General features: G+C 35.6%; 52 protein-coding genes, 2 pseudogenes and 1 other annotated feature. Of the genes and pseudogenes, 21 read left to right on the top strand and 33 right to left on the bottom strand.

Annotated elements, in window-relative coordinates; all coding sequences use genetic code 11:
- Positions 1–255 (top strand): annotated as a pseudogene (locus tag V1L66_RS12735) (hypothetical protein); the annotation flags it as partial.
- 296 nt (positions 256–551) lie between these two features.
- Here V1L66_RS12735 and V1L66_RS12740 read toward each other — a convergent pair.
- From V1L66_RS12740 to V1L66_RS12785, 10 genes are all read right to left on the bottom strand, one after another.
- Positions 552–713: a hypothetical protein gene (locus V1L66_RS12740; protein WP_283734504.1), complete on the bottom strand. Its 162-nt coding sequence runs from the start codon at positions 711–713 to the stop codon at positions 552–554.
- A gap of 150 nt (positions 714–863) precedes the next feature.
- Positions 864–1,244, bottom strand: a complete 381-nt coding sequence (locus V1L66_RS12745) for a DUF4830 domain-containing protein (RefSeq protein ID WP_333006941.1) — start codon at positions 1,242–1,244, stop codon at positions 864–866.
- A gap of 438 nt (positions 1,245–1,682) precedes the next feature.
- On the bottom strand, positions 1,683–2,153 hold the full coding sequence (locus V1L66_RS12750; RefSeq protein ID WP_333006942.1) for a peptide-methionine (S)-S-oxide reductase: 471 nt from the start codon (positions 2,151–2,153) through the stop codon (positions 1,683–1,685).
- Between the two features lie 150 nt (positions 2,154–2,303).
- Positions 2,304–3,665, bottom strand: a complete 1,362-nt coding sequence (locus V1L66_RS12755; RefSeq protein WP_333006943.1) for an amino acid permease — start codon at positions 3,663–3,665, stop codon at positions 2,304–2,306.
- Positions 3,666–3,744: 79 nt separating this feature from the next.
- Positions 3,745–3,996: a binding site (T-box leader), on the bottom strand.
- Between the two features lie 156 nt (positions 3,997–4,152).
- The gene (locus V1L66_RS12760; protein ID WP_333006944.1) at positions 4,153–4,650 is read right to left on the bottom strand and encodes an ATP-binding protein; all 498 of its coding nucleotides are present in this window, start codon (positions 4,648–4,650) and stop codon (positions 4,153–4,155) included.
- Positions 4,651–4,835: 185 nt separating this feature from the next.
- A complete protein-coding gene (locus V1L66_RS12765) occupies positions 4,836–5,741 on the bottom strand; it encodes an NAD(P)/FAD-dependent oxidoreductase (protein WP_333006947.1) in 906 nt (301 codons plus the stop codon).
- Between the two features lie 439 nt (positions 5,742–6,180).
- Positions 6,181–6,798, bottom strand: coding sequence for a cysteine peptidase family C39 domain-containing protein (locus tag V1L66_RS12770; RefSeq protein ID WP_016994520.1), 618 nt, complete (start codon positions 6,796–6,798; stop codon positions 6,181–6,183).
- Positions 6,799–7,109: 311 nt separating this feature from the next.
- Positions 7,110–7,643 (bottom strand): hypothetical protein, encoded by a 534-nt coding sequence (locus V1L66_RS12775; protein WP_333006949.1) that lies wholly within the window; start codon positions 7,641–7,643, stop codon positions 7,110–7,112.
- Positions 7,636–8,070, bottom strand: a complete 435-nt coding sequence (locus V1L66_RS12780) for a hypothetical protein (protein WP_016994522.1) — start codon at positions 8,068–8,070, stop codon at positions 7,636–7,638. Before V1L66_RS12780 ends, V1L66_RS12775 begins: the two co-directional genes overlap by 8 nt.
- 16 nt (positions 8,071–8,086) lie before the next feature.
- Complete coding sequence (locus tag V1L66_RS12785; RefSeq protein ID WP_016994523.1) at positions 8,087–8,422, bottom strand: hypothetical protein; 336 nt, start codon at positions 8,420–8,422, stop codon at positions 8,087–8,089.
- A gap of 206 nt (positions 8,423–8,628) precedes the next feature.
- Here V1L66_RS12785 and V1L66_RS12790 point away from each other — a divergent pair, with 206 nt between their 5' ends.
- Together V1L66_RS12790 and V1L66_RS12795 are read left to right on the top strand one after the other, a co-directional pair.
- Positions 8,629–8,751 (top strand): YjcZ family sporulation protein, encoded by a 123-nt coding sequence (locus tag V1L66_RS12790; protein ID WP_081456919.1) that lies wholly within the window; start codon positions 8,629–8,631, stop codon positions 8,749–8,751.
- Positions 8,752–8,910: 159 nt separating this feature from the next.
- Positions 8,911–9,087, top strand: coding sequence for a hypothetical protein (locus V1L66_RS12795; protein WP_333006952.1), 177 nt, complete (start codon positions 8,911–8,913; stop codon positions 9,085–9,087).
- Here the strand turns inward: V1L66_RS12795 and V1L66_RS12800 are convergent.
- On the bottom strand, positions 9,077–9,958 hold the full coding sequence (locus tag V1L66_RS12800; protein ID WP_333006954.1) for a hypothetical protein: 882 nt from the start codon (positions 9,956–9,958) through the stop codon (positions 9,077–9,079). The two genes, V1L66_RS12795 and V1L66_RS12800, sit on opposite strands and share 11 nt — an antisense overlap.
- A gap of 133 nt (positions 9,959–10,091) precedes the next feature.
- On the opposite strand from V1L66_RS12800, the gene V1L66_RS12805 reads away from it, so the two are divergent.
- The gene (locus tag V1L66_RS12805) at positions 10,092–10,730 is read left to right on the top strand and encodes a hypothetical protein (RefSeq protein ID WP_333006955.1); all 639 of its coding nucleotides are present in this window, start codon (positions 10,092–10,094) and stop codon (positions 10,728–10,730) included.
- Between the two features lie 467 nt (positions 10,731–11,197).
- On the top strand, positions 11,198–11,593 hold the full coding sequence (locus V1L66_RS12810) for a DUF3888 domain-containing protein (RefSeq protein ID WP_409072224.1): 396 nt from the start codon (positions 11,198–11,200) through the stop codon (positions 11,591–11,593).
- Between the two features lie 128 nt (positions 11,594–11,721).
- Here V1L66_RS12810 and V1L66_RS12815 read toward each other — a convergent pair.
- From V1L66_RS12815 to V1L66_RS12830, 4 genes are all read right to left on the bottom strand, one after another.
- A protein-coding gene (locus V1L66_RS12815) for an IS3 family transposase (RefSeq protein WP_409072225.1) occupies positions 11,722–13,076 on the bottom strand; the annotation gives its coding sequence in 2 pieces (ribosomal slippage) (positions 11,722–12,608 and positions 12,608–13,076; 1,356 coding nt in all).
- Positions 13,077–13,194: 118 nt separating this feature from the next.
- Positions 13,195–13,332: a hypothetical protein gene (locus tag V1L66_RS12820; protein ID WP_004228528.1), complete on the bottom strand. Its 138-nt coding sequence runs from the start codon at positions 13,330–13,332 to the stop codon at positions 13,195–13,197.
- Positions 13,333–13,471: 139 nt separating this feature from the next.
- A complete protein-coding gene (locus tag V1L66_RS12825) occupies positions 13,472–14,470 on the bottom strand; it encodes an HAAS signaling domain-containing protein (RefSeq protein ID WP_333006654.1) in 999 nt (332 codons plus the stop codon).
- Positions 14,457–14,807 (bottom strand): PadR family transcriptional regulator, encoded by a 351-nt coding sequence (locus V1L66_RS12830; RefSeq protein ID WP_016994532.1) that lies wholly within the window; start codon positions 14,805–14,807, stop codon positions 14,457–14,459. Before V1L66_RS12830 ends, V1L66_RS12825 begins: the two co-directional genes overlap by 14 nt.
- A gap of 603 nt (positions 14,808–15,410) precedes the next feature.
- Between V1L66_RS12830 and V1L66_RS12835 the strand changes: the two genes are divergently transcribed.
- Both V1L66_RS12835 and V1L66_RS12840 read left to right on the top strand, forming a co-directional pair.
- A complete protein-coding gene (locus tag V1L66_RS12835) occupies positions 15,411–15,605 on the top strand; it encodes a YwhD family protein (RefSeq protein ID WP_333006653.1) in 195 nt (64 codons plus the stop codon).
- Entirely contained in the window at positions 15,577–15,774 is a 198-nt protein-coding gene (locus V1L66_RS12840; protein ID WP_333006652.1) for a YwhD family protein, read from the top strand. Before V1L66_RS12835 ends, V1L66_RS12840 begins: the two co-directional genes overlap by 29 nt.
- A gap of 348 nt (positions 15,775–16,122) precedes the next feature.
- On the opposite strand, the gene V1L66_RS12845 is transcribed toward V1L66_RS12840, so the two are convergent.
- The 9 genes from V1L66_RS12845 to V1L66_RS12885 all read right to left on the bottom strand — a co-directional run bounded on the left by V1L66_RS12845 (position 16,123) and on the right by V1L66_RS12885 (position 22,756).
- Complete coding sequence (locus tag V1L66_RS12845) at positions 16,123–16,686, bottom strand: hypothetical protein (protein WP_333006651.1); 564 nt, start codon at positions 16,684–16,686, stop codon at positions 16,123–16,125.
- Between the two features lie 672 nt (positions 16,687–17,358).
- Positions 17,359–17,523: a hypothetical protein gene (locus tag V1L66_RS12850; RefSeq protein ID WP_333006650.1), complete on the bottom strand. Its 165-nt coding sequence runs from the start codon at positions 17,521–17,523 to the stop codon at positions 17,359–17,361.
- Between the two features lie 308 nt (positions 17,524–17,831).
- Positions 17,832–18,185 (bottom strand): hypothetical protein, encoded by a 354-nt coding sequence (locus V1L66_RS12855; protein ID WP_333006649.1) that lies wholly within the window; start codon positions 18,183–18,185, stop codon positions 17,832–17,834.
- Between the two features lie 212 nt (positions 18,186–18,397).
- On the bottom strand, positions 18,398–19,027 hold the full coding sequence (locus tag V1L66_RS12860; RefSeq protein WP_016994536.1) for a hypothetical protein: 630 nt from the start codon (positions 19,025–19,027) through the stop codon (positions 18,398–18,400).
- Between the two features lie 168 nt (positions 19,028–19,195).
- Positions 19,196–19,828 (bottom strand): hypothetical protein, encoded by a 633-nt coding sequence (locus V1L66_RS12865; RefSeq protein ID WP_333006648.1) that lies wholly within the window; start codon positions 19,826–19,828, stop codon positions 19,196–19,198.
- Between the two features lie 3 nt (positions 19,829–19,831).
- Complete coding sequence (locus V1L66_RS12870) at positions 19,832–20,380, bottom strand: hypothetical protein (protein WP_016994539.1); 549 nt, start codon at positions 20,378–20,380, stop codon at positions 19,832–19,834.
- 179 nt (positions 20,381–20,559) lie between these two features.
- The gene (locus tag V1L66_RS12875) at positions 20,560–20,850 is read right to left on the bottom strand and encodes a hypothetical protein (protein ID WP_333006647.1); all 291 of its coding nucleotides are present in this window, start codon (positions 20,848–20,850) and stop codon (positions 20,560–20,562) included.
- A 383-nt stretch (positions 20,851–21,233) separates the two neighbouring features.
- Positions 21,234–22,379, bottom strand: coding sequence for a M56 family metallopeptidase (locus V1L66_RS12880; protein ID WP_333006646.1), 1,146 nt, complete (start codon positions 22,377–22,379; stop codon positions 21,234–21,236).
- 8 nt (positions 22,380–22,387) lie between these two features.
- Positions 22,388–22,756, bottom strand: coding sequence for a BlaI/MecI/CopY family transcriptional regulator (locus V1L66_RS12885; RefSeq protein WP_016994115.1), 369 nt, complete (start codon positions 22,754–22,756; stop codon positions 22,388–22,390).
- A 523-nt stretch (positions 22,757–23,279) separates the two neighbouring features.
- On the opposite strand from V1L66_RS12885, the pseudogene V1L66_RS12890 reads away from it, so the two are divergent.
- Both V1L66_RS12890 and V1L66_RS12895 read left to right on the top strand, forming a co-directional pair.
- Positions 23,280–23,392, top strand: a pseudogene (locus tag V1L66_RS12890) (helix-turn-helix domain-containing protein); the annotation flags it as partial.
- Positions 23,393–23,993: 601 nt separating this feature from the next.
- A complete protein-coding gene (locus tag V1L66_RS12895; protein ID WP_333006645.1) occupies positions 23,994–24,776 on the top strand; it encodes a hypothetical protein in 783 nt (260 codons plus the stop codon).
- Between the two features lie 228 nt (positions 24,777–25,004).
- Here V1L66_RS12895 and V1L66_RS12900 read toward each other — a convergent pair whose 3' ends face one another.
- Together V1L66_RS12900 and V1L66_RS12905 are read right to left on the bottom strand one after the other, a co-directional pair.
- Positions 25,005–25,628, bottom strand: a complete 624-nt coding sequence (locus V1L66_RS12900) for an HAD family hydrolase (RefSeq protein ID WP_333006644.1) — start codon at positions 25,626–25,628, stop codon at positions 25,005–25,007.
- A gap of 15 nt (positions 25,629–25,643) precedes the next feature.
- Positions 25,644–26,039 carry a pyrimidine dimer DNA glycosylase/endonuclease V gene (locus V1L66_RS12905; RefSeq protein WP_333006643.1) on the bottom strand — a complete coding sequence of 132 codons (396 nt, stop codon included), beginning with the start codon at positions 26,037–26,039 and terminating at the stop codon, positions 25,644–25,646.
- A gap of 78 nt (positions 26,040–26,117) precedes the next feature.
- Here V1L66_RS12905 and V1L66_RS12910 point away from each other — a divergent pair, with 78 nt between their 5' ends.
- Positions 26,118–26,579: a GNAT family N-acetyltransferase gene (locus V1L66_RS12910; RefSeq protein WP_036080901.1), complete on the top strand. Its 462-nt coding sequence runs from the start codon at positions 26,118–26,120 to the stop codon at positions 26,577–26,579.
- Between the two features lie 186 nt (positions 26,580–26,765).
- Here the strand turns inward: V1L66_RS12910 and V1L66_RS12915 are convergent, their stop codons facing one another.
- Positions 26,766–28,538 (bottom strand): oleate hydratase, encoded by a 1,773-nt coding sequence (locus tag V1L66_RS12915; protein ID WP_333006642.1) that lies wholly within the window; start codon positions 28,536–28,538, stop codon positions 26,766–26,768.
- A 362-nt stretch (positions 28,539–28,900) separates the two neighbouring features.
- Here V1L66_RS12915 and V1L66_RS12920 point away from each other — a divergent pair, with 362 nt between their 5' ends.
- The 4 genes from V1L66_RS12920 (at position 28,901) to V1L66_RS12935 (ending at position 31,426) form a co-directional block, all read left to right on the top strand.
- The gene (locus V1L66_RS12920) at positions 28,901–29,434 is read left to right on the top strand and encodes an HXXEE domain-containing protein (protein WP_333006641.1); all 534 of its coding nucleotides are present in this window, start codon (positions 28,901–28,903) and stop codon (positions 29,432–29,434) included.
- 37 nt (positions 29,435–29,471) lie between these two features.
- Positions 29,472–29,663 (top strand): hypothetical protein, encoded by a 192-nt coding sequence (locus tag V1L66_RS12925; protein WP_258858773.1) that lies wholly within the window; start codon positions 29,472–29,474, stop codon positions 29,661–29,663.
- Between the two features lie 90 nt (positions 29,664–29,753).
- Complete coding sequence (locus V1L66_RS12930; protein ID WP_333006640.1) at positions 29,754–30,704, top strand: bile acid:sodium symporter family protein; 951 nt, start codon at positions 29,754–29,756, stop codon at positions 30,702–30,704.
- Between the two features lie 74 nt (positions 30,705–30,778).
- The gene (locus V1L66_RS12935; RefSeq protein WP_333006639.1) at positions 30,779–31,426 is read left to right on the top strand and encodes a pentapeptide repeat-containing protein; all 648 of its coding nucleotides are present in this window, start codon (positions 30,779–30,781) and stop codon (positions 31,424–31,426) included.
- A 1,063-nt stretch (positions 31,427–32,489) separates the two neighbouring features.
- On the opposite strand, the gene V1L66_RS12940 is transcribed toward V1L66_RS12935, so the two are convergent.
- Together V1L66_RS12940 and V1L66_RS12945 are read right to left on the bottom strand one after the other, a co-directional pair.
- A complete protein-coding gene (locus V1L66_RS12940) occupies positions 32,490–33,020 on the bottom strand; it encodes a GNAT family N-acetyltransferase (RefSeq protein WP_333006638.1) in 531 nt (176 codons plus the stop codon).
- Between the two features lie 204 nt (positions 33,021–33,224).
- Positions 33,225–33,710, bottom strand: coding sequence for a DUF2975 domain-containing protein (locus V1L66_RS12945; RefSeq protein ID WP_036080920.1), 486 nt, complete (start codon positions 33,708–33,710; stop codon positions 33,225–33,227).
- Between the two features lie 242 nt (positions 33,711–33,952).
- Between V1L66_RS12945 and V1L66_RS12950 the strand changes: the two genes are divergently transcribed.
- The gene (locus V1L66_RS12950) at positions 33,953–34,771 is read left to right on the top strand and encodes a MerR family transcriptional regulator (protein ID WP_333006637.1); all 819 of its coding nucleotides are present in this window, start codon (positions 33,953–33,955) and stop codon (positions 34,769–34,771) included.
- A gap of 17 nt (positions 34,772–34,788) precedes the next feature.
- Complete coding sequence (locus V1L66_RS12955; protein WP_333006636.1) at positions 34,789–35,973, top strand: MFS transporter; 1,185 nt, start codon at positions 34,789–34,791, stop codon at positions 35,971–35,973.
- Positions 35,974–36,498: 525 nt separating this feature from the next.
- Here V1L66_RS12955 and V1L66_RS12960 read toward each other — a convergent pair.
- The 3 genes from V1L66_RS12960 to V1L66_RS12970 all read right to left on the bottom strand — a co-directional run bounded on the left by V1L66_RS12960 (position 36,499) and on the right by V1L66_RS12970 (position 38,994).
- Entirely contained in the window at positions 36,499–37,176 is a 678-nt protein-coding gene (locus V1L66_RS12960) for an ABC transporter ATP-binding protein (RefSeq protein ID WP_333006635.1), read from the bottom strand.
- Entirely contained in the window at positions 37,177–38,301 is a 1,125-nt protein-coding gene (locus V1L66_RS12965; RefSeq protein ID WP_115673750.1) for an ABC transporter permease, read from the bottom strand.
- 126 nt (positions 38,302–38,427) lie between these two features.
- Entirely contained in the window at positions 38,428–38,994 is a 567-nt protein-coding gene (locus V1L66_RS12970) for a TetR/AcrR family transcriptional regulator (RefSeq protein WP_048393822.1), read from the bottom strand.
- 369 nt (positions 38,995–39,363) lie between these two features.
- On the opposite strand from V1L66_RS12970, the gene V1L66_RS12975 reads away from it, so the two are divergent.
- The 3 genes from V1L66_RS12975 to V1L66_RS12985 all read left to right on the top strand — a co-directional run bounded on the left by V1L66_RS12975 (position 39,364) and on the right by V1L66_RS12985 (position 41,008).
- Positions 39,364–39,909, top strand: a complete 546-nt coding sequence (locus tag V1L66_RS12975; RefSeq protein ID WP_048393824.1) for a DUF7010 family protein — start codon at positions 39,364–39,366, stop codon at positions 39,907–39,909.
- A gap of 127 nt (positions 39,910–40,036) precedes the next feature.
- Positions 40,037–40,486, top strand: coding sequence for a DinB family protein (locus V1L66_RS12980; protein WP_082148155.1), 450 nt, complete (start codon positions 40,037–40,039; stop codon positions 40,484–40,486).
- A 51-nt stretch (positions 40,487–40,537) separates the two neighbouring features.
- Complete coding sequence (locus tag V1L66_RS12985) at positions 40,538–41,008, top strand: hypothetical protein (protein WP_333006634.1); 471 nt, start codon at positions 40,538–40,540, stop codon at positions 41,006–41,008.
- 36 nt (positions 41,009–41,044) lie between these two features.
- Here V1L66_RS12985 and V1L66_RS12990 read toward each other — a convergent pair whose 3' ends face one another.
- A complete protein-coding gene (locus tag V1L66_RS12990; protein WP_333006633.1) occupies positions 41,045–41,374 on the bottom strand; it encodes a GNAT family N-acetyltransferase in 330 nt (109 codons plus the stop codon).
- 261 nt (positions 41,375–41,635) lie between these two features.
- Between V1L66_RS12990 and V1L66_RS12995 the strand changes: the two genes are divergently transcribed.
- Together V1L66_RS12995 and V1L66_RS13000 are read left to right on the top strand one after the other, a co-directional pair.
- Positions 41,636–42,508, top strand: coding sequence for a DMT family transporter (locus V1L66_RS12995; protein WP_333006632.1), 873 nt, complete (start codon positions 41,636–41,638; stop codon positions 42,506–42,508).
- 349 nt (positions 42,509–42,857) lie between these two features.
- Positions 42,858–43,361 (top strand): DinB family protein, encoded by a 504-nt coding sequence (locus tag V1L66_RS13000; RefSeq protein WP_333006631.1) that lies wholly within the window; start codon positions 42,858–42,860, stop codon positions 43,359–43,361.
- The last annotated feature ends 37 nt before the right edge of the window (positions 43,362–43,398 follow it).

Here is a 43,398-nt window from a genome sequence, read left to right on the forward strand (position 1 = left end):
GGTTTACTAGTAGGCCTTATTTGTTCTGCCATCGCCGCTTATCATTTAACGGCAATACCGGGATTCGGTTATGCAGGTGTTGCGATTAGCGCTTTTATCTTGGAAATAACATCCCTCCTCTGGAATGCGCTCATTATACAAAAAAGATGCAAAGGCGCGTTTCCTGTAATGACGTTATTGGCATATTTAATTTTTCTTGCGTCAATAGCTTTCTTAACGTTCCGTTCGAAAACTTTCTGTTGTACATCGGTATAGAATCAAGAACCATGCAATCGCTCGGCAGCATACTATTTTTTTTAGGATGCATTGCCTTATTCTTGCTGCTACGATTTTGGGGAAGGGGGAGCTTTAGAAGGTATCGCTAACTAAATGGAAATTATATGAACCAACGTTCGCCTCAGACCTCCTTACACTCTTTTTATTAAAATGATAGGTACGTAGCACAGAGCAAAATCCGAGATATAATGGGCATCTTTGGAAAGAATGATTTAATCAAAGGAGGAGAATCTCACTCTTACCCATACGGTTTCAAAGTCGAAGCAGCGCTTGCTTCATTCACTGCTCAAGCTAGTAATTGGAGGAATGCTTGTCGGTGTGCTGTTGTTCAGTCTATTCGTCAGTGCCAACGTAAAAGCTTTTAATTGTTCCAGCGCAAGATCCTTTAATTGAGCCAAATTTTGTAAGGTTTCTTTTGCATATAAATCTGTTGACATATCAAGACGCTTTCCTTATTTCAGAAAAGCGCCCTTAATGGAATAACTAAACCCTCTTAAGTGTGTATCCTATCCAAACTTTCATTGGGAACGTTATTAAAATTATTAGTGAATTATTTATACATTCATTTCTAGAGCAATAAATAGGGTTTATTCATTGGTTATTATGTCCTTATCTTCAAGATTTACTATACCTGGTGTCGCATTCTTTGTTTTTCCAACAGAGCCTATGATTTCCCCATTATACTCGTATAAGATAGCTTGAATATTATCGCCTTCAATATCTTTCTCATTTAATTCATAAGTAGTTACATCTAACTCTTTGCCTACATATTTCTCAAGAAAAGAAAACTGATAAGAGTCATTAAACGCTAAAGAATCCTTAGATATTTCGCGTGTTTCCTTTGTGTCAAAGGATTCAATTGACCAACCTAACTCTTCTAAATATAATCTATGTTTTTCGTTAATACTTTCATTGTTACAAGCTGTTAAAATAAACAGAATGCACAGAATCATCATTATTTTTTTCATAATTCCCTCCTATTCACTTTTAACTACTAAAGTATTTCGATAAAACAGACTTTTATTCCTCTAAAAAGCTACCAAAGCGAAGTTTGGCAAAACTTTTCTACAATATGGAAAAAATTCTGCATATAACAGAAAAAAAGTACACCACTATTATTTTAGTGATGTACTGATTTGATAATATATTGTTCAAACATTATATACCAATTCACTATTTTCCTAATTCTAACTATCATTAATAGAAATAATGTTTACAAATAGCTGTCTCTCTTATTTACTTGAATGATTCAGTTTGGAAAAAGCCTACAGAACGGGTTTAGCTACATACGCACTAGCCCTTTTACGCTACTTATCATTTCCTTCTAATTTTCTGCGTTTTAGCAAATACATAACCTGATCATCCAAATGACGCACTAATAACATAGAAAGGTCTCGTAAATTCCGTTATTTATATTTATTTAAAATTTCTGCGGGAATATGACAATAATCATTTGGACATCTGGTTAATCTATCTTGATGTTCCTCTGCACTTCTGACATAGTTTGTAAGGGGCAGCACTTCAACCATTATAAGCTCGTAATCACTTCTCTCTCTAAGAAATGCCTTCGCCTCTTTTAAATGCTCAGGATTTTCACTATATACGCCCGTTCTATATTTCTCGCCAACATCCTGTCCTTGTTTATTCAAACTGTAAGGATCAATGATTTCGAATAAATAGCCCATTAAATCTCGAATGGTTACAACTGTTGGATCAAACCCTGTTTTTACACATTCAGCGTACCCGTCATAATCACTCTCAAGCGTACGACTAGTCCCATTAGCTCTACCTGCTTCTGTAAACGTAACTCCTGGTAGCGTTTTTATAAAAGCTTGTACGCCCCATAAACATCCACCTGCCAAATATACTACTTCCATCATGCCCCTCCTTTTTTTGTCTAAATACAGATCAATTTTATTATGAACCTATTCATAAAGGAAGGCGATAAGTGTAACGAATCGAGTATACCAAAAGGATTTCTTAACAAACTATCTGCGCTGTAGAAGTATTAGTTAAATGAATTGTAACTACTTTTTAACATGTATTACTTTGTAGCCAATAAATAAGATGAAAAACCAAACAGGTGCGACATATAGGGCAACACGCATATCTGGAATAAACGCCATTAACACAATCACCATTAATAAAAATACAATAGCAACATACGTAGAAAGTGGATAAAGCGGAATTTTGAATTTCAGATTAGCTACTTCCTCTTTCGTTTTTGACTTCCTAAATTTCAATTGTGCTAATAAAATAATCATCCAGCTTGTAATGACTGCAACCGTCGCAACAGCAGAAATATAGATGAACACTTTTTCAGGTACTACATAGTTTAAGACAACCGCGATTAATAACACAGCTGACGAAAATAATATCCCTCGACTCGGGCTACCGTTTTTGCTTACTGTTTTAAAATATTCCGGACCATTTTTTTGTACCGATAAGTTGTGTAGCATACGTCCTGAACCGTATAAGCCACTATTAAAGGCAGACATTGCAGCTGTAATAACTACAAAGTTAATAATGTGAGCCGCAGCAGGGATACCAACGTAATCGAAAATTTGAACGAACGGGCTACCTTCTGAGCCAACTTCGTTCCAAGGATAAATAACCATCATAACGCCTAATGCCCCAATGTAGAAAATTAAAATACGCCAAACGATGTTGTTAATCGCTGATGGAATAGACTTGCTGGGATTTTTTGCTTCTCCTGCAGAAATACCCACTAATTCAACCCCACCGAATGAGAACATAACTAATACGAGTGACATTAAAATACCATGGAAGCCGTTTGGCATGAAGCCACCATGTGCCCATAGATTATCAAAGCCAATTGCTTCACCGTGGTTGCCGACACCGAAGAAAATAATGGCTAATCCTAGAACGATCATCCCGATAATTGCCACAACTTTAATCATCGCAAACCAGAATTCGAATTCTCCATATGCTTTTACATTTGCTAAGTTTACAAGCGTCATCATCACAAGTACGACAAGGGCAGTTACCCATTGTGGAATATCTGGAAACCAGTAGTTAATATATACACCGACTACTGTTAATTCTGCCATGCCCACGACAATCCACATGAACCAATATGTCCAACCCGATAAGAACCCAGCAAAGCGCCCTAAATATTTATTCGCGTACATACTGAATGAGCCTGATACAGGTTCTGCTACTGCCATTTCGCCTAATGCACGCATAATGGTGAAAATAACTAGCCCGCCAATTAAATAAGCTAGTAAAATAGATGGTCCCGCCATTTGAATGGTTGAACTAGAGCCATAAAATAAACCGACCCCAATGGACCCGCCTAGTGCAATTAATTGCATGTGACGAGTACTTAATTCCCGCTTTAGTTGTGAATCTTGATGATTATCTTTCATAATGCTTACTCCTCATACGTTTAGATTTTCAAATACTTGCTCAAAAAAGGAATAAAAAAAAACGCCCTTTTGGATTAACCAAAAGGACGATTCAACTCGTGTTACCACCTTTAATTTATAAGCAATTCACATTACTTACCTTAAGAAGTACGGTCATTTGACGATACTCTCGCACATGATTACGGGTGCTTACCGGCGTAGCCTACTTAGAATAATCCTTTCGGTACACAGCTCCAAGATGAATTCTCAATTGTTTTACATGCACCTCTCATCGACCGGTAACTTTCTGTTCGTAAAAATAATTGATACTACTTCTTTTCATAGCCTTTGTTCTATACAAATATTTTTGAATTGTTTTTCATTTTACAGAAAAAAAATAGTTTGTCAATATAATTTTAAAAAATTCTTCATAAACCGCATAAATTACATATGACAATTCTACAGACGGTTTAGTTCAGCTAATTTTTTCTGGTGCTATAACTCTGTCTTATTCATTCCCACTAAACTCCCATATATTTAAACCCTCGGAAGCTTCTGGTGCTTCAAAAAATTTAGTAACTTCAATAAACGTCGCTTCGGTGTCAAAAGCTGCTCTTTCGGGTTGTTCATTACGCCTTTGTGCAATTTGACGCAAGCATTGCTGGTTATTTAAGTTAAGGTAAATTAGTTGATGGTTTGCATTGACCTCTGACGCTAAATCCAAAAACCACTTTCGCTGTTTTTGAGTGTTACCTGGAAAATCCATTACTACATGCGTACCAACACCCAATATGTTTTGGACATGCTTTTTCACCATAGGCTTGAGCTGTGCTGATAATTTTAGATAGTCATCAAATGATGTGATCTGATTGGGATAAAGAGAGGAAAGCCATTCATCCTCAGATAAAAGGACCGCATTTTTTTCTTTAGCCAATTGTTTTGATTTTGTTGATTTTCCTGCTCCCATTTTTCCACAGAAAAAGTATAGAGTCCCCATTTGTTTCATGTTTTTATTCCTCCGAGCTTTTTTATTACCCTACCTTGTAAACAATAATTTTTGCAATAAGAAAAACGGATTCTACAATCAAAATCCGTTCTTCGCCATTTCTTATAGTAACTCTAACACAATATTTGAGAATACATTAGCTGATATGTTTTTACTAAGATCCTATTCCAAGTGTTATGGCGTCATCAAAAGCGTTCCATCGTTAAATCAGTATTTACTGAAACAGCAGCTTTATTACCTTTAGCCGCTGAAATCATTAAAGAGGATGGTTTGGATCTTTCGGTTTCTCCTGCAATATAGACATTTTTTTGAGTTGTTCTACCAACACCATCTGTTATCACTTTTCCATCTTCATCAATAGCACAGCCAAGCTTCTCAGCAAACTGATTGGGACGATAATAAGATGGGGCAACAAATCCACCCGACCTTAAAATGGTTGCTCCTGATTCAAACTCTATTTTTTGTAAGTACCCATCATTACCTATGAGGTCTTTTATCTTTTCTGATATTATTTTGATATTGTGTTTTTGCAACTCCATTTTACTTTCGTTAGATAAGGGAGCTCCATTCGTTAAGACAACCAAATCCTGTGACCAATTATAAATTAACTTGGTCAAATGCAGTACATGCTCTTCTTTTTCTGCTATAACCACTAATGGCTTATCCTTTTGCTCCCAGCCATCACAATAAGGACAACTAAATAGACTTTTCCCATAAAACTTTCTTATACTTGGTATAGTAAATATTTCTTGAACACCAGTGGCGAGTATGATTTTTTCTGAAACAAATTCCTGACCAGTAGATGTTTTGACAGTAAATCGCTCATTACCTATACCCTTTATAATTTCAGTAACTGTCGCATTAAGATAGGAGACGGACGGGTAATTCCCCAACTCTTTTAACGCTATGTCTTTAAACGCTTGTGGTTTTATCCCATCACGCGTAATAAATCCATGTGACGCCTGTGTCACTCTATTCCTATTTGTCCCATCATCAATTAATGCAATATTTCTCCTTGCTCTTCCTAAAGTTAAGCCAGCACTTAACCCTGAAGGACCTCCGCCTATAATGATACAATCAAGAACAGTCATTTTTACCTCCGTATTGATTTGGTTTTCTTTTGAATTGTAATTTGCATTAGAGAACTACATTATTTCCTACATCATGAATTTCCATTCTTTACACACTCATGACGCAGAGTTTTTGTTTATTTTACATTAAAAAAGACGCATTCCTTTTTAAAGAAATGCGCACAATTAGATAAATTTGATAATAGTTGTTCAATAACTTCTGAGTCTTTCGGGTATGTATGAATAAATATTGAAATTTCATTGCAATTCTTCCAAGGTAATTTCTTCATCTGGGTCTTGATATTGAGTATCCCCACCAGTTATTTGGACATAAAAAATATTGTGTTGTTATATTATTTGATAATTTGAGCGCTGTTTCTTATGCAAAATCGCGACCGATTATTGAATAAAGTTCAACTCCTATTTCTAGTTATTGTAAACATTTCAAATGATAAAATAATTAAATAGACTTTGTGGCGTCTACGGCTATGTAAGTATTGCTATAAAGAAGCATATGAATTCTCTTTACATTCCATAGTTTCTTAAATTCATTAATTGGAACTTTTCGATTATAGCGATTGTGTTCATCATCACAATTCACCAGATGCTTTACTGATTCTGCAAGGTAAATATATTCCTTGTCATAGCCTACTACAGGGACAAAATGCAGATAGTTACGATCCTTTTGTGTTTTAATAAAAACAATCACGGGAGTTCCTTTACTAACTTCGTACTTTAATGTATTTACATTTCCTTTATGATATTTTGTTTTAAAACCCTTCTTTCTTAACACCGTTCGGATTCCCTTTGGATATACAGCACCCGCCCTAGTTTTACTAGGAAAATGCGTATATAACGCTTCACCATCATCCTCCATGCCAAAATGACGTAATAGATATGCTGTTGAAAATGCTGCACATTCATTATTCTTTTGAAAATCTATTCGATTGTTTTGTTGAATAAGATAGTTAGCTGGATAATCTCTTTTCCGTAAAACAAGTATGGGTAATGTCATTAAATATGCATTAATAATAGTTGATATAATAATCCATAAAATAACTTGACTAACTATAAACATACACGACCCCCATATCTTTGTGTGTAATCAAATCTATATTCTAAGTCCTTTTTTTTCACTATCCTGCACAGTTTTTTAGTATATTTTATTTCTTAACAACTCTTACTCAATTTTAACATAATTATCCAATTCAGGTTTTTGTTTTACTCAATTAAATGGTCCTTTTGTTGAACACAAGTCAAACAAAGCTCTTTAAACTAAACTACCCAGTTAAGATAACAAGAAAAAAGAACTGTATAAGCAGCTTATTGGTCTTCAAAGATATTTTGCTGCTAACTCAACAACAATGACTATTTTTAATCTCTAACATATTACTCATCAAAAAAATCTGTTATAAAGAATGGTTTAATCCCTACCTCTCTAAATAAATATTTGATAGGATGAACCTCTTGAACAATACGGTTGTTTGGAATGAATATTTTCTCTTTAAGTTCTTGAAATAGCGTTGCGTCAATTTCAGGAAACCAATCTTCGTAGCTTACTCCCTTCTGTTGTTCAATCAAAATTAAATACACGACAATGAATTCAAACATAAAGGGAAAGTCTCGCTCAATTTTTGAATAATGCTGCAATAGAGCTGTTAGATAGCGTTCGAAATCGTAGTATGTGCTAGCTCCATATTTTAAGCGCTCGCTCTCTGGCTTAAAGACAAACGTTGCTTTACTATACCAGTTTCCTAGCATGCATACAAAAAGGAATAGTGCATGTTTTCTTGTTTCAAAATCGACATCATCAAAGTACTTGAAATACTCATCAAAAATATAAGGTTTGGCAGTGTCAAAATAACCGATTTCAATGCCTTCAATTGTTTCACGCACTTTTTCTACAATCGTTTTTTCAGTCATCCATCTCACTCTTTCTATATTTACTTGTAACATATTTCATCACAGCCTGGATCGTAAGGACGAAACTAATAACCGTAGATAATAAAAGCTCCATTGCTTCATGCTGATTCCATAGAAGCCCAAATCGCATGAACAAATAAAAACCGCTTGCCAATGCATGGCAGGCAAATAGACTTCCCCAGATCACTGCCTTTGACCTTTTATAAGCATTACTCCCCCTTAAATACTTCATATAGTAGAAACAAACAACACCTATTCCTATAATGAACAGTGAGGTCTGAACAAAGGGTGTTGTCACAATCATCGGTTCTTCGTGCGGCATATCCACATAGAGAAGGTTCCCAAGGTGAATTATGTTAAAGCTCAATAGACAAATAAACACATATAAAAAGAATAGCCATTCGGCAATTATCATGAACCATTTCATTATTGCCTCTACCATCCTAGTCTAATAATCTTGTATTCTCTTTATTTTCTATATATCTACAAAAGGGACAATAATGATCTCTCGCTATGAAAATCGCACGGTACATTTCTGACCAGGGAATGGTATCTTCACAGCGATCACATTCTACATAAAAATCAGGTAGTAACCCCTTATCTAACAAGACATTCCACTGCGAGCTTGTTAATTGATCAGGTCCATTTTTTATAACATCTATAATGATTGCCAATACTTCCCCATCATAAATTCGATTTGAATTCACTAATTCTGTTAAATAAGCAATACATTCAGTCGATTCACTGATGATTTTTTGCTTTAGCTCTTCCCTTAGCATGTAACCCCCGCTTTCTTTTCTCACTTTATTTGTAAAAATAAAATACCAATCTCAAAAAACCTTCTCCCTAAAAATAAAATACAAGAATGTTTTCAGCATTTTTTAGAACCATAGGGTAAATACCATTTCTCCTTTCTGCAAGCATACATATTATAGGTTGTAGAAAGGAGGGATTTTCAGTGGGATACAACGGAAACGTAGGTAACATGAACAACAGCTGCTATTATGGCGGCGACTCTGGCGGTGGCGGCTATTACGGTTCAACATTCGTATTAATCGTTGTTCTATTCATTCTTTTAATTATTGTTGGCGCTTCTTTCATGTACTAATCATCCCAATAGCACCTAACCTTTTACAGACTGTTAAAGCCATGTAAGGTCATTCTAGCTATTTTATAAGGGTCGCTTTTACCAGCCTAGTGACCCTTTTCCTTGTCAGACAATCGTGCGATAATCAAATCTGACATGGGAAATTGATGTGATTTCTACATGGCATTGCTTGGCATCGCATTGATTATGGTTGGTCCTATGTTGATTGTCATTACGGTTGACGATACAGTATTTTTCAAAAATATATTATTAAGAATCATTGGTGGCCTTTGCCTTTTACTGGGCGTGCATTTATTACATAGACAGTTTCATCCGAAGAAAAATATTATTCCTTAGCAAAATATTTTGGATCTATTTGTAGAAGAATCGTATTCATATCATAAAAATTTCCCGATTTAAATTTCTCCTCATAAGTAAGTCCTTGTTGCTTTTGAATAAATGCTAACCATTCCTTTTCTAACTCACTACTACTCTTTCCGTATACTTCCTCTACTTTTTTTGCTAGTTCTTTCTCGTTGTAGATCTGTTCAAACTTTTCGAGTCCATAGGTATTAATTAGGTATGTAACAAATGAAGCCGCATGCGTGTAGCTCATCTCCATCAGGACTTGATTCTCTTCTTCACTTGAAAGTGCTGGGCGAAAATAGACATCATCTTGATTTGGATCAATTAACTTACTAATGGGAATTATCTTATCTGAATCCAAATAATGCTTCATGTATTTTTCAAAGTATAATTTATTTTTTCCATATTGACCCTCCATATAACTCGCAAAACCCTCTTGCGTAAAATAGCCATGGTCTGATCCAAAATTGTTGCCATAGCCAAGTAAGGAATGGGTCATTTCATGGACAAGTGGATAGGTATCATCTTGAACGCCAACTAGTTCGATTTTCGATGCAAACCCCCAGGATAGACCGTCTTCCTTAAACCATACGTTTATGTGCTCGGATGGCGTGTAGGAAGTATGTATAGAATCCTTTATGTGGTCGTATGCTGTCACAATTTCATCCTTTATAGCCTCTACTTTTTCTTGTGGAACACCAATCTCATTCTTAATCTCAAAGGTTACTTTGCCATCCTTTGTTACCACAATATTTCCATCGTTTTTCTCTTCCTGTATTTGTTCTTTAGGTTGAGCGGTTTCTGCTGTACAGGCTGTTAACAGTAATGTACATAGAAGGATTGTGCCTCTCCATTTAGCCATAATTACCTCCTAAAAAGTATTTTCCAGTTTATACGAAACTTAAAATCCAAAAGTTTCATTTTTAAAAGAAAAATAAGGAAAATTAGACAAAATTATTTATAATGGTATTAGGCTAGGCAAAAAGGAGGTCGCAATGAACAAAAGTACATCTATTCATTACAACCCACGCTATGGCTGGGATTTAAATAATGATGCAAATTTAGAAATGCGGTTATTCGCCAAAGCACAGCGTAGACAAGTAACTATTCTGAGCTATGGGTGTGACTTAGATCATCACACCATTAAAAAAATTGCTCGGCACTACCTCACTAGGAAAAAATTTAGCGAAGCAGAAACAACAATCGAAATAAGGTACGATATATATGATGCTAATTCAAGTAAACATGAAGAAAGTCAATACTATTGGAAAACCTATTTCATTAGTGAAAGAACATTAGCTGCTTTCCTACAAGCGCTACGTCGATTACCTGGTACACATATTCACTGTGAATTTAATGTGCGAGGACATTTTGAAGTAAAGCTAAATGGTGTGGAATTTTCTACACGTGTATTAAAAGCCCTTGATTATCCATCTATGTATAAGGAAGATTTAATTGGACGCTATCTTTTATTTATTGATACAGAATCACCTGACAATGAAATGATACGTCATAAAATACAATTGCTCCCTAAAGAGCTGCAAAGTCACTCTCTTCCCTTAGACAGTTCACAGCTCCAATGGCAACTATTAGTAAAGGACTGGATAACAGCTATTCTTCGCTACGATGTGTAAATTTTAGCATATTCAAGAAGATGGTCTATAAAACCAAGTAATCTTATCATATAAATAGTAATGTTAAGCGAATTCGTTTAACAAGGCACCTCCCGATTTGTTACTAAGGGGCACTTCCATCGGTGCCCCTATATTTTTGGCTATTGCACACTTCATCGCCCCCCATTACGATCAAATTTATTTGTTATGATGGGACATAAATTTATGTTTGAGGTTATTTTAAATTTTTTATCGAATACCTATGTTGGTCAAAATATAGCAAGGTTCCGTCAAAATGATTGGTTCCACACCATTTATTATGATGAACCGTATCGCAGCTTATTTTTTTCCAATCGTCATGTCAGAAAATATCTTAATTATTTGTATAACCTATACTCGAACACCTTTACTTCGATCATACATACTTCATTCCATAAAGGTAACAATACAATGCATTAGGGAAAGATCACAAAGAGGTGTAAAAGAAAGTGAAAAAGATGTTACTCGTACTCCCCCTTATATTTGTTACTTCTTTTCAAACGATATCCGCTGAACCAACACAGGATTCTAGCGAGCTGAGATTGCAGGATATGCTCATGCTTTTGCTTACTCCTTATATTGAAGAAGATTTGACCAATTATTATTCAAAGATTAGAAAGGATGTTTCCCCTCATATTACGCCTTGGAAAATTGAAGTAATTGATACAAAAAGAAATCATTTCCGAGGCTTTCAAATGCAAATTACATTTGAAATTGAACCTACGGATGGCGGACAATGGATTCCTATTGGAAAGGATCGAATGACCTATGAAATTTCTTCAGGACCTGATGTTAAATTGATTCATCACACACATCTCAAAACGTATAAATATCCACCTGAATAATACCTTCCCATTAAAATTGTAAGCTTGTCCCTTTATTGAATGTCATGCGATTTTTTTATCTGTGAATCATAAAAGCACCCCATCAAAGCTTTGAAGTGACCCCTAAAAGTTAGACACGGTTATTTCGTTTAGACAGCTTGGGTAAAATGAGTTCGGTACTGCACTGGACTCATTTTTAATTTTGCCTTCATACGTTTCGTGTTGTAATAGTTTATATAGTTTTCCAGTTCCTTTTTAAAATGCTCGACACTTTTAAATTCCTTTAAATAGAGAAATTCCGACTTCATGATGCCAAAGAAATTCTCCATGACAGAATTGTCGTAACAGTTGCCTTTACGCGACATACTTTGCACAATCCCTCTTGATTGAAGGGCGTGGCGATATTGTTTCATTTGATAATGCCAGCCTTGATCGGAATGCATGAGGAGCTGGTGTTCTTCTGGCAACCGCTCTAAAGCCTTTTCTACCATCTCTGAAACTAACGAATATGTAGGTCTAGAGCCAATTGTATACGTAATAATTTCGCCATTAAATAAGTCTAAAACAGGCGATAAATAAAGCTTTTCACCAATTAACTTAAACTCCGTAATATCTGTTACCCATTTCTCATTAGGCGCTTTTGCTGTAAAATGGCGATCTAAAATGTTAGGCGCAATTTTACCAACTGTCCCTTTATATGACTTATATTTTTTCATACGAACGATGCACTTTAAGCCTAGCGCTTTCATCAAGCGTTGCACTTTCTTATGATTCACTTTTTGCCCACGATTCGCTAGCTCATCACGAATGCGACGATAGCCATAACGGCCTTCATGTTCCTTATAGATTTCTTGAATTTCGGCCTTTAACTCGGCATCTAGATCGGGACGATTCATCTTCTTTACTAAATCATAGTACGTGCTACGTGGAATTTCTGCGAACGCTACAAGCGCCTTCACCGAGTATTTATGCCTTAATTCATAGATGACGTTTACTTTGTCTTCTTTGGTGATTTTTCCTTGGCTTGAACTAAGGCGTTTAACTTTTTTAAATATTCGTTTTCCATACGTAGACGATTGATTTCTGCTTGAAGTGCTTCTGGTGAGCCTTCTACTGGTGCTTGTTTTGGTTGTTTATTTGTTTCTTTTTTCATGGATGGACGCCCCTTTTTCTTTGATTGAAGGGCATCGAATCCTTTTGTTTCAAATTGTTTTTTCCAAAAACGAAGTGTAGAAGGAGTAGCTATATTAAAGATAGCTGCCGTTTCAAGTAAGGACGTACCGTTTTCAATCATATAGTTTAGTACGTCTAGTTTAAACTGTGCCGAATAATTTGTATATCGTTTTATAAACGCTTCTACGCCGTTATACTCATATTGTTTCACCCAATTAAGAATCGCTTTGTGATCTGTTCCAATTAATCTAGCAATTTCATGTGAACTTTCTTTACCTTCTATGTAGCGTAGAACTGCTTGTAATTTTTCTTCTGATGTATATTTAGCCATATAAAAACTGCTCCTCCAATTGTTAGATGTGTCTAACAATTGGGGAGCAGTTCACTTGTCTTACTTTGATGGGGTATTTCATTGTTATACTAAACTTCGCTGTTCATAGACGATCTATTTATTTTCTATCTCTTATTTCTTCTAGTATTTCTATTATGCGATTGTTTTGCCTTTCAATCGATTTTAACTTTCTCTCTATTATGCTTGAAGAGAAAAACACAATTAGTACAATTGCTATTCCAATTAGTAAATCCATTTTACTTCCCCCACTGTTTATTTATGTAATTTCACTTCATCCTACATAGATTTCAAAAGAAAAAGATGGCTCTATACAGAGGCCATCTTTAAGTAAAGTATCCATGGTTGCGTACTAATTAATGCTAAACAACGATGAATTAACGAATTCGAGCCTTGCGGAAGCCGTCGAATATACTGATTGCCGCAGATACAACAAATATAATGATTATGCCGCCAATTAGCCATATTTCAAATTGCTTAGCAGAGGTGGTAAATAAATCACTCATGTACGTGATACTTTCTTGGTTTATTAAATTCGGATTACTTACTATCACAATGAATACAACGGTTGCGAAAAGCTCCACAATTGTATTAAAGATTGCCACTTTTTTCGTCCATTGTCCTTTCAGTAATTTGTAGAGAGCTAACCCTATTTCGAGAGCAATGACAACGATTACAATGGGCCAATAATGAAGTAAAACATCCTGATTTAAAGCTGGCATTACGAATTTGAGACCCTCTCCACCACCTTCATATATACCTAAAAGATGATTTGCATAAAAATAAAGAGTTGCCCAAATGGCCGTCCACATTAAATAGCCAAATACTTCAAGCTTGGTAATTGCTTTTTTCTTAGGAATATACATGACGGTTTTCAGATCTTCGGGAGTCCATTTTTTAAGACTTACTGACAACGGATGCTGTTCTTTTCCTTTATCAGTACGTTCCAAAATGACGAATACAACTGTTAGCCAGAAGAAGACATGTATGCCTACTTCGATGATTCTCCATATTCCTTCACCCATCATATTGATGACAGCATTCATAACCGCTTCTTCCCCACCAAAACTAATAAAATATTCAGCAATCATTGAGATTACCGCAATGACAGCGGCAATTGGTATAATCATTTTTAGTAACGAGAGGTATACATCAAAATAGCGAGGGCCGATTAAATGCATTGGTTGATCACGATAACCGCTCGCTAACGCTGCTGGGTTCCCTAACTTTTCCAGCACTTCCTTTACATCATGCTCATTGTAATCATCAGGCAGCATATCCCCAATGGTTGATCGTAACTCAAGTGCGATATCCTCACGATTTTTTTCAGGCAGCCTCCGCGTGACTTCTTGAATATAAATTTCAGTCAGATTCATCTTTATCCTCATCTCCTTTTAGTAATTCATAGAGTTCTTTTGAATTATTAATCCATTCTCGTTTCAATTGTAAAAAGACGTCTAATCCATATTCACTTAATACATAATATTTGCGGGGTCTACTCTCAGAGGTTTCCCAGCTACTTGTCACTAACTCTTGTTTTTCTAAACGGCGAAGCAATGGATATAAGGTACTTTGATCGATGTTAATGCCCGAATCTTCTAATAATTGAACAAGTGAATATCCATACTGCGGTGTTCGTAATTGACTTAAAACGGCTAATGTCAGTGTTCCTCTCCTAAGTTCAGTCATTAATGAATTCAGTAACGTACTCATTCGTTCACCTCTATTTCGCTTACTATATGATATACACTGTATAACTTATACTATGTATCATACACTATTGTTGTTACAACAACAAGCAATTTTATTTCCCTCTAGTCAAGCTTGTGTCCCATCCCTATTTCACGAAATTATGCTAGGTGCTTGGATTCAAGCAGTTAAATCGGAAAGGCAAAATTGATAGCAACAATGTTCGGTTAATTAAAGGTCCAATCACTGTATTATCGTCAAATTTCCAATACATAACATTTCAGACATTAGTCTGAAGACAATCTTTGACGTCACACGGTATATTGTATGTATACTTTTTAACGATAAAAGTATGAGGAAAAATCCTAGACAACCATTACGTATAGAAAAAAATGACTACGAAACGTTCAAGTATCTTAATTTATAAAACTATACGTAATGTGTTTGTTAGATTTGTACTTGAAAAATTACCAACAGGTATAACAGCTTGTACAACGTAGCGTACAGTGATGTTTTTTTATGCGATTTTTGCTAGGAGCAAAACTGTATGTTCAGACAATTGATTTGATTCAAATATTGTTGATTATAAAAAAGTACATCGGTATAAAAAGCCTAGAGGTGACTTCTATGAAAGAGAAAATGCATTTTACAATTTTAAGTAACGATTCAACTGACGGGGATGGCAGTTACGGAGTAGGTACCCTTGATCTAAATAATGTAACGTCAATTATTATAGATTGTGAAAAAGAGCACGTGTTTATAGATTTAGAAGCATTACACGGACGAAGTAAAATTGAAAAAAAAAGTTCGTTTTTCTCCTGACCTAGCTCATGCTAGCAACGATTATTATCGTTACTGGATAGTTTGGGTAGCGATTCAGGTTAATCAAAATGGTCCCTATTATGCGGGATGTACCGCAAGTGAAGGTCGCCTACTATGTGAAAAACAATGCCCTCCCAGCCATGTACAAAGCGTTCACAATATGAGTTAATTTTAGAAAAGGATCAAATTGGATGATTGTTGACCAATAAATATATCTCCAATTAAACTTGAGTCCTACTTTATTAATTTTCTAAAAACACCTAACAAGTGTCACATTCTCACTTGTTGAATATTGCGGATGAATTGAGCTGCTTGTGCGGAGTTTCGAGCCACCCATTGGGAGACAGAGAGCCACTATATATAAAATAACCTCTTGTATACTAAAGTTGCATGCAAATTAGCATGACACTACTATACAGGAGGTTATATTTCTGGTTAGTTATCGGAGGATTTTGGAAGTACTGTACCCTTTTATGGAAAAGAAGAGAATATCCCTGAGAGTTCTTTACTATGGTATCTACATTTTAGTGTGGTCTTTACCTCTTTTAAACCTAAGAGTTAAAAGTGTTCCAATAACTACTGCTGCAATAAAAATACCATATATATTCCCATTGAAAAACAAGGTGTTCGTGTACTGATTAATGATACTTCCTCTATATCCTTCTTCGAATGGATTATACCGGTGATTTGATAAAGCGTTTAATGTACTTGAAACATATGTTATTTGCAATATAGTCCCCATTACAAGTAAAACAATCCCAAACATGATATGTTTTTTCAATTCAGATAGTGGTTGCCGTTTAAAGCCTTGATAAATCCCTTTACTTAAAATAAATAAAAGGATAAGAAAAATTGGAATTAGGAAGTATAGAACAATGAGACCTAAATTCCCATTACCAGAAACCGCTTTATTTGGTCGTGGCTTGAAAGTAACTATATCTACCAGGAAGAATAATAATGTACTTGTAATAAGAATAATAATAAAAGTTGTAAATAAGGATTTTTTAAAGTTTGGTTTAATAAACTTATAACCTATAAAAAAAGCATAAATTGAAATGATTAATAAAAATATAGAGTTCATGCTCAAATCCTCCTTTGCTTTACTTATCAGGTTATAAAAATATTATATAACTACTCAGCCCATCTAAAAATCTGTACAACGAAGAGAGGGGAGAATTGTGCGTGTTACCTCTCTGTGAATGGGTCATCTAATTATGGACGTCCAAAGACCAGCTGTAATCTGTTGAACCGTCTAAGGAATCATCATGATGTCGTGTTGGCGGTTTTTAGTCCATCCTGCAATTCCAATCGACAACAATCAATTGGAACAGAGATCCCTTCTATTTATATCCAACAAAATCCACGACATTCAAGAACTCCGAGAAACGGCCAGAATTAGTTAAACCTTCAAGCGATAGAAAATAATAAACCCCTCCAAACCTGACACGTTCTTCTCTTAGTTGAACTGCCGAATTTACAGTGGCGAAAGAAATCGAAAAAATTCTCCATATAAAAGGAATGCGTGGTGCATTCCTTCAAAATTGTTACTTTTGTCTTTTTAATTTATTTAAGATAAATAAGCAAAACATAACAAGTTAGTTTTAAGTGAGAAACATTGATGAAATCTACCCTTAATTAGTAATAGAGGAAATACACTAAAAAAATTATTGTACTCTAATAAGAGCCATATAATCTGATGCGACTGTTATGTTGATTTTATATCCATCCTTTTCATATGTTATACCATGACCATCTATTTCGACTTGTTTCCAGCCATTTTTTTAATTACCATACGATAAGAAATAGGGATGGATGTCCCGTATGAGGATTTCCAACTATAGTTTTTCGGTGTTGAACTTTCTTCCTCTAAAATTGCTGAATTAGGGATAGGGAATCCTTGAAATTCTTCTAAATTCATATAATTTCTATCCATATTCAAATAGTAAATAAAACTTGAAAAAACAACCAATATCAAAATTATAAATCTATTTTTTTCAAATACATCCCCACTGTTCTTGGTATTTCCATATCTCTCAGACTTTTTTTAAAGAATCCTAAAGATAGATAAAAATGGAATGGTGATCAACTGAAATATCAATTAATAGCCACTCCATTTTATAAAGTATTTATTTAAATAGTTACATCAAAAGAATTATTTTCTGTATTTTGTTGAACAGAAGCATCCGCTTGATTTTCATTGTTTTGAGCTGCTGCTTTAAACGAACGTCATGCCTCTGTATAAATCGAATCAAATGTACTTTCTCGCGCATGTTCTGCGGACGTACCTACTGCTGTCCAGCCTTTTGCAGGTGAGAAACTAGCAATTTCGTTTCCATGCTTATCTTTTACCTGCAAATAGTTCACTTTATTTCGTTGCATAAATGGCAGGCTTATAAATGCTTGTGTAATAGCTCCTTTGCGGTTCGGTGATGCAACAGATACAAAACTATTTTTCATAGCCATATAGGAAGGGTTTTTATGCCCTCCAAATTTCCCATTGTCAAAATCTTTCTTTGCTTGTGCAATGATTGCTTTTTTATATTCCTCTTCATTCATGACAGGCGCTGTTTTAGTTGGCATAGCATTGCGCCATTATTAAAATGGGGCATTGTAATAGATGTTGAAGGATTTTCTACACCCAAAAGTTTTAATGTTAACTCATTAACATTCATACGATTCATTCATATCTTATCCTTTGCCTAGTAGGAATAATAACGAATAAATTTTCCCAACTAAATCCATTGACAAAGACACTAACTTTCATTAAAATACCAAATTTAGTAACTTATCTATTAAACTTCGTTATTTAGTGCCTGTAATACTCCCTTTGAATACATAAATGACTTACCATTAATAGTGAAGGGCTTACTTAAATCAAGTCCTACTCCTTCTGCAAACTTAGGAAAATGTTGTGCGAACATTTTATCATTATTGGCATTTGCTACAGCATTTCCATCAGTCAGACGAGCAAGCCTCATAAAAACTGCTACTAGTTCATTTGCTTCTTGACGGTCAGCTTGTGAATAAGATCGATGGATTTTAAGGGCTTCTCGTTGCTCTGGTGTTACAACATTAGAGTTTGGATTATCCCATATCATAGGACTGAAATTTGAATTAAAGCCGCCACCAGTTAAAAGTGTCCCATTCAGAGGTTTTCCATTTACAAAGCCTAGATGATAGTACACACCATTCGTAATATCAATAGAATTGGTTTGCTCATTAACGAATTTCGTTGGATTTATTTCTCTACGAATATTGTTATAGGATTGTACTAATTCAGCATAACTTTTACGTGTTGCTTCAATTTTATCTTGTTTATAATATGTTTTCATTTCTTCCATTTGAAAAGGCTTTTGATTCTGGTGTACTTGAAAACTAGCAATAGCTCCTAGATTTTTAAATGAAATTGGTTTTACCTCCATAAATTATTCCTCTCCTAAATCTTCTATTTCAATAAAAATCTCATCAGATGATTCATTTAGCAAGATTGTACCAGATTTTGCACTTGCTGAATCTTCCCATAAAAGTATTTGCTTGATAAGCATAACGTTAAAGCTGGAACATATATTTATGCCCCAGCAATTTATCAACTACACTTCCTTATTTAGTGCCTGTAATACTCCTTTTGAATACATAAATGACTTGCCGTTAATAGTGAAAGGCTTACTTAAGTCAAGTCCTACTCCTTCTGCAAACTTAGGGAAGTGTTGTTTAAACATTACATCATCATTCATACTAGCCACAGATTTTTTTCCTTCCGCTAACCGAGAAAGGCTCATAAAGACAGCCACAAGCTCATTTGCTTCTTGACGTTCAACTTGTGAATAGGACTGGTGTATTCTAAAAGCGGCTTCTTGTTCGGGTGTAACCTTTGTACCAACTCCTGTCCATTGTATCATTGGGCTAAAGTTAGAATTAAAGCCACCACCAGTTAAAGCTGTGCCATTAAGGGGTTTCCCATTGACTGAGCCTAAATGATAGTACACACCGCTAGTAATATTGATAGAATTTGTTTGTTTATCCATAAGTTGAGTGGGTGTTGCTCCCTGATAAATGGCATTACAAGATTGTACAAATTCTGCATATTTTTCACGTGATGCTTCGACTTTCGCTTGTTTAGCATCTATTTCATTTGCTTCGATATTAAAAGGTTGTTTACTTTGCTGTGTTTGAAATGTAGAAACTGTTCCCAAATTGTTAATTGCATTAAAAGTAACTTTCATCAATTACTCCTCCACTAGTTCATATATTAATTCTTCGCTTTCAACAACATTAGCTTGCCCAGTAAGACCATCACTAGGAGAATCACTTAACATAAGTGTACCAGATGTTAAACTTGTAGAATCTTCCCATAATAATGTTAAAACAGGTCGTATATAACCTGAGCCGTTGAATTTTGATGATTTAAAACTAGCAAACCAATTTTGTTTAACAGGTTGACCACCAAAATTATAATTGTAAAAACCTGAATCCATCTGATAGCCAGACCCATCTTGCTTAAATAGACCAACAACCGTTGTATCATAAGACATACCACAAGTTGTACAAATACTCCAATTTAATTTAGCTGCTGTCACAACGGCTGTGTCAGGAATAGAGCTTACATTTCTTAAATCCCAGAAACCTTGTCCAGACCAAGTATTGAGGCTATAAGCATAAATAGTAGATGGTGAACTTGCACCAGCACTATAAGTAGTTGCTGCTGATGCGTTTTGTGGCATAATTAATACTAAAAACAATGCAAAAATTGAGAAAAATGAAGTTAATTTTTTCATGATAAAACCTCTTTATAAATTTTTTTTTATAAAGCTATCGAACAAACCTTACACCTTCTATTTATATTAGACATCCCCCCTTTCAAAGTATCTGAATAGTCATGGAATTTCTGTTCATGTGCAATCAATATTTTAAAGATAGAGTAATAAAGTTATTGTTATCAAAATTAAATTATTATTTAAAAGTTAAATTGCCCATATACACTGATACTTGTCGTATTTGTAGCCACAGAACGAATAGCAACATAATATTGCCCACTAGGAGCTGTTTCTGGCAAGACAATCGAACCACCAATTTGACTTCCACCTGTACGTTCACTTGACCAATATCTTGTATCTGTAGCGGCATTAACTAATCCTATTTGAATATTTTGATTAGATGGACTCCATGTAATATTTGTGATATTTACCTTTCCACCGCTTTGAATGTAATAAGAATTACTTGATTTAACAAACTTATTTACTCCCAACGAAGAAGAAGAAATATTAAAACTTAATAAAGGAGTTACTCCATCAATAGATGCCTCTTCAATGGAAAAATCACTTTCCTCAACAGATTCAGCTATCGTTTTCTAAATTACTTAATGAATTTTCCATAGCACTTACAGAATCTTGACTTATCCATATCATTAAAATTAGACTAAACATTGCTATAAAGATTTTTTTGAACATATTCTATTCCTCCCCTTTATAAATTAAGAAACAAACTAAGAAAAGACACATTACATGAAAAGTAATAATATATTAATTTTAGCTATAAATTACTTTCAAACTAAAAAAATATATTTTGTACCCAACAATTTGTATATATTTTTTATTTAAGAAGCCCTATCCTTTGGGTAGGGCTTCTTCATTATTCTTCTAAAATAATTTCATTTCTTTCAATCTTTTTTAAAATTTTTTTCCATTCCTCTTTAGAAAATTTTGATTCATCTGATAATTTAACAGACATTAATTCAGAATGCCCTTCTTCTTCTATCGAGGTATCAAAAGATTCCTCTGTTAATGTTAAAACCTCCTCCTCAATAGGTGAAATGTTGTTATGAGTATATTCAGAACTTACGATACTCACACCACTAAAAATGAAGAGTATAACTATAGATAACATACCAATTGGTCTACTTACCTTTTTGTCAGTTAGCATTCGCTGTAATCTCTTTTTTAATTTCATTTTCCCTGTCGTAAAAAAGGGGGCTGAAAAAGGAGAGAGTGAATGCCTTTGAGCACGTTGCATCATATTTAAAATTGTTTCAGCATACTTTTTTCGCTCTGACAAAGACATGGGCATGACAACATACTCATCACAAGAAAGCTCACACCACTTCGTTAACTCTTTTTGTAAAAGATAAATCAACGGATTATACCAGTGTAGAATGATAGCGAAAATTCCCAATCTTTTCACCCATAAATCTTTTTTCTTATAATGAATCAATTCATGTTTGAGAATCAAAGCTAACTCGTCATTCGGAATCTCATACATTGGTAACACAATCGTTGGCTTAAATAGACCTATCAAAATAGGGCTAATATTTTCTTGACAATATGTAAGGCGAATTCTATTTTTTAATTTCATATTTCTTTGTTGTTGCGCTAAAATTTTCCATACTTCATGGTCTTTAGGAACTGGTATCAAGTTTCGATATAATTTTCGATATCCACTTTGATACATAAATAAAAACCATCCACTTGCTACAATCGCACCAACTAACCAAATGATAAACAGTATTTGTACAAAATTTTCTGTTAACCAAACTGTATTTTGTTGTACGAAAAGTAGCTGTTCCCCTTCTATTGGCTGATGATTTTTCTTTAATAAGAGGGGGACATTCAATAGGAGAAATACAGGTACTAGGAAAAAGAAAAGCGCTAATTTTCTATTCCAGTAATACCATCTCGCTGTGAGTGCCTCTCTTGAAATAACCGTCATACCATAATAAAGAATGAACATGCTACTACCAGCAACTGATAAAGCTACCACACTATTTATCCATGCATGCATTTATTCACCTACTTTTCGGAAAGCCATTGTTTTAGTTCATCTAATTCATCCTCTGTTACTTCATCATCATAGAGTGTTGCTAAAAAAGTTGTCATAGAGCCTTGATACATCGTGTCTAATACACTTTTCGCTTCTCGTTTTTTATACTCTTTAAAAGTTACACAAGGACTATAATGATTCACACGCCATTTCCCTCTTGTGACAGACAGTAACCCCTTATCAACTAATTTCGATAAAAAGGTATTAATGGTTTGTCCTTTCCAAGACTTTTCTGAAAAGATCTCTAACAATTCACTTGATGTAACAGAACGATTCAATTTCCAAATAACTTGCATAACTTCCATTTCTGTATCAGTTAATTTCTGGAATTCAGTCATTTTTTTCCTCTTTTCTATGAACTCACTATTATTAAACTACAACAACATAGTAACATTCACTATAAAAATTTAGTTTTATAAACTATAACCTTATAGTAAAGTCTACTATGGCTATTTAATTTTTGTCAATATATAACATTTCAGAATTTTCCATGTCTTTTTATGCTGAAACAGCAAGAAAAAGGAGAAACATTCTACTATGATTCAATAGCTTTTTTACTGCAACTTTCTAAAAATTTCATTATAATTCTTGGCATTTTGAAAGAAATTCAGTTGAAGGTTATGAAAGGGGAAATCACCAACACCTTTGCAAATGCGAAGGGGGATGAGCGCATGAAACCTATTTCGTACCGAGTTGCAAGTGCGTTGTGCATTTAATAGCTTTTGTAAGCAAGTTTTGAAGAATGAAGCCATCAATGCTTATAACCAAAGGCGAAAACAACAAGCACAAGACGACCTTTTCTGACCTAACAACACAGCAGAAAAACCAACTTTATACGTTAGATACTTATGAAAAAGGTTCTCTATGCGTAAGCTTTGTGACGAGCGAGGAAACACTTATTGGGGTATTGATGGGGACATCATGACCGTTTGCGCTCAAAACTAATGCAATCTATTTTAATATTTAAGATTTAAGTGGACGCCATATCCATCCTCCTTTCGTTTGAATTGTTCGTGGATTTTGCTCTTTGACAAAAAACAAGAAACATCGTGTAATATAACAAAAATTAGATACGTTCTGTTGATGACAAGTCATAAAACAAATTCAGGGATACTCCCAAACTTTTGTGCTAGTTTTGGAAACATGATTAAGGTGTCAATTTTCACTCTTTTAGTTGACACCTTTTTGTTTGAATGATTATCAAATATCAATTTATCGTATGACAACTAATATTTCCTAAACCAACTAACAAAACGAGACTTTCTTTTGTTAGTTGGTTTGAACAAAAGGTGGGGCTTTTCATTCAATATATACAATAATTACCAAAGTATGTATTTAGTTACTATTTTTACATTCCCTCTCTTCTTATAATCTGATACACTTAACAATATATATTTTTACTTTTTTACCATATAATTAATGCTCTTTGATTTGGAAATAGGATTCGTTACATCCTTCTTATAATATTGTTTAGTTGTTTAACATATAAAATTTTTCATTTATCACTATATCTATTGAACGCTATTTTTATCATTTTTTAGAAAATGAACTATATTGAAAGGGTGAACTTCAATCATGAAAATTACAAATTTCTCACAAATGCAGTCTACTTCTATTAACACAACAAGTAATGACACTAAGAAAAAAGATAGTCAAATTCATTTAACAGAAACCTATATCCCTACAACAAAAAGCGTCCAAACTGACAACTCGATACGGAATTATACACCCCATGAAATTGGGAAGCAAACCAATGTTAAGACAGCTTCCATGTATTCCAATAATTTAGCAACACCTGATTGGGATGTGCTACCAATCAAAGGTAAGCAAGGACCATCACAGGATGAATTAATAGAACAAATTAAAGCCCTAGCCATGAGAACAGCAAAAGCAGCAAATGCTCCAACACATAGAAATAATGATGAAAATCATGCCATTAATAGACAATTTGCCATATTACTTGCACAATATATTTCACCTGTATCACCTGATCGCCAAGCACTGCATCAACAGGCTATGAAAGCCATTAAGCAATTTGAAGCTGAAGAAATAGAGAATGCGACACCTTTAGGAGAATTGTCGCTTGTCACCTATCTAAACAAAATGGATTGGGACATAGAAAAAAATATAGTCATGTCTACTGACGGTATCATTAAACCAAGGCAAAATTCTTTAGGTGGTTATGACTATGAGGTTGTAGTTGGAGGACAGACATTATTAACAAGCATTAATGGAAGGTGGCATTATGGTTTAACACCTGCTGAACAACAAAAGAAGGATGAATTTCATAAAATATATTGGTCGTTTGTAGACCAAGCAAAGAATGAATTAAAAAACTTATCAAACAAGCAAGAATAATTCATTCTTTGTAAGTTTACCATTATTTTTAACGCATTTTTTTACAAAATATGGTTAATATTATAATATATATTTATAGCGCAGTATTGAAATATTTGAAAATTAACTAAGGTGGGATTGAATTTGAAAAAACTTAATATATGCTGGATTAACAGCAGCTATGGTATTATCTACAGATACTTCTGCTACTCATGAGAAAATATAGGTTACCATCTCCTGTTTTTCATGCTACTTAACGATGGCTAAAATATCCTTTGGCTCATAGAAAACGTAATCTGCCTCCTCAAAGCCAATGGTGGATTTGGCTCCCCAATGGGCAAGGGCAAATTTGGTGCCTGCTTGCTTTGCGCATTGGAAATCATAGATAGAATCACCAATATAGATGGCCTCTTCTGGTGCTATCTGTAATGCGTCCAGACATTTTAACAGTGGCTCTGGATGTGGTTTATGCTTTGCCGTATCACTGGCACTTACAATATGTTGGAAATACTCACTTAACCCAAACGGCTCAAATTCATCCACTACCTCTTGCGCTGTTTTAGAAGTGACAATCCCTAATTGTAGTGGCTTTGCTGCAAGGTGCTGAATAACTTCCTCTAGACTTTCGAAAACAGCCACTTCATGTGAAAAATCCAGCACAGCCGCAGACCATTTCTGATGCACAGCCTCTATGTCATCCACGTTAAGCCTCTGCAACGCATCTTTTCCTGGGATGCCTAAAGCAAATCGTAGCGTCTCAAACGGATAGTCTATTTTTGTTTCTTCTCGTAAGGTTCTTTGCAATGACTGTAAAATCGCTTGCTCTGTATCCAAAATCGTTCCATCTACATCAAATATAATCGCTTTTAACATGTCTACCCCTCCTAGTTAAAGCACGTTATTTATATATGTGCATAATTGCTGATACATTTCCTCTTCATAATCCTTCTGGCCTCTTATAAATTTCTCCTTTAAATTATAAAAACATATTTCAAGATATTCCTGATTATGATGCTGTTGAAAGGGTTTCCTATCCTTTACTGGACCTAAACCCTTAAAGTAGTGATTCTTTTTTTCGTAGGTTCGAATTTGATAGCCCCGCTTCTTCATTTCAGCCATGACTTTTTCTGTATACAAATATAAGTCTTCTTTCGGGTATTCGTATATATAATTAATCAAAATATGCTGATCCTCTTTCGCAAATATGCTATTTAGCTCTCTCCACTGTGACAGTAGTTGTCCTTTTGGTAGATACGCAATTAAATCGATGTGCCATAACCTCATGTGCCTTCCCCTTTCTATTCATCAACCATTAATGTAAAATATTACTTACTATGATGCTATAACTGACGGAGGGATAGTATGGAAATCAAAACTGCAACGCTCGATGAAATTCCACAAATTGAGCGTTTATACCAAGAGCTTTTTTTAGAGATGTCGATTCTTCAACCTAAATATATCAAACCTGCCAAACAAGATGCTAACTTTATCAGGTTTACGATTATTGAAGAGGATTCAGATATTTTAATCGCAACATTCGAGAACGAAGTAGTAGGCTTTTTGCTTATTAAAGAAACGACGACCCCACCCTATACTTGCTTGGTTGAACACAAATATGCTTTTATTGTGGATGTAATCGTTGGCAAGCATTACCAAAACAAAGGAATTGGTTCTGCTTTATTAGATGAAGCGAAAAAATGGGCAGCCTATCGTCACTTGGACTATTTGGAGTTAAATGTATTGACTGAAAATAAAGGCGCTAAATCCTTATATGAAAAACACGGGTTCAAGGATACGAACCAAACGATGCGCTTAGAATTTTAAGTATGTGATGGGAAAGAAGGGATTTCAATGGAAGAAATGAAAACCGTACACAAGAAAGCCAACCTCATAGTGCCTGTCTTTATTGGCATGGGGTTAGGTGCGTTTATCGGTTTACTTGCCTATGTAAAAGACTGGCTATAAAAAAAGAGACAAAGCCCCTCAAACTGCTTTGTCTCTTTTTCAACACTATATTAGTTTACTTTCTTTCAGTAAATCATAAATGATTGTATCCTTTGTTTTATGAATACCCAATTTACCGATTTGCTTTAAGATAAATGGTGCATCAATATCTGTTAGTTTTTTACCATCCAGTAAACGAGCCGTTGATGCTAATAATGTGCGAACATCAAAGGCAGACGCAAACACCTCTGGCACACCTCGGTCAATCGTTAATAGTTGATAGACTGCCTCCATCGCCGTTCTTACGGAATATTCAGTAGTAAAGACTGTATCTTTTGCTGTTTCACTGAAGTTGCCAATAAAGGCTAAATTAGTAGACCCTTCTGGCACAACAAGTGGACGATCTCCTATTGCTCTTGGCATGAAATAAGAGGTGATGTAAGGCATATAGCATGGAATCGTATTGCAAGAATTTTGGGCAATGTCTGGAATTTCATCCACTGGTACACCCATATGGTAAAACCACTCTTGGGCAATCTCAATGCCTGTACATTCCGTAATACTTTTCTTAATAAAATCACCTGGCTTGTTTGATAGTAAGCCATAAATCCAAACAACTAATTGGTCCTTTGGTTGATTTTTAAAGTGAGGTTGTCGGTTCAATGTATAGCTTAGCATCCAATTAGAATCGGTAGCTGTGACAATCCCTCCTGTTACGACCTTACCAGCGTATGGGTCCCTTTTACTGATTTTTTCAATATATGGAGCCACACGATCATCTAATGTTGTAAGGGTAGCTGAAACAAACCAGCTTTCCTCTGGCAGATTATCGCAGAACTTTTCTGGTCGACCAAACTCTTCACCTTGGGCAGCGATATTTTTCCACAGGGACCAGCTGCCACCTAAATCTTTATTAATAGGGGCTGGCGTATTATTATCCCCGTATGTTGTACTTTCTGTAATACTACCATTTGTCACAAACACTAACTCATTTTCTGTTAGTTCAATATTCTTTTTCACACCATCTTTTCGTAACACCAATGTATGAGCTACTTTTTTGTCTCCTACCCTATCAACTAAAACATTTTCGACAACCGTATTATATTGGAAATCAACATCATGACCTTCTAAGTATTTAATCATTGGGAGCACGAGCGATTCATACTGATTATACTTTGTAAATTTCAAGGCTGATAAATCTGGTAATCCGCCAATATGATGAATAAAGCGCATAATATAACGACGCATTTCCATCGCAGAATGCCATTTTTCAAACGCAAACATCGTGGACCAATAGAGCCAAAAGTTCGATTCAAAAAATTCATCTGAGAAAACATCTGTGATTTTTTTATCCTCTAGTTTTTCCTCAGGCGTAAAGAATAATTTAATCATTTCTTCTGAGGATTGATCTGATAAGGTGAACTTGCCATCATCCTCTAGTCTTTGGCCTCTATCCTTCATTAATCGACATTTTGAATAATTAGGATCCTCTTTATTGAGCCAGTAAAATTCATCTAAAACCGAAGCATTGTCTACTTCCAATGAAGGAATGGAACGGAATAAATCCCATAAGCATTCAAAATGATCTTCCATTTCCCGTCCACCGCGAATAATAAACCCTCTCGTCGGATTAAGTATGCCATCAAGACTTCCTCCTGAAATATCTAACTCTTCAAGAATATGAATGTTCTTACCTTTCATTTGGCCATCACGAATTAAAAAACATGCTGCTGAAAGCGAGGCTAGACCCGAGCCAATCAGATAAGCAGATTTTCCATCGACTCCCTCAGGTTTTTTCGGACGTGCAAAAGCTTCATAGTTACCATTGCTGTAATACATATTACCGCCTCCCGATTTATTATTCTAATATAGAATAACATAGGCTATCGACAAAATGGTAAAATGAACTAATAATTAACAAAAAATTCAAACCCCATAATTGTTCATTAATTTATCCAGCCTTCTCATTTGACATAGTAAGTATTTGTATTTTTATAAAAGAGAATCAAACAGTAAAAACCTACTTAGCTCCTGCCTTAAAAAGGAAAAATCAATCCAGTATGTCGTTACTAGATTTGCATAATTATTATCTCAATAAATCTTTTTAACCTTTATTCAATATGTTATTATTAACATATATTATATAAATATGGTATTTTCAGTAACACTTCCAGCATAGTGATAAGGAGAGAGGTATTCATATGGAATGGTTGAATGTTCAAACACTAATTTGGTTGTTTCCTATTTTATTTATTATTCACGATTTTGAAGAAATTATTATGGTAGAGAAATGGTTACATCATAATCGTAGTAAGCTGTATGAAAGATTACCCAAAAAAATGGCCGATAAAGTGGTAAAACAATTTTCAATGACCACCGCACAATTTGCTGTTGCCGTATTATTTATCTTTTTGTTTGTCAGTCTCTCTACCATTCTGGCTAACTACTATTTCCTAAACGGAGTCGCTTTTACTCTCTATTTTTTCACATCTGTCACACTTGTTTTCTTTATCCATGCTTTTACCCATATTGGACAATCGCTATTATTTCGTTCTATCACACCAGGAGCTATCACTTCAGCCATTATCATTATTCCCTATAGTATTATTTTATTTAAATCTTTGTTTTCTAGTGGCATCCTTACTTGGCATATCGTGTTGATAAGCCTCCCTTTTGGCATACTATTTTTCCCCATTGTCTTTACTGCGCATTGGCTAGGAAAAAGAGTGATATAGCTACATGTTCATGAAAAGATAGAAAGGAGGCAGGAGAGTGGCAAAAACTCCGATTTATTTAAAGTTGATGATTGCTATTGGGATGGTTATTATCCTAGCTTCGTTGTACTTTTTAAAAGACCATCCTTATTATTTATGGATTAGGTGGACAGGTAATATTTTATTGATCGTAGGCATTGTATGGATGCCGTTTACTAAAGAAACCGATAAAAAACATGTAAATTCTTAGCAGGAGTAAATCTTCTGCTTTTTTTTGCGGTAAATATACCTACGATTATAATAAAAGTGATAAAATCAGATAAAAAAAGAAGGTCTTTGTATGTTAGAAAAACTAAATGTATTTCTCCAAAAATACATTGCGATCCTGACACCATTAAGTTTACTTGTAGGTGTATTCTTAGAAAGCATTGGACATCATTTATTATTCCTTGTCTCCTGGCTATTTGCCTTCATGACATTCTCAGGAAGCTTACATATGAAATTTAAAGATGTAAAAATTTTCATGAAGCATCCAGTTCTCATTTTATTCTCCATCCTTTTTCTTCATCTCTTGATGCCTTTATGGGCATATTTCTTGTCCACGGTTTTGTTCGATGACCATTTGTTGACTGTTGGTTTTGTCTTAGCGGTTGCGCTTCCAACAGGTGTAACGAGTGTTATTTGGATCAATATTTGCAAAGGGAACTTACCGTTAGGCTTATCAATTATTTTAATTGATACGCTCCTTTCTCCCATCATCCTCCCCTTCATCCTCTATATCGTTTCGGGTGAAAAAATTGAGTTGGATGTGGCATCCCTGATTCTGAATTTACTATGGATGATTGTCTTACCCACGATTTTAGGTATCTTAGTGAATGAACTTTCGAAAGGAGCCATCCCCCAAAAAATCGGTAAAAAACTTGCTCCTTTTTCAAAGCTATGTTTATTTGCGGTCATATTGATTAATAGTAGTGCCATTGCTCCCTACTTAAAGGATATCAACATGCATCTTTTCTTCGTGGTGCTTTTAGTGTTCTTGCTTGCAGTCTCAGGCTATCTATTTGCTTACCTCATTGGTCGATATCTGTTAAAAGACGGTCCACAAATGGCAACCTTTGTTTTTACTGGTGGCATGAGAAATATTGCTGTCGGTGTCATCCTGGCCACAACGTACTTTCCAGGTAAAGTCGCCATGCCTGTTGTGTTCGGTATGTTGTTTCAACAGGTACTAGCCTCCGTTTTTAGTAAGATGGTGAATCCGTTGTATAAACCAGATAAGAGCACCGTATAGACGGTGTTCTTATTTTAGGTTTGCACTTATACTAAATAGGAGAAGCTTTTATTTACATTGAAGGGTGTGCTAATATGTCATACAATTTCCAACTTACCTCACCAAAAATACCTCCGAATCTTGACAAGGCAAATTTTCAGGATATTTTTTATGAGGAGGAACCCTATTTAACAAATTGCATGATTACGGATACGATCATCGATCACGAGGATATTGATCGATTAATCGTTTCGAATGTTATCTTTAAAAATGTCACATTCATCGATTGTACCTTTCCAAAAATTGATTTAACGGACGTTATGTTTGAAAACTGCGATTTATCTAACGCTAACTTAAGAGAAGGCATCATTCATCGAGTGGCCTTTAAAAATTGTAAATTATTAGGGTTGAATTTAACTGAAGCAAACCTCGGCAATGTTTCATTTGAACATTGTCTTGCAAACTTATGCAATTTCCCTGAAGTGCGCTTTAAACAAGTGCTATTTGATAGCACCTCCCTGCAAGGTGCAAATTTTTATGATTGTTTACTTAATAAGGTGGCGTTTCAAGAAAGTGATCTAAATGATGTGGATTTCTCCCAAACTTCCTTAAAAGGAATAGACATCAGTACATGTAAATTTAAAAGACTTCAAGTAACCCCAGAAAGTTTAAATGGGTGTGAAGTCTCTACTGAACAAGCCATAGGTTTTGCTTCATTACTAGGATTGAAGGTTAAATACTAGTTTAAGGTTTAAAAGTTCAAGAAAAATATGAAGCGCTTATCCATATTCACGGATAGCGCTCAATTGTTGCAATTTATAAATCTTCTATTATATCGTCTTTTAGAATTCTATTTGAGGGGTATCCTCCACTTTAAGCGTTCTATCCGCTACTTTTTCAGTTTTATCCTCCACTTTTAGCATTCTATCCTGCTATTTGAGGGCTATCCTCCACTTTGAGCGTTCTATCCGCTACTTTTTCAGTTTTATCCTACACTTTTAGCATTCTATCCTTCTATTTGAGGCTTATCCGCTACTTTAAGCGTCCTATCCGCTACTTTTTCAGTTTTATCCTCCACTTTTAGAATTCTATCCTCCTATTTGAGGCTTATCCTCCACTTTAAGCGTTCTATCCGCTACTTTTTCAGTTTTATCCTGCACTTTTAGCATTCTATCCTTCTATTTGAGGGGTATCCTCTACTTTTAGCGTTCTATCCGCTACTTTTTCAGTTTTATCCTACACTTTTAGCATTCTATCCTTCTATTTGAGGGGTATCCTCTACTTTGAGCGTTCTATCCGCTACTTTTTCAGTTTTATCCTACACTTTTAGAATTCTACCCTCCTATTTGAGGCTTATCCGCTACTTTGAACGTTCTATCCGCTACTTTTTCAGTTCTATCCTGCACTTTTAGCATTCTATCCTGCTATTTGAGGCTTATCCGCTACTTTGAGCGTCCTATCCGCTACTTTTTCAGTTTTATCCTACACTTTTAGAATTCTATCCTTCTATTTGAGGGGTATCCGCTACTTTTTGGAGTTTTATCCTGCGCTTTTAGCATTCTATCCTTCTATTTGAGGCTTATCCGCTACTTTGAGCGTTCTATCCGCTACTTTTTCAGTTTTATCCTGCACTTTTAGAATTCTATCCTCCTATTTGAGGCTTATCCGCTACTTTGAGCGTCCTATCCGCTACTTTTTCAGTTTTATCCTACACTTTTAGAATTCTATCCTCCTATTTGAGGCTTATCCTCTACTTTGAACGTTCTATCCGCTACTTTTTCAGTTCTATCCTGCACTTTTAGCATTCTATCCTTCTATTTGAGGGCTATCCTCTACTTTTAGCGTTCTATCCTCTATTTTTAGCGTCCTATCCGCTACATTTTCAGCTCTATCCCTCCTTTTATATAGCATTTCTATATGTTCTATTCCATCTTCTAAATAAACAGCTGATGTCGTTTTAAATCCAAAGCCCTCATAGAATTTTAGCAAATATGCCTGCGCAGAAATGCGGATTGCGTCTTCTCCAATATCATCTTGAATAAAATCAATTGCTCTTTTAACCATTTCCAGAGATAATCCCCTTCTTCTGTATGCTTGCTTTGTTAACACTCTTCCGATTGCTGCTTCTTGATATGCTATTCCTTTGGGTAGGATCCTTAAATACCCAACTACCTCTCCTTGGTCTTCACCAAATAAATGATAAGCATTTTCGTCTTTTGAATCTAGATCCTGATAGACACATTCTTGCTCTACCACAAAAACTTCCGCACGAACCTTCAGTATCTCATATAGTTCTTTTACGGTTAACTCATCAAATTTTTTTATCTTCCAATCCACTTTTATAGCCTCCTTATACTATTCAATTTAATAAAGTATAGCAAAAGTAGAATAAAAGTGGATCAGCTCCTTTTAATGTAAAAAATTAAACTACATAACAATCTAGAAATTTACTTGCGTCACTATTAAACTTCCATAGGATTCCGAATTCTCATTTCTTCTATGATCAGTTTTCGTTTGGCTAGGATCACCATGTTATCCATCTCAGACCGTCAAATCATTTTCTAATTTTATATTCGTCACTTCTTGTAGAAGCCGCTGGAGGACAGCAGCAAAAATGGCGATAACCAGTGAAACAAAAATAATGAGGAGTCCCACTATTCCAAAAGGAGGATCCATTTTGTTTGTTATAAAATGAAAAAGGGGTGCACCTAATACATGCAAGCCACTGATTATTATTGCACACCACTTTATGTACTTTAACGCTTTTACAGATAATTCCGAGAACGCTGTATTCGCATCAATGTACCTTAAAAGTTTAAAAGCCTGATAGAGAGCAATGTAAAAAGGTACAGCCGATCCATACATCACAATGAAAATCAGAGAATTCATTGGGTAAAAATTCGGATACAAACTCGATGCGAAATGAGCCATAGGAGGTACAAAAAATATACATAGGGCAAGAATGGCAATGCCAGCCAGAAGAATCATTCCCTTTAAGAAAGTTGTTAAACCTCGTTTACCATTCATAGAAAGCACCTCACTTAATTAATGACACTATAAATCTAACACAAAATTTATCGATTAACAATAAATAATAATTGTTTTTAACTATATTATTATTGTTATTTATATATTTGACATTCATTGAAATAATCACAAGCGCCTTACTACATTAGATTGTAGTAAGGAAGTTCTTTAAAAAGCACTTGACCTTCCCCTGCACAGGAAACTGTATACTTGCATTAAGTTATTAGATTGGAGGTGATCGTTTGTTTAAAATCAGTGAATTTTCTAGGCTAAGCAAAGTATCCTTGAAAACATTGCGCTATTATGATCAGATTGGCATATTAAAGCCGAGAAAGGTGGACCATGATACTTGCTACCGATACTATTCAGCAGACCAGCTACTAGAGCTCAATCGGATCTTTCTCTATAAGGAATTGGGGTTTACCTTGCCACAAATTATACGTTTGCTCCACGAAGATATTTCGTTAAAAGATATACAAGGGATGTTTAAGCTGAAAAAAAGTGAGATTCAACATATTATCCAGACGGAGCAGGCCAAGCTTGCACGAATTGAAGAACGTATGCAACTTTTAGAACGAGAGGGTCAGGTGGAATCAGATCAAGAAATCCGCATCAAGTCAGTGGATGCTCAGCAATTCCTTTCTTTAAAAGCACGCGGGAGAGAAGAAGATATTCCAGACCTGTTTTGTACATTTAATCAATTACTCACAAAGGAAATGCGCCAATTAGCTCAAAGTCCTCAGGTCGTTTTATGGAAAGAAATAGAGGAGAAAGAAGACGAGTTTGAATTTGAAGTCGGTTATTTTTTAACCAAGGAGCTTTCATCATTCCCTGATACATTTCAACTACGGACTCTTCCTCCTGAGCCAATGATGGCCACAATGACCTTTCGTTCGGATTCTAACTTTGCTTGTACAGCCTGTGTTGATTTAGCTAAATGGATTGTAGAAAATAACTATCAATTCAAGGAAAACGAACCAGGTAGAGAAATATATTTACCATTATCTACAACCCAAAACGTCCAATTAATGGAGATACAAATACCTATTATAAATTGCTGAAGGAAGCGTGAATTGAGTTGAAAAATAAGCTGATTATCTATGTTTTATCACTCATTGTTTTTCTAATCGGAACCGTTGAGTACATTATTACAGGCGTTATTGAAATGATTGCCGTAGACTTTGGAGTAACGATTTCAGAAGCTGGGTTATTAGTGACTTTATTTGCCCTAGCAGCAGCCATTTTCGCTCCAATTCTCATTGCACTCACGATCAATATGGATCGCAAAAAGTTGCTTATGGCTACCGTTAGTGTGTTCATTATTAGCAACGGATTAATGTTTATCAGCTCTTCTTTTGAATACGCACTAGGGATACGAATTATTCAAGGGGTTAGCGGAGGAATTACTACAGTGGTAGCCATGGCAGTAGCTACTCGACTAGTTGAAAAAGAACGAAGAGGCCGTGCTATCGGCATAATTTTGATGGGCTTAAGCAGTTCGCTCGTGCTGGGTGTTCCAATTGGCACATTTTTTAGCGAAATATTTGGATGGAGAGTTTTATTTATGTTAATCGGTTTATTGACCATTCTTCCACTGCTTATCATCTATAAAAAAATTCCAGTTATCAAGGAGGAAGAAGCTGTTACACTCAGATCGCAGCTTTCGATTTTAAAAGATTCAAAAATTCTAACTGCCCTGGCTATTACTTTATTTTATGTCGGTGGTTACGCTACCCTATTTACTTATATTACGCCTTTCTTACAAGCCACATCCACTCTTTCTATGACCGAAATTAGTGGTATTCTATTTTTAGCTGGCATCTGTAGCTTTCTTGGCTCAAGAGTGGGCGGGCAATTGGCTGATGCAAAGGGTTCTCGATTCACCATTTGTTTTGGATTGCTGTTACAAGCAGTAACGCTCCTCCTATTCGCACTAGCTGGTATCAATCTCTTTGTATTGATCTTGGTTTTAATGATTTTTATGGTAGCAACTTGGAGTATTTCTCCTGCCCAGCAGCTCCTTCTTGTCACGCTGGTACCTCGTAATCCAGATATTGCCCTAAGCATAAATACCTCCTTTATCCAATTCGGTTTTGCACAAGGGTCTGCATTAGGCGGGTTTGTCATCGGTCATACCTCTGTCCTAAATTTGAATTGGGTTGGTTTTGGTACTGTAAGCATGGCTTTATTCCTTGCCATCCTGCTATTCCAAAAATTGAATAGTAGAGTTGAAACCCCTATTATCACTAAAGTCAAATATTAATTTTTTTATCCTACCTTTATATTGAAAATGGCATATTCAATATAAAGGTAGCTTTTCTAAATATGTACTCTTGATTAAAAACATTTATATTTAAAAAATAACAGGTAAAAGCCCCATTGGATAAACCTGTGGCAGCTTCCACATCAATGCCATAGACTGGGCAAAAGTTTCGGCTCTCTACTATTCCTTCCTTTGTATCAGGCGTAAACGCATGAAATCCGCCTTTATTATGCAGCCTAGCATACTCCGTTATGGCATCAAAATCAGGCTTTAAAGCATACAGAGCATCCTTCGTCTATTATTGTAGGGTTCCATCCCAAAGACCTGCGTAGCAGTTTTTGAAGAGGCATGATAAACGTGCATAATCATCAAATGTTTTTCCTAGCTTAGGTTGATCGTTTAAACAATAAAAATCATTTAATATTCCTTTCTATAACGAAAAGGACTCGCACTTTTACTGACACAAAAGCACGAATCCTTTTTGATGAAAGCTAGAGTTTTATACCAGCCTCTATTTTGTATTGATTAAGATTGTTGCGTGAGCACGCCATCTTCCATACGATATACATGGTCACAGAACTGTAGCATTCGTTCATCATGGGTTACCATTATGGTAGCTTTATTACGTTCTTTTGCTTCTTTGGCAAGAAGCTTTACGACTTCAAGTGCCCGTTTAGAGTCAAGGCTAGCAGTTGGTTCATCGGCTAAAATCACTTTTGAGTTATTCATGAATGCGCGTGCAATCGCAACACGTTGACGCTCACCACCTGATAATTCATTCGGCATTTTTTTAAATTTATCACTTAAGCCAAGCTCTGTAAGTAGTTGCTTTGCAAACTCTTTATCATCTTTTGTCACCTTACCACCCATTTTTTTCACCAGTAGTAATTGATCAAGTACATTTAAGTAAGGTACTAAGTTAGATGTTTGTAAAATGAAACCAAGCTCTTTTAAACGGAAACTTGCTAATTGTTTTGCTGAAAGATGAACAATATTCCTGCCGTTAATTTCTACAGTACCCTCTGACATCTGTAATAGAGCGCCTGCAATTGAAAGTAGTGTACTTTTACCCGAACCTGATGGACCGATAATGGCTACTAGCTCCCCAGCTTCTACTTCAAGTGTTGCTTGCTTTAATGCTTGGACAGTGCTAGCGCCTTCTTTATAGCTTTTAGAAACATTTTGTAATGATAATAGCGCCATTTATTCCACTCTCCCTAATGCTGTTAATGGATCGATTTTAACGATTTGACGTACAGAAACAATTGAACTTAATAATGCAATAATTAATAAAACAATCGCATAGGTAATGATTAAGGTCGGTTCTAAGTCAAATGGCATACCCTCTGGTAAAATTTTAGCCGTTAAGTATGTGAAGACGATACCAATAACGATACCTAATACTGATAGAATCGCTACTTGTGCAACAATTGCTTTACCGATGAAACCATTGCTAGCGCCAATTGCTTTCATGACACCAAATTGTTGTGTCTTTTGCATTGTAATGACGTAGAAGAATACAGCAATAATGAATGCAGAGATAACGATACAAAAAGCAAGCATCATCATAATAGTGCCGTTTTCTTCTTTATAACCAGGCATACCGTTGATTGCTGTTTTCTTTGTAACCGTTTCAACATCTTTTACGGCTTTATCGATAGTAGATGGATCTTCTAAGTTAGGAGCCTTTAGGAAGAAAGCTTGTACAGCCTTGTCCGTATCATTATCAGAGCCAGGAGCTGCATATTGATAATCACGCCAGTTTTCCAGTACTGTGAAAATAGCAGGTAAGTGATTATAGGTTTCTCCTTTTACATAACCTACCACTTCTAATTTCATGTCCGAGTTTGCTACTAGTAAAATATCACCAATCTTGTAGCCTGCTTCTTTTAACGTATCGTTAATAACAACACCTTTTTTGTTGTCGTATGATAATTTTTCACCCTCGATTACCTCTGGCATAAAAAATGCGTCTGGCTCAACGCCTAATAATGCGACATCTTCCTTCGAATCGGCATCTTTTGACTTTGTTTTGCCGACTGCTATTGTAGAAGCGCCAAACGCAGCGACTTTATCTACATTTTTTTGTTTTTCTAAATCATCTTGCAGATTTTCTGACAGGATCGATTTTGCGAATGTAGCCCCTGCTGTTTCTTCATAGACAACGTATTCTGCGTCGATATTTTTCAGTGTAGCGGCACTCAAAGTCGCTAAACCGTTGCCAAGTCCCGATAAAATGAACACGAGCCATGCGATTAAAATGATAATTGTGGTCATCATTACATAGCGGAACTTCGCATATTTTAATTCTTTTAGTGCTAAAAACATGATGTAGCCTCCATATTAGAAATAGATTTCATATGAACAAAGATTAAATCCTGCTAAATATGAATTCTTTTTCATTATACACAAAAGTTACACATGTGTAACTAAAATAAGTGACATACTTGTTACTTATTTTGAAATACCATGTAAAATAAGCAGTTTGATCTCCTTTAAAAAGCTTTCTATAGGCATATTGAGATGGTTTGGCATGTCAATCAATTGAAAAATGAAGCTAAGCAAAATAAAGTTGTTACGATCTTCTGCAATTATCCCCTCTTCCTTACCCTGCTTAATTACTTGTTGAAGTGGTATGTAAAGTCCACCATGCATGTTATTTAATACTTCCTTTTTTTGCTTCACAACTAGCGATACGTCATTAATTTGTGAGGCGAATCCTAAAATTTGATGTAGGTCGCGCATATCAAACATACGAACAAGTAAGTCCTCAAGCTGTTGTTCAAATGATTGCGAAAAATTAACATTTGAAAGGTTCTCGATGCTTTTTTCCATTTGCCAAACCATAAATTGAATAATAAGTTCTTCTTTATTTGGATATTGTTTATAAATTGCGGCCCTTGATACGCCAATACTTTGTGCAAGCAAGCTCATTGTAAACCCTTGATATCCAACAGATAGCAAAAGCTGATGCGTATGATGCCAAAGGTCTTGTTCAGAAAATTTTTTATCTCGTCCCATATGATACCTCCAATATTCTACAATGCTAACATTGAGACAAAAAAAAAGCGAGTAACCTTTAAACATGCATGATGTTTGAGTAAATTGCGTTTTTGTTAGAGGTAATAACCATTCTATAGAAGGTGACGACTATGTCATTTTCCAATCCCAAAATTCTCCTTAGGTACTTATAACGTAAGAAAGATAAAAGGAATGACTTTCTTTCACTAATCAACAATTTTAATAATAATCTTGGTCTTCAAGAATTTTTTAGGCAATGGATCGCAAACTTTTCTAAAAATTCCATTTAAAATCATCTGTGGTAAAAATAGAAATATACTGGTATATTATAGGTTATATTCTATTTACTTCATGAAGGATGGTGCGTTGATGGATAAAACACTGGAAGATTTACAAAAGGAAATGATCGTTGAAGTAAAAAAGGGATTTCCCATTTTACTTTCTGGTGCGGTTGTCTTTTTACTTTTTACTCTAATGCCCTTAGTTTTGCCAATCGAAGCAGTTCGTTTAAGTTGGATATTTGGCTTAGGTGCCATTTTCCCTATCGGTTTAGGTATTAGTAAAATTCTTGGGATTAATTTAAACGCTACTGGCAATCCTTTAGGGACGTTAGGAGGAATCGTTGCCGCTCCTCAAGCTTTTTACATACCTGTATTTATCATTGTGTATATGAATATACCTGAATATCTTCCCTTTACAATTGGTTTACTTGCAGGTTCTCATTTTCTGCCATACATATGGATTTATAAAAGTAAGGCTTATTTATTTGTGACTCTAGGCGTCTGCTTTTCTGCTCTGATTTTAGGTGGCTTCTTTGTCGATCAAGCCTTCACACTTGTACCTTTAGCCATTTCTATTGTGTATGGAATGGGCGTTCTTTTAATTCTAAGAGAACTTAAAGTCAATCCGATTTAATCACCTTCCTCTAGGTGATTTTTTTAATATTCCAGACCTCTTTTAATCTGAGAAAAAAGGATTCATTTCCTATCCCGTGCTTGTTCCTATACAATAAACCTATTAATAAATGAAAGGATGTATAGATGTGCTATTTCCATATCGTAATGATCTTAGGAAAACGTTAATACCTTACCTAAGCACACTTGATGAGACGTTTTGGTTTAAGACATCTGAGTTTTATCCAAATAATGTAGCATGGATTATTTCTCATTTATCAAGTAGCGAAGACTATTGGGTGAATGAAATTGGACTTAAAAATCCTTGTATATTAAACCTTCACGATGATTGTTCGCCTAAGGAAATACTAGATAGCTATATTCAAATTAGAAATTATACGGATGACATTCTACATACATTAGACGAATCGCAGCTCAATGAAATAGTCGAGGTGCCGAAGTTTTCCGATGGTTGGACGCCACCTTCCGTCCCTACACTTAACTGGTTGTTTCATCATGTTTACTCACATGAAGCTTACCATGTTGGGCAAATCTCTGTTATCGCGCATCTTAGTGGATTGCCAAAGCCTTTATTTTAATAAAAGGCAACGCAATGAAAGAAACAGCTTTTTAAATGGAGGAACAGTAATTTGAAAAAATTTCGTGGGAAAAGGCGTTATTTCCGTAACTTATGGCGACAAACAACCACAGAGCTATCTATTGTAGACTTTGACGAAGAAGGTTGGTTTAATTTGTGGCACACTCACCTTGATTTTTACGGGTACGGCAATGATGGTTTAAAGATAAGAAGAGAGCACATCAAAGCACATATAGCCCTATATAACCGCTTATCAGAAAGGCTCTCGACATTCGGAAAACCTTATCAAATATGGATGGAGTTTGTAGAGGAGGATGCTGGTTTGGATTCAGTTAATATCCATACACCTAATCCCGCTGAGGATAATTTCCCACTAACAATAGCAAATGTAGATTGGAATTGCCCTGTCCCCAAATTCCTTAAGGATTTAATCAACTTGAATGAGTGGAATGTAGGGCACTATAAGCGGGTATCCACTAACAGCTATTTCATCCAGTCTAAAAATAATGGAGTAAAATTGTAGGGTCGGAAACCATTGGTGGGTTTCCGACCATTCCCTTTATTCCAAATATTCTTGAGCTAGTTGCTGATTTTTATAGATGGCCATACCCGTTTTCAATTTTCTAAAGCCCATTTTTGCATAAAACGGTTCATTCCCTGTTGTGGCGATTAGCTGAATGCAGGATACCTCCCTTAACTGTGCGATCATATCCTCCAGAAGTAAACGAGCAATCCCTGTGCCTTGATAGGCTTGATGCACAACCACATCATAAATGGCGGCATTAAATACGCCATCTGACAAATCCACTATTTTTCCATCTACCACGGCGAATACTTGATGTGTGCTTGCATTGAAAACTTGTTTGATCATCTGTTCATCATGTTTCATCCACCCAACAGATTGATAAATCTCCTTTATTATTGTGAAGTACTACCATTTGCCTCCCCCTATTCTTGCTTTCATGAAAACTCCCTATGAAAACGATGTGTATTCTATTATACTTATAAAAAATGACTTGAGAATGGTGGGATTATGATGATGTTTGCTCCATTATTTGAACAGGACGTACCAGCACTTCTTCTTCCTTAACGGTAGAAGCGCTTTTTCTCCGTTAAGGGCATAGGTATCTATGAAAACGGAGGAAAAAACATGAGAAATCTAGTAATCGGCGCCATCTTTTTATCGCTTGCTGCGAGTATTTGGGGTGCCATGTATGTAGTCGTTAAAGTAGTGGTGGAGGTTGTGCCACCATTAGAGCTTGTTTGGATGCGCTATTTGATTGCGGTGATTGCACTCGGGATCATTGGGATCATGATGAGGCAATCCTGGAAAATAGCAAAAAAAGATTGGCTGATCCTTTTTCTTGTTGGCCTTATTGGGAACACGATTTCCATTGTGACACAGGAAATGGGCACAATGCTATCCACCGCGCAGATGGGGGCAATTATTACGGCGACAACCCCTGCTTTTATGGTTGTCTTCGCCCGTTTGATTTTAAAAGAAAGCATTACGCTGAAAAAGTGCTTGTCTATCGCTCTTGCCACGATTGGCGTGGGGATCATTGTAGGCAACGGAAAAATCGACGTGACACAGCAATTAGGCGGACTCTATTTACTACTTGCTGCCTTAACGTGGGCATTGATGTCGGTATTCGTCAAAAAGGTACCAAGCCATTACTCACAAATTGTTGTCACAACCTATACATCTATGATTGCCGTGATGTTATTGACCCCTTTTGTCCTTCCAAGGCTAAAGAATTTAGATATGGTGAGTGTTTTACAGCCGACTATTTCGGGGGGCTTGCTTTACTTAGGCATTATCTCAACAGCTGGTGGTTTTTTATTGTGGAATAAAGGACTTCAATTAATGAATGCGTCTAGTGGCGGCTTGTTTTTCTTCTTTCAACCGATTGTTGGCACATTTTTAGGCTGGCTCTTATTGGGAGAGACGATTGGGCTTTCCTTTTGGATAGGCTCCCTATTAATTTTTAGCGGGGTTTTTATTGTCATTCGAGACGAATAAAACGAAGTGCGTTTCTATGTTAGATAGAGACGCACTTTTTATGTTGGCTCAGCTTATGGTCATTGAACGTCATGTTTGCACATATATTGCAAATGCCTAAAGGAGCTGATATTCTGAACATCTTTTTAGTGAACTTAAAGGATTTTACTTTATTAATTTTTTTACTTGCTAGTATGGTCTATTGTCGACAGCTAAAATTAACGAGGTGGCAACGAAGATTATCGATTGGTGAATGGAGCATGTACATCCTGCTCTCTATTGCCCTTCCCCTTTATGCAGTGCTTTATCTTGCTTTTCTTTTAGGAGCATAGGAAAATAAGACATCATAGGCTATTTTTGGAGGGATTTCATGTTTCAAACAATCGATCATTTTTTACAGTCTTGGGCATTTGAAGCCGCTGCTACGCAAAAATTACTTAATCACCTTACAGATGAATCGCTACATCAGGCAATCACTCCCGAAAACTGGACTTTAGGACGGGTTGCTTGGCACACGGTTACTGCAATTCGAATTATTACCTCGAATTCGAATTTAGCGTTTGAAGCCCCAGCAAAGGATTTTCCAGTTCCTACTTCTGCTCAGTTCATTGCAGATGGCTATCACCAAGCGAGTGAAGCCTTTGTGGAAGCGATACAATCGCAATGGACTGACAAGACAATGACTGAAACGATTGAATTTATTGGTCAACAAATGCCGAATGGTTCCCTGTTATTATTTTTGCTACAGCATCAAAGTCATCATCGCGGTCAAATGACGGTTCTGATGCGTCAGGCTGGTTTAAGTGTTCCAGGTATTTATGGTCCAGCGAAAGAGGAATGGGCTCAGTTTGGGTTGGAAGCTCCTCAAATGTAGCTAAGCTTGTGCCAAATAATAAAGAGGTTGTCTATTT

The sequence above is a fragment of the Lysinibacillus sp. IITD104 genome (assembly GCF_036698265.2).
Taxonomy (GTDB): Bacteria; Bacillota; Bacilli; order Bacillales_A; family Planococcaceae; genus Lysinibacillus; species Lysinibacillus boronitolerans.

What these genes read in the sequence shown, in the direction of transcription:
- V1L66_RS12870 (WP_016994539.1), bottom strand. Translation starts at nt 20,380, where the DNA reads ATGAAAAAATTAACTTCATTTTTCTCAATTTTTGCATTGTTTTTAGTA.
- V1L66_RS12830 (WP_016994532.1), bottom strand. Translation starts at nt 14,807, where the DNA reads ATGAGTACGTTACTGAATTCATTAATGACTGAACTTAGGAGAGGAACA.
- V1L66_RS12855 (WP_333006649.1), bottom strand. Translation starts at nt 18,185, where the DNA reads ATGCCAACTAAAACAGCGCCTGTCATGAATGAAGAGGAATATAAAAAA.
- V1L66_RS12755 (WP_333006943.1), bottom strand. Translation starts at nt 3,665, where the DNA reads ATGAAAGATAATCATCAAGATTCACAACTAAAGCGGGAATTAAGTACT.
- V1L66_RS12825 (WP_333006654.1), bottom strand. Translation starts at nt 14,470, where the DNA reads ATGAATCTGACTGAAATTTATATTCAAGAAGTCACGCGGAGGCTGCCT.
- V1L66_RS12790 (WP_081456919.1), top strand. Translation starts at nt 8,629, where the DNA reads ATGAACAACAGCTGCTATTATGGCGGCGACTCTGGCGGTGGCGGCTAT.
- V1L66_RS12740 (WP_283734504.1), bottom strand. Translation starts at nt 713, where the DNA reads ATGTCAACAGATTTATATGCAAAAGAAACCTTACAAAATTTGGCTCAA.
- V1L66_RS13000 (WP_333006631.1), top strand. Translation starts at nt 42,858, where the DNA reads ATGTTTCAAACAATCGATCATTTTTTACAGTCTTGGGCATTTGAAGCC.
- V1L66_RS12895 (WP_333006645.1), top strand. Translation starts at nt 23,994, where the DNA reads ATGAAAATTACAAATTTCTCACAAATGCAGTCTACTTCTATTAACACA.
- V1L66_RS12885 (WP_016994115.1), bottom strand. Translation starts at nt 22,756, where the DNA reads ATGACTGAATTCCAGAAATTAACTGATACAGAAATGGAAGTTATGCAA.
- V1L66_RS12880 (WP_333006646.1), bottom strand. Translation starts at nt 22,379, where the DNA reads ATGCATGCATGGATAAATAGTGTGGTAGCTTTATCAGTTGCTGGTAGT.
- V1L66_RS12850 (WP_333006650.1), bottom strand. Translation starts at nt 17,523, where the DNA reads ATGAATTTAGAAGAATTTCAAGGATTCCCTATCCCTAATTCAGCAATT.
- V1L66_RS12765 (WP_333006947.1), bottom strand. Translation starts at nt 5,741, where the DNA reads ATGACTGTTCTTGATTGTATCATTATAGGCGGAGGTCCTTCAGGGTTA.
- V1L66_RS12975 (WP_048393824.1), top strand. Translation starts at nt 39,364, where the DNA reads ATGGATAAAACACTGGAAGATTTACAAAAGGAAATGATCGTTGAAGTA.
- V1L66_RS12785 (WP_016994523.1), bottom strand. Translation starts at nt 8,422, where the DNA reads ATGCTAAGGGAAGAGCTAAAGCAAAAAATCATCAGTGAATCGACTGAA.
- V1L66_RS12905 (WP_333006643.1), bottom strand. Translation starts at nt 26,039, where the DNA reads ATGAGGTTATGGCACATCGATTTAATTGCGTATCTACCAAAAGGACAA.
- V1L66_RS12750 (WP_333006942.1), bottom strand. Translation starts at nt 2,153, where the DNA reads ATGGAAGTAGTATATTTGGCAGGTGGATGTTTATGGGGCGTACAAGCT.
- V1L66_RS12970 (WP_048393822.1), bottom strand. Translation starts at nt 38,994, where the DNA reads ATGGGACGAGATAAAAAATTTTCTGAACAAGACCTTTGGCATCATACG.
- V1L66_RS12820 (WP_004228528.1), bottom strand. Translation starts at nt 13,332, where the DNA reads ATGGATTTACTAATTGGAATAGCAATTGTACTAATTGTGTTTTTCTCT.
- V1L66_RS12805 (WP_333006955.1), top strand. Translation starts at nt 10,092, where the DNA reads ATGAACAAAAGTACATCTATTCATTACAACCCACGCTATGGCTGGGAT.
- V1L66_RS12900 (WP_333006644.1), bottom strand. Translation starts at nt 25,628, where the DNA reads ATGTTAAAAGCGATTATATTTGATGTAGATGGAACGATTTTGGATACA.
- V1L66_RS12930 (WP_333006640.1), top strand. Translation starts at nt 29,754, where the DNA reads ATGTTAGAAAAACTAAATGTATTTCTCCAAAAATACATTGCGATCCTG.
- V1L66_RS12865 (WP_333006648.1), bottom strand. Translation starts at nt 19,828, where the DNA reads ATGAAAGTTACTTTTAATGCAATTAACAATTTGGGAACAGTTTCTACA.
- V1L66_RS12800 (WP_333006954.1), bottom strand. Translation starts at nt 9,958, where the DNA reads ATGGCTAAATGGAGAGGCACAATCCTTCTATGTACATTACTGTTAACA.
- V1L66_RS12775 (WP_333006949.1), bottom strand. Translation starts at nt 7,643, where the DNA reads ATGACTGAAAAAACGATTGTAGAAAAAGTGCGTGAAACAATTGAAGGC.
- V1L66_RS12835 (WP_333006653.1), top strand. Translation starts at nt 15,411, where the DNA reads ATGAAAGAGAAAATGCATTTTACAATTTTAAGTAACGATTCAACTGAC.
- V1L66_RS12795 (WP_333006952.1), top strand. Translation starts at nt 8,911, where the DNA reads ATGGCATTGCTTGGCATCGCATTGATTATGGTTGGTCCTATGTTGATT.
- V1L66_RS12745 (WP_333006941.1), bottom strand. Translation starts at nt 1,244, where the DNA reads ATGAAAAAAATAATGATGATTCTGTGCATTCTGTTTATTTTAACAGCT.
- V1L66_RS12860 (WP_016994536.1), bottom strand. Translation starts at nt 19,027, where the DNA reads ATGGAGGTAAAACCAATTTCATTTAAAAATCTAGGAGCTATTGCTAGT.
- V1L66_RS12760 (WP_333006944.1), bottom strand. Translation starts at nt 4,650, where the DNA reads ATGAAACAAATGGGGACTCTATACTTTTTCTGTGGAAAAATGGGAGCA.
- V1L66_RS12965 (WP_115673750.1), bottom strand. Translation starts at nt 38,301, where the DNA reads ATGTTTTTAGCACTAAAAGAATTAAAATATGCGAAGTTCCGCTATGTA.
- V1L66_RS12770 (WP_016994520.1), bottom strand. Translation starts at nt 6,798, where the DNA reads ATGTTTATAGTTAGTCAAGTTATTTTATGGATTATTATATCAACTATT.
- V1L66_RS12945 (WP_036080920.1), bottom strand. Translation starts at nt 33,710, where the DNA reads ATGAATGGTAAACGAGGTTTAACAACTTTCTTAAAGGGAATGATTCTT.
- V1L66_RS12780 (WP_016994522.1), bottom strand. Translation starts at nt 8,070, where the DNA reads ATGAAATGGTTCATGATAATTGCCGAATGGCTATTCTTTTTATATGTG.
- V1L66_RS12920 (WP_333006641.1), top strand. Translation starts at nt 28,901, where the DNA reads ATGGAATGGTTGAATGTTCAAACACTAATTTGGTTGTTTCCTATTTTA.
- V1L66_RS12990 (WP_333006633.1), bottom strand. Translation starts at nt 41,374, where the DNA reads ATGAAACATGATGAACAGATGATCAAACAAGTTTTCAATGCAAGCACA.
- V1L66_RS12915 (WP_333006642.1), bottom strand. Translation starts at nt 28,538, where the DNA reads ATGTATTACAGCAATGGTAACTATGAAGCTTTTGCACGTCCGAAAAAA.
- V1L66_RS12845 (WP_333006651.1), bottom strand. Translation starts at nt 16,686, where the DNA reads ATGAACTCTATATTTTTATTAATCATTTCAATTTATGCTTTTTTTATA.
- V1L66_RS12995 (WP_333006632.1), top strand. Translation starts at nt 41,636, where the DNA reads ATGAGAAATCTAGTAATCGGCGCCATCTTTTTATCGCTTGCTGCGAGT.
- V1L66_RS12910 (WP_036080901.1), top strand. Translation starts at nt 26,118, where the DNA reads ATGGAAATCAAAACTGCAACGCTCGATGAAATTCCACAAATTGAGCGT.
- V1L66_RS12935 (WP_333006639.1), top strand. Translation starts at nt 30,779, where the DNA reads ATGTCATACAATTTCCAACTTACCTCACCAAAAATACCTCCGAATCTT.
- V1L66_RS12960 (WP_333006635.1), bottom strand. Translation starts at nt 37,176, where the DNA reads ATGGCGCTATTATCATTACAAAATGTTTCTAAAAGCTATAAAGAAGGC.